The sequence below is a fragment of the Citrobacter sp. Ca225 genome, assembly GCF_030337175.1.
Taxonomy (GTDB): Bacteria; Pseudomonadota; Gammaproteobacteria; order Enterobacterales; family Enterobacteriaceae; genus Citrobacter_A; species Citrobacter_A amalonaticus.
Genome location: NZ_JAOWCD010000068.1, coordinates 115062 through 171169 on the forward strand (window position 1 = coordinate 115062; position 56108 = coordinate 171169).

General features: G+C 54.0%; 54 protein-coding genes (1 of these 54 only partly in view). 21 read left to right on the forward strand and 33 right to left on the reverse strand.

The window, feature by feature from the left end; translation table 11 throughout:
• The 5 genes from amtB to decR form a co-directional block, all read right to left on the reverse strand.
• Positions 1-406: the 5' portion of an ammonium transporter AmtB gene (amtB, locus tag OGW13_RS10495; RefSeq protein ID WP_156594811.1), read on the reverse strand. It extends 881 nt beyond the left edge of the window; the window shows 406 of its 1287 coding nt (coding positions 1-406); the start codon lies at positions 404-406; its stop codon lies beyond the left edge, outside the window.
• Positions 407-437: 31 nt separating this feature from the next.
• Positions 438-776 (reverse strand): P-II family nitrogen regulator, encoded by a 339-nt coding sequence (gene glnK, locus OGW13_RS10500; protein WP_002891893.1) that lies wholly within the window; start codon positions 774-776, stop codon positions 438-440.
• A gap of 223 nt (positions 777-999) precedes the next feature.
• The gene (locus OGW13_RS10505; protein ID WP_044258949.1) at positions 1000-2778 is read right to left on the reverse strand and encodes a SmdB family multidrug efflux ABC transporter permease/ATP-binding protein; all 1779 of its coding nucleotides are present in this window, start codon (positions 2776-2778) and stop codon (positions 1000-1002) included.
• On the reverse strand, positions 2771-4543 hold the full coding sequence (locus OGW13_RS10510) for a SmdA family multidrug ABC transporter permease/ATP-binding protein (RefSeq protein ID WP_044258950.1): 1773 nt from the start codon (positions 4541-4543) through the stop codon (positions 2771-2773). The genes OGW13_RS10505 and OGW13_RS10510 overlap by 8 nt, the downstream gene beginning before the upstream one ends.
• 45 nt (positions 4544-4588) lie before the next feature.
• Positions 4589-5047, reverse strand: a complete 459-nt coding sequence (gene decR / locus OGW13_RS10515; protein WP_043001571.1) for a DNA-binding transcriptional regulator DecR — start codon at positions 5045-5047, stop codon at positions 4589-4591.
• A gap of 112 nt (positions 5048-5159) precedes the next feature.
• Here decR and OGW13_RS10520 point away from each other — a divergent pair, with 112 nt between their 5' ends.
• Positions 5160-6215, forward strand: coding sequence for a PLP-dependent cysteine synthase family protein (locus OGW13_RS10520; protein WP_287116059.1), 1056 nt, complete (start codon positions 5160-5162; stop codon positions 6213-6215).
• 43 nt (positions 6216-6258) lie between these two features.
• On the opposite strand, the gene cof is transcribed toward OGW13_RS10520, so the two are convergent.
• On the reverse strand, positions 6259-7077 hold the full coding sequence (gene cof / locus OGW13_RS10525; RefSeq protein ID WP_043001573.1) for an HMP-PP phosphatase: 819 nt from the start codon (positions 7075-7077) through the stop codon (positions 6259-6261).
• A gap of 99 nt (positions 7078-7176) precedes the next feature.
• On the opposite strand from cof, the gene OGW13_RS10530 reads away from it, so the two are divergent.
• Positions 7177-8877 (forward strand): SgrR family transcriptional regulator, encoded by a 1701-nt coding sequence (locus tag OGW13_RS10530; protein WP_044327292.1) that lies wholly within the window; start codon positions 7177-7179, stop codon positions 8875-8877.
• Positions 8878-9067: 190 nt separating this feature from the next.
• Positions 9068-9763 carry a 7-cyano-7-deazaguanine synthase QueC gene (queC, locus tag OGW13_RS10535; RefSeq protein ID WP_043001575.1) on the forward strand — a complete coding sequence of 232 codons (696 nt, stop codon included), beginning with the start codon at positions 9068-9070 and terminating at the stop codon, positions 9761-9763.
• Between the two features lie 64 nt (positions 9764-9827).
• Here queC and fadM read toward each other — a convergent pair whose 3' ends face one another.
• The 9 genes from fadM to bolA form a co-directional block, all read right to left on the reverse strand.
• Positions 9828-10226: a long-chain acyl-CoA thioesterase FadM gene (gene fadM, locus OGW13_RS10540; protein WP_043001576.1), complete on the reverse strand. Its 399-nt coding sequence runs from the start codon at positions 10224-10226 to the stop codon at positions 9828-9830.
• Between the two features lie 103 nt (positions 10227-10329).
• Positions 10330-10710: a helix-hairpin-helix domain-containing protein gene (locus OGW13_RS10545; RefSeq protein ID WP_043001577.1), complete on the reverse strand. Its 381-nt coding sequence runs from the start codon at positions 10708-10710 to the stop codon at positions 10330-10332.
• Positions 10711-10860: 150 nt separating this feature from the next.
• Complete coding sequence (ppiD, locus tag OGW13_RS10550) at positions 10861-12735, reverse strand: peptidylprolyl isomerase (protein WP_287116060.1); 1875 nt, start codon at positions 12733-12735, stop codon at positions 10861-10863.
• Between the two features lie 267 nt (positions 12736-13002).
• The gene (gene hupB, locus OGW13_RS10555) at positions 13003-13290 is read right to left on the reverse strand and encodes a nucleoid-associated protein HU-beta (protein WP_152754439.1); all 288 of its coding nucleotides are present in this window, start codon (positions 13288-13290) and stop codon (positions 13003-13005) included.
• Between the two features lie 193 nt (positions 13291-13483).
• Positions 13484-15838 carry an endopeptidase La gene (gene lon / locus OGW13_RS10560; protein WP_042285905.1) on the reverse strand — a complete coding sequence of 785 codons (2355 nt, stop codon included), beginning with the start codon at positions 15836-15838 and terminating at the stop codon, positions 13484-13486.
• Between the two features lie 184 nt (positions 15839-16022).
• Complete coding sequence (gene clpX / locus OGW13_RS10565; protein WP_287116061.1) at positions 16023-17297, reverse strand: ATP-dependent protease ATP-binding subunit ClpX; 1275 nt, start codon at positions 17295-17297, stop codon at positions 16023-16025.
• 127 nt (positions 17298-17424) lie between these two features.
• The gene (clpP, locus tag OGW13_RS10570) at positions 17425-18048 is read right to left on the reverse strand and encodes an ATP-dependent Clp endopeptidase proteolytic subunit ClpP (RefSeq protein ID WP_287116062.1); all 624 of its coding nucleotides are present in this window, start codon (positions 18046-18048) and stop codon (positions 17425-17427) included.
• Positions 18049-18293: 245 nt separating this feature from the next.
• Complete coding sequence (tig, locus tag OGW13_RS10575; RefSeq protein WP_287116063.1) at positions 18294-19592, reverse strand: trigger factor; 1299 nt, start codon at positions 19590-19592, stop codon at positions 18294-18296.
• Positions 19593-19933: 341 nt separating this feature from the next.
• Positions 19934-20251, reverse strand: coding sequence for a transcriptional regulator BolA (bolA, locus tag OGW13_RS10580; protein ID WP_042324511.1), 318 nt, complete (start codon positions 20249-20251; stop codon positions 19934-19936).
• Between the two features lie 307 nt (positions 20252-20558).
• Between bolA and OGW13_RS10585 the strand changes: the two genes are divergently transcribed.
• The 8 genes from OGW13_RS10585 to OGW13_RS10620 all read left to right on the forward strand — a co-directional run bounded on the left by OGW13_RS10585 (position 20559) and on the right by OGW13_RS10620 (position 29425).
• Positions 20559-21137, forward strand: coding sequence for a lipoprotein (locus OGW13_RS10585; RefSeq protein WP_043001580.1), 579 nt, complete (start codon positions 20559-20561; stop codon positions 21135-21137).
• 47 nt (positions 21138-21184) lie between these two features.
• Positions 21185-22660, forward strand: a complete 1476-nt coding sequence (gene ampG / locus OGW13_RS10590) for a muropeptide MFS transporter AmpG (RefSeq protein ID WP_043002002.1) — start codon at positions 21185-21187, stop codon at positions 22658-22660.
• Positions 22661-23117: 457 nt separating this feature from the next.
• Positions 23118-24074, forward strand: coding sequence for a cytochrome o ubiquinol oxidase subunit II (gene cyoA, locus OGW13_RS10595; protein WP_043001581.1), 957 nt, complete (start codon positions 23118-23120; stop codon positions 24072-24074).
• 11 nt (positions 24075-24085) lie between these two features.
• Positions 24086-26077 (forward strand): cytochrome o ubiquinol oxidase subunit I, encoded by a 1992-nt coding sequence (cyoB, locus tag OGW13_RS10600; protein ID WP_043001582.1) that lies wholly within the window; start codon positions 24086-24088, stop codon positions 26075-26077.
• On the forward strand, positions 26067-26681 hold the full coding sequence (locus tag OGW13_RS10605) for a cytochrome o ubiquinol oxidase subunit III (protein WP_043001583.1): 615 nt from the start codon (positions 26067-26069) through the stop codon (positions 26679-26681). Before cyoB ends, OGW13_RS10605 begins: the two co-directional genes overlap by 11 nt.
• Positions 26681-27010 (forward strand): cytochrome o ubiquinol oxidase subunit IV, encoded by a 330-nt coding sequence (locus OGW13_RS10610; protein ID WP_043001584.1) that lies wholly within the window; start codon positions 26681-26683, stop codon positions 27008-27010. Before OGW13_RS10605 ends, OGW13_RS10610 begins: the two co-directional genes overlap by 1 nt.
• Before the next feature lie 11 nt (positions 27011-27021).
• Positions 27022-27912 (forward strand): heme o synthase, encoded by an 891-nt coding sequence (gene cyoE, locus OGW13_RS10615; RefSeq protein ID WP_080343218.1) that lies wholly within the window; start codon positions 27022-27024, stop codon positions 27910-27912.
• Between the two features lie 148 nt (positions 27913-28060).
• Entirely contained in the window at positions 28061-29425 is a 1365-nt protein-coding gene (locus OGW13_RS10620; protein ID WP_287116064.1) for an MFS transporter, read from the forward strand.
• Positions 29426-29461: 36 nt separating this feature from the next.
• Here the strand turns inward: OGW13_RS10620 and OGW13_RS10625 are convergent, their stop codons facing one another.
• Positions 29462-29953 carry a YajQ family cyclic di-GMP-binding protein gene (locus tag OGW13_RS10625; RefSeq protein ID WP_043001587.1) on the reverse strand — a complete coding sequence of 164 codons (492 nt, stop codon included), beginning with the start codon at positions 29951-29953 and terminating at the stop codon, positions 29462-29464.
• A gap of 113 nt (positions 29954-30066) precedes the next feature.
• Between OGW13_RS10625 and panE the strand changes: the two genes are divergently transcribed.
• Positions 30067-30978: a 2-dehydropantoate 2-reductase gene (panE, locus tag OGW13_RS10630; protein ID WP_044258965.1), complete on the forward strand. Its 912-nt coding sequence runs from the start codon at positions 30067-30069 to the stop codon at positions 30976-30978.
• Positions 30941-31531, forward strand: coding sequence for a protein deglycase YajL (gene yajL / locus OGW13_RS10635; protein WP_043001589.1), 591 nt, complete (start codon positions 30941-30943; stop codon positions 31529-31531). Before panE ends, yajL begins: the two co-directional genes overlap by 38 nt.
• Positions 31532-31606: 75 nt before the next feature.
• Here yajL and OGW13_RS10640 read toward each other — a convergent pair whose 3' ends face one another.
• From OGW13_RS10640 to OGW13_RS10650, 3 genes are read right to left on the reverse strand one after another with little or no spacing between them, the layout of a single operon-like run.
• Positions 31607-32395 carry a dimethyl sulfoxide reductase anchor subunit family protein gene (locus OGW13_RS10640; protein ID WP_287116065.1) on the reverse strand — a complete coding sequence of 263 codons (789 nt, stop codon included), beginning with the start codon at positions 32393-32395 and terminating at the stop codon, positions 31607-31609.
• Positions 32396-32405: 10 nt separating this feature from the next.
• Entirely contained in the window at positions 32406-32951 is a 546-nt protein-coding gene (locus OGW13_RS10645; protein WP_287116066.1) for a 4Fe-4S dicluster domain-containing protein, read from the reverse strand.
• Between the two features lie 4 nt (positions 32952-32955).
• Positions 32956-35289, reverse strand: a complete 2334-nt coding sequence (locus tag OGW13_RS10650; RefSeq protein WP_287116067.1) for a molybdopterin-containing oxidoreductase family protein — start codon at positions 35287-35289, stop codon at positions 32956-32958.
• A gap of 170 nt (positions 35290-35459) precedes the next feature.
• Here OGW13_RS10650 and OGW13_RS10655 point away from each other — a divergent pair, with 170 nt between their 5' ends.
• On the forward strand, positions 35460-36155 hold the full coding sequence (locus OGW13_RS10655) for an IclR family transcriptional regulator (RefSeq protein WP_125339500.1): 696 nt from the start codon (positions 35460-35462) through the stop codon (positions 36153-36155).
• A 36-nt stretch (positions 36156-36191) separates the two neighbouring features.
• On the opposite strand, the gene thiI is transcribed toward OGW13_RS10655, so the two are convergent.
• Entirely contained in the window at positions 36192-37640 is a 1449-nt protein-coding gene (gene thiI / locus OGW13_RS10660) for a tRNA uracil 4-sulfurtransferase ThiI (protein WP_287116068.1), read from the reverse strand.
• A gap of 320 nt (positions 37641-37960) precedes the next feature.
• Here thiI and xseB point away from each other — a divergent pair, with 320 nt between their 5' ends.
• The 4 genes from xseB to OGW13_RS10680 are packed head-to-tail and all read left to right on the forward strand — an operon-like array spanning position 37961 to position 42024.
• Complete coding sequence (gene xseB / locus OGW13_RS10665; RefSeq protein WP_042324547.1) at positions 37961-38203, forward strand: exodeoxyribonuclease VII small subunit; 243 nt, start codon at positions 37961-37963, stop codon at positions 38201-38203.
• Positions 38204-39103, forward strand: a complete 900-nt coding sequence (gene ispA, locus OGW13_RS10670) for a (2E,6E)-farnesyl diphosphate synthase (RefSeq protein WP_043001594.1) — start codon at positions 38204-38206, stop codon at positions 39101-39103. It abuts the gene before it with no gap.
• A gap of 27 nt (positions 39104-39130) precedes the next feature.
• On the forward strand, positions 39131-40993 hold the full coding sequence (gene dxs, locus OGW13_RS10675) for a 1-deoxy-D-xylulose-5-phosphate synthase (protein ID WP_043001595.1): 1863 nt from the start codon (positions 39131-39133) through the stop codon (positions 40991-40993).
• 56 nt (positions 40994-41049) lie between these two features.
• A complete protein-coding gene (locus OGW13_RS10680) occupies positions 41050-42024 on the forward strand; it encodes an aldo/keto reductase (RefSeq protein WP_054176075.1) in 975 nt (324 codons plus the stop codon).
• 98 nt (positions 42025-42122) lie between these two features.
• Here OGW13_RS10680 and pgpA read toward each other — a convergent pair whose 3' ends face one another.
• From pgpA to nrdR, 6 genes are all read right to left on the reverse strand, one after another.
• On the reverse strand, positions 42123-42638 hold the full coding sequence (pgpA, locus tag OGW13_RS10685) for a phosphatidylglycerophosphatase A (protein ID WP_043001597.1): 516 nt from the start codon (positions 42636-42638) through the stop codon (positions 42123-42125).
• The gene (gene thiL / locus OGW13_RS10690; protein ID WP_109739943.1) at positions 42616-43593 is read right to left on the reverse strand and encodes a thiamine-phosphate kinase; all 978 of its coding nucleotides are present in this window, start codon (positions 43591-43593) and stop codon (positions 42616-42618) included. The genes pgpA and thiL overlap by 23 nt, the downstream gene beginning before the upstream one ends.
• 77 nt (positions 43594-43670) lie before the next feature.
• Positions 43671-44090: a transcription antitermination factor NusB gene (gene nusB, locus OGW13_RS10695; RefSeq protein WP_042285962.1), complete on the reverse strand. Its 420-nt coding sequence runs from the start codon at positions 44088-44090 to the stop codon at positions 43671-43673.
• Between the two features lie 19 nt (positions 44091-44109).
• Positions 44110-44580: a 6,7-dimethyl-8-ribityllumazine synthase gene (gene ribH, locus OGW13_RS10700; protein WP_001021161.1), complete on the reverse strand. Its 471-nt coding sequence runs from the start codon at positions 44578-44580 to the stop codon at positions 44110-44112.
• Between the two features lie 95 nt (positions 44581-44675).
• Complete coding sequence (ribD, locus tag OGW13_RS10705; RefSeq protein WP_287116069.1) at positions 44676-45779, reverse strand: bifunctional diaminohydroxyphosphoribosylaminopyrimidine deaminase/5-amino-6-(5-phosphoribosylamino)uracil reductase RibD; 1104 nt, start codon at positions 45777-45779, stop codon at positions 44676-44678.
• Between the two features lie 3 nt (positions 45780-45782).
• Positions 45783-46232 (reverse strand): transcriptional regulator NrdR, encoded by a 450-nt coding sequence (nrdR, locus tag OGW13_RS10710; RefSeq protein ID WP_042324561.1) that lies wholly within the window; start codon positions 46230-46232, stop codon positions 45783-45785.
• Positions 46233-46384: 152 nt separating this feature from the next.
• Between nrdR and OGW13_RS10715 the strand changes: the two genes are divergently transcribed.
• Positions 46385-46924 carry a SadB/YajI family lipoprotein gene (locus OGW13_RS10715; RefSeq protein ID WP_043001600.1) on the forward strand — a complete coding sequence of 180 codons (540 nt, stop codon included), beginning with the start codon at positions 46385-46387 and terminating at the stop codon, positions 46922-46924.
• A 298-nt stretch (positions 46925-47222) separates the two neighbouring features.
• Complete coding sequence (locus OGW13_RS10720) at positions 47223-48107, forward strand: nucleoside-specific channel-forming protein Tsx (protein ID WP_044258980.1); 885 nt, start codon at positions 47223-47225, stop codon at positions 48105-48107.
• A gap of 43 nt (positions 48108-48150) precedes the next feature.
• Here OGW13_RS10720 and OGW13_RS10725 read toward each other — a convergent pair whose 3' ends face one another.
• The 7 genes from OGW13_RS10725 to queA all read right to left on the reverse strand — a co-directional run bounded on the left by OGW13_RS10725 (position 48151) and on the right by queA (position 54842).
• The gene (locus tag OGW13_RS10725) at positions 48151-48843 is read right to left on the reverse strand and encodes a helix-turn-helix transcriptional regulator (RefSeq protein ID WP_043001602.1); all 693 of its coding nucleotides are present in this window, start codon (positions 48841-48843) and stop codon (positions 48151-48153) included.
• A 15-nt stretch (positions 48844-48858) separates the two neighbouring features.
• On the reverse strand, positions 48859-49224 hold the full coding sequence (locus OGW13_RS10730) for a VOC family protein (protein ID WP_287116070.1): 366 nt from the start codon (positions 49222-49224) through the stop codon (positions 48859-48861).
• Between the two features lie 153 nt (positions 49225-49377).
• Complete coding sequence (secF, locus tag OGW13_RS10735; protein ID WP_043001604.1) at positions 49378-50349, reverse strand: protein translocase subunit SecF; 972 nt, start codon at positions 50347-50349, stop codon at positions 49378-49380.
• A gap of 10 nt (positions 50350-50359) precedes the next feature.
• Positions 50360-52207 (reverse strand): protein translocase subunit SecD, encoded by a 1848-nt coding sequence (secD, locus tag OGW13_RS10740; protein ID WP_071888433.1) that lies wholly within the window; start codon positions 52205-52207, stop codon positions 50360-50362.
• A 27-nt stretch (positions 52208-52234) separates the two neighbouring features.
• Positions 52235-52567: a preprotein translocase subunit YajC gene (gene yajC / locus OGW13_RS10745; RefSeq protein ID WP_042324569.1), complete on the reverse strand. Its 333-nt coding sequence runs from the start codon at positions 52565-52567 to the stop codon at positions 52235-52237.
• 22 nt (positions 52568-52589) lie between these two features.
• Positions 52590-53717, reverse strand: a complete 1128-nt coding sequence (gene tgt / locus OGW13_RS10750; protein ID WP_012133574.1) for a tRNA guanosine(34) transglycosylase Tgt — start codon at positions 53715-53717, stop codon at positions 52590-52592.
• A 54-nt stretch (positions 53718-53771) separates the two neighbouring features.
• A complete protein-coding gene (gene queA, locus OGW13_RS10755) occupies positions 53772-54842 on the reverse strand; it encodes a tRNA preQ1(34) S-adenosylmethionine ribosyltransferase-isomerase QueA (RefSeq protein WP_044258985.1) in 1071 nt (356 codons plus the stop codon).
• Between the two features lie 137 nt (positions 54843-54979).
• Between queA and OGW13_RS10760 the strand changes: the two genes are divergently transcribed.
• Positions 54980-55960 (forward strand): IS5-like element ISEc68 family transposase, encoded by a 981-nt coding sequence (locus tag OGW13_RS10760; protein WP_000082736.1) that lies wholly within the window; start codon positions 54980-54982, stop codon positions 55958-55960.
• The last annotated feature ends 148 nt before the right edge of the window (positions 55961-56108 follow it).

Here is a 56108-nt window from a genome sequence, read left to right on the forward strand (position 1 = left end):
GGCCGACAGTAATACAGGCAAACGATCCCTGGAAAGCAACGTGAATATACTGGTAGATACTGCCCATTACGGCGGTCAGTTCAATGTTTTTCAGCATCACCCAGTTGAAGTTACCGAAGAAGCTGTTCCCTTCGCCGAATGCCAGTGAATAACCAAACACCACCCATATGATGCACACCAGCGCAAAGGTGACGGTGACCTGCGTCAGCATCGACAGGACGTTCTTCCCGCGGATCAAACCGCCGTAAAACAGGGCGATACCCGGTATGGTCATAAACAGCACCAGAGCGGTACAAATCATCATAAAGGCGTTATCGGCTTTATCCGCCACTGCCGGAGCAGCCATCACGAGACCTGGCAGCAGCGCCAGCGAAGCAAGGCCCGTTTTCATCGTTGCTATCTTCATTTTGTCGTTTCCCGTTACTGTGTGCCAGGCTTTACAGCGCCGCTTCGTCAGCTTCGCCGGTGCGAATACGAATGACGCGTTGCAGCTCCGCGACGAAAATTTTGCCGTCGCCAATTTTTCCGGTGTAGGCCGCCTTGCTGATGACATCGATCACTTCATCCAGTTGGTCGTCGGCAATGGCCACATCAATCTTCACTTTAGGCAGGAAGTTGACGCTGTACTCTGCACCCCGATATAACTCGGCATGACCCTTCTGACGTCCGAACCCTTTCACTTCGGTGACGGTCAGCCCTTGAATACCAATAGAAGAGAGCGCTTCGCGAACGTCTTCCAGTTTGAACGGTTTGATTACCACGGTAACCAGCTTCATAGATCCCCTCCAGTCAGAATTCGGCATATGGTGCGACTACACGACTGAGGTATTGCAAGGTGTATGCCAGAATTGAAAAAGCGGGGCCGATGTCTGTTCTACAGGCCGTCTGACGGGCGATTCAGAATGGAAAACGGAACGGGAAAAGAAAAACGCACCATGGCAGTGCATGATGCGTTACATTTTTGCACCACCGCCGAAGCGACCCGGCAGTGGCGGTGCATCAGGCGGGAAGCGACTCCTCGCGAACGCTGGCGGCAAGCTCTTCGCCAGCGAGCTGGAGCTGATACATCTGCCAGTAGCGCCCTTGCGCCGCAAGCAGTTGCTGATGAGTACCACGCTCTACCGCCTGTCCACGATGAAGCACCAGAATGGTGTCCGCCTCAACAATGGTCGACAGTCGGTGCGCAATCACCACCAGCGTGGTGTGTTCGCGCACGGCGGCCAGCGCATGTTGAATGGCCTGCTCGGTACCGGAATCGATACTGGCGGTCGCTTCGTCGAGGATCAAAATTTGCGGCGTTGCCACCAGTACCCGCGCCAGCGCCAGCAGCTGTTTCTGCCCGACGGAGAGATTGTTCCCCTGCTCACCAAGTTGGGTATGAATGCCTTCGCTCATCCCGCGAGCCAGTTCCGCCAGTTGCACCGTCTCCAGGGCTTGCCACACTTGTTCTTCAGAGATATCCCGCCCCAGCGTCACGTTTGCCAGGAATGAATCCGCCATGACCACCGGATCCTGTTGCACCATCGCGACGCCCTGACGCAACGCGCTGTGACTCAGTGAACGTAATGGACGCCCGTCAAGGCGAATCTCCCCCTGACTCAGTGGGTAATAGCCCATCAGCAGACTGGCAAGCGTACTTTTACCGCTGCCGGTATGCCCAACCAGTGCAACAAAACTGCGGGACGGTACGGAAAGGCTGACATTTTGCAGCACCAGATTATCATCGCGGTAGGCGAACGACACATCCTCAACGTCAATCTGCCCGGACGCCAGCGGTCGCGGGTCCTGCCCGTAACGCTGGCGCGGCCCGTCCATCAGTTCAAACACGCGCTCCCCGGCCACCACGGCCTGTTGCAGCATCGACTGTTGAGTGGTCAGTTCGATCAGCGGTTCATTCAGGCGTCCCAGATAACTGATAAAGGCGTAGAGCACCCCGACTTCTATTGTCCCTGCCGACGTAAAACTGAACAACATCAACAGACCGCAGAGAATGAGCGCGGAAAACAGGCTCAGCAGAGGCCGTAATAAGAAGCCATCTAAACGCAACGTCTGCATACGCGCCAGATAATGCGAGCGGCTGGCTTCGCCCATCCTCTCACCAAAGCGCGCCTGCTGGCGAAACTGCTGGATCACGCTCATGCCGTTAATCACTTCGTTGAAGCCATCATTGATATCGGCGAGATAAGCCCGCACACGACGGACTATCGGCGTGCTGTAACGCTGATAGATAATCATCACCACCAGCACCGCCGGGAAAATCAGGATCGCCACCAGCGCCATGCGCCAGTCGAGACTGAACATTGCCACCAGCATCGCGCCAATCAGGGCCGCGCTGCGCAGAACTGTCGCGACTACCGTGACATACAGATCGCGGATCACTTCGGTATCGTTGGTGACGCGCGAAATGAGCTGTCCGACGGGCTGCGTGTCAAATTCACTCAACGGCTGGCGCAGCGCGGCATCCATCACGTCGGTACGCAATTGCTGCACCACGCCGACCGCAGCGCGGTTAAACAACAGCGACTGAGCATAGTGCAGACTGGCGGCGAGAATCTGCAGCCCAAGATAGGCGGCAATGAGTCCGGTCACCCTCCCCAGCGGCAGATTATTTTTAGCCACCATGTTGTCGATGAAGTAGCTTATCAGCAGCGGCCCGCTGACTTCTGCGGCCGCCGCGACCCACAGCATAATCACTGCAACGCCTAACGGTTTTCGCCACGGCGATCCATAGGCCAGCAGGCGTTTGAGGGTCGGCCATAACTGCCCAAAACTACGCATTTGCCGCCTCCTCGTTATTTTCCGGTGCATCATCAAGCGCCGCTTCCAGTTGCTGATAACGGTACATATCGCGATACCAGCCCGCCTGCTGCACCAGCGCCTCGTGATCGCCGCGCTGCGCGATATGCCCATGCTGCATCACGATGATTTCGCTCGCTTCAGTCAGCGCCGAGAGGCGGTGCGCGCTGATAATCACCGTTCGCCCTTCTCCCCACTGGCGCAGATTGTGCAAGATCTGATGCTCCGTTCGCCCGTCCACCGCCGACAGGGCGTCGTCCAGGACCAGGATTTCGGCATTCAGCAACAGCGCCCGCGCAATGGAGATACGCTGTTTCTGTCCGCCGGAAAGCATCACGCCGCGCTCGCCGACCTCGGTATCGTAACCCTGCGGCAGACGAAGAATATCCTCATGTACGCTGGCTAAACGCGCCACATGTTCAATATCCTGTTGCGTGGCGCTGGGGCAGCCCAGCGCAATGTTATTCGCCACGGTATCCGAAAACAGGAATGGCGTCTGACTGACCACCGCCAGCCGACTGCGCCAGCTATCCAGTTGCAGGCGTGGCAGAGGAATGTCATGAAAGCGGATATCCCCCTCGGTGATATCGAAATGGCGCTGAATCAGCGACAACACAGTACTTTTACCCGCGCCGGTCGGCCCGCAGATGCCGAGCATCTGCCCAGGCTTAAGCTGAAAATTGACGTTTTCCAGCGTCGGGTGCGTGGTTTGCGGATAGCAGAACGCACGGATCGCCACCGCCAGTTCGCCCCGCCCTTCCGGCACCGGTTCGCTGCCATCATTCACCACCGGCGCTTCGGCCAGCATCGCGCGAATACGACCGTAAGCGGCGCTACCGCGTTCCACGATGTTAAACATCCACGCCAGCGCCAGCATCGGCCAAATCATCAGCCCGAGGTACATCATGAAGCTGGTCAGTTGTCCCAGCGTCAGCGAACCTTGTACGACCATCCAACTGCCGCCACCGATAGCCAGCAGGTTCGCCGTGCCGATGGCGATATAAATCGTCGGATCAAAACGGGCATCAATACGCGCCACGCGCATGTTTTTCTTCCCGGTATCTTCCGCATCAGCCGCAAACAGTGCGGACTGCCGATCCTCCAGACCAAAGGCTTTGATCATACGAATACTGGTCAGGCTCTCCTGGGTACGGTCATTGAGACTGGAGAACGCCGCCTGTGCCAGTCTGAAACGATCATGCAGACGATCGCCGTAGCGTTTGATCATCAGCGCCATTACCGGCATCGGCAGTAGAGCAAACAGCGTAAGCTGCCAGCTGATCTGCGTGGACATCACAATCAGCACCGCACAGCCCATCACCAGCGAATCCACCAGCGTCAGAACCCCTTCCCCGGCGGCAAAGACCACGCGGTCGACATCATTGGTGGCGCGCGCCATGAGATCACCAGTGCGGTGGCGCAGATAAAATTCAGGATGCTGGCGGCTGAGTTGGCGGTAATAATCTTCGCGTAGCTCCACCGCCAGTTGGTAAGACGCACCAAACAGCAGCACGCGCCAGACGTAGCGCAGCAGATAGACCACCACGGCAATCAGGGCGATGGTGCCAATCCACAGCATGATCTGTTGCGGCGTAAAGCGTTGTGTAGATACGCCATCCACCACAATACCGACCACTTTTGGTGGAATGAGTTGCAGAATAGCGATGAGGATAAGCAAGGCAACCGCCCCGAGGTAGCGACGCCACTCCCGGCGAAAATACCAGCTTAATTGAGCAAATAATCGCACGTATTATGTCCTGACCTGATTTTCCGGCAAATCGTGCCGGGAGAGTTATTCGATTGGCAGCGCAGTGGTGTATTTAATCTGTTCCATGGCAAAGCTCGACGTGACGTCCGACAGACCGGGAACGCTATTGACCAGACGTTTATAGAAGTCATCATAGCGCTTCATGTCAGCCACCTGAACCCGCATCAGGTAATCGTACTCCCCGGCCATGCGCCAGAAGCCCAACACCTCCGGCATCTCACTGACCACCGTCACGAAGCGGCAATACCAGTCACTGCTGTGATGCTGGGTTTTAATGAGCACAAAGGCAGTTAATCCCAGCCCCAGTTTTTCCGGATCCAGCAGTGCGACTTTACCGACCAGAATTCCCTCATCTTCCAGTCGTTTGAGGCGTTTCCAGCAGGGTGTGGTGGTCAGATTAACGGCATCCGCCAGCGCCTGCAAAGAGAGGGTGCAGTCCTGTTGCAACAATGCAAGCAGCTTACGGTCAATTTTATCTAACATACCGGCACCTCAGAGAAGAATTTTCTCCTTACATTCTATTTTAAAGGCTAAATGGCAACAATTTTTTCCGTGCTTTTCGCTACTCTTGGCACAAAATGACAAATGGATATTAATGATGAACAGCACCTGGGTTAAAAATGCCATCAATGAGATTAACGCAGATTATCAGCGCTCGGCGGATACTCATCTTATCCGCCTGCCATTACCGGTATTTCCGGATATCCAGCTCTATCTGAAAGATGAAAGCACCCACCCGACCGGTAGCCTGAAGCACCGGCTGGCGCGTTCGCTGTTCCTCTATGGGTTGTGCAATGGCTGGATTAAGGAAGGCACGACGATTATCGAATCCTCTTCCGGTTCAACGGCAGTCTCCGAAGCCTATTTCGCGCGCCTGCTGGGGCTGCCGTTTATCGCCGTCATGCCCGCCTGCACGGCCAAACGGAAAATCGAACAGATTGAATTTTACGGTGGTCGCTGTCATTTCGTGGACAGCGCCTGCGAGATTTATGCGGCGTCAGAACAACTGGCGCATGAGTTGAACGGCCATTATATGGATCAGTTCACCTATGCCGAACGCGCCACCGACTGGCGCGGTAACAACAATATCGCCGACAGCATCTTCCGCCAGATGCAGTGTGAACCGCATCCCGTACCGAAACACATTGTGATGAGCGCCGGAACCGGCGGGACCTCCGCGACCATTGGCCGCTACATCCGCTGCCAGGGTTACGATACAAAATTGATGGTGGTGGACCCGGAAAACTCCGTCTTCCTGCCTTTCTGGCAGTCGCGTGATGCTACGCTGCGCAGCCCTGTCGGCAGCAAAATTGAAGGAATTGGACGCCCGCGCGTCGAACCGTCATTCATTGCCGACGTGGTCGATGAGATGCTGCGCGTACCGGATGCCCCCAGCGTGGCGACCGCGCACTGGCTGGAAACGCAACTGGGCCGCAAAGTCGGCGCCTCTACGGGCACCAATATGTGGGGAATGTTGCAACTGGCCGCCCGCATGCGCGAAGCCGGAGAAACCGGTTCGCTGGTGACGCTACTGTGCGACAGCGGCGAACGCTATCTGGACACCTACTACCATGCTGAATGGGTGAGCGCCCATATTGGCGATCTTAGCGCGGCGAAAGCAGAGCTGGCGCGGTTGCTGAATACGCATTAAATCAAAAAAAACCGGGCTGAACGCCCGGTGCTGGTAGGGTCTCTCATTCGGGGGAATAAGGAAGATTTGGATAGTCCAGCCAATGTGTCAAAAAGTGTGATACCGCCTGGTTGCGACAATGACCAATCACCGGTAAATGGGGAAGTTCGGCAATAAGCTGCGGCATGGCATTGCCCATGATCAGGCCACGGCCGACGCTGCCAAGCATTTCGCGATCGTTCATCGCGTCACCAAACGCCATACATTCCGCCAGCGACAGCCCCAGATGTCCGCTCAGGACCTCCAGTGCAGAACCTTTGTTACAGCCTACCGGCAGTACTTCCAGGCAATCGATCGCCGAGTAACAAAGATGGGCTCGTGCGCCCAGTACCTCTTCAAGCTGAATTTTCAGCCTCGTCAAATCGTCATGATCGCCACAGAAGCAAACTTTAGTCACCCGATCTGCCGGAATACGCGCGACATCCACAATCTGATAGCGAAAACCGCTATAGACGTGGGCGTGCAGCATCTCTGGGATCTCTTGTCCGGTAAACCAGCCGTTATCGTTGAAGACATGCATACTCGCCTGTGTGTCCCAGTGCTGATGCAGGACGATCTCAGCAACAGCCGGATCCAGATCCTGACGGTGCAGCACCTCGCCTTCCAGCGAGTGAATGCGTGTCCCGTTACCGGTGATCAGAAAAGCATCGAGAGAAAAAGTGCCGAGAATATGGCGCATTTCCAGTACATGGCGTCCGGTGGCAAACGTCAGGGTAATGTCACGTTCGCGCAGACGCGCCAGAGTCGAGAGCGTTTCATCACCCAAAAGGTGATTTGGCATCAACAGGGTGCCATCCATATCAAATGCAGCCAGGCGTGCCATCTCTTTCTCCACTCGGTGACGGATTAACTTGTGATTCAGTATTACCTGAGATATACGGAAGTAATAGTGAATAGATAAAAGAAATTGTTCCGGGTTTATATGCGACTTCTCAATCGGCTTAATCAGTACCAGCGACTCTGGCAGCCTTCTAACGGCGAACCGCAGCACGTGACCGTCGGGGAACTGGCTGAACGCTGCTTCTGTAGTGAGCGGCACGTCCGCACGTTGTTGCGCCAGGCGCAGGAATCGGGTTGGCTGGTCTGGGAGGCGCAGTCCGGACGCGGTAAGCGCGGGCAACTGCGTTTTCTGGTGGCCCCGGAATCATTGCGCACGGCGATGATGGAACAGGCGCTGGAGAAGGGCCAACAGCTTAGCGTACTGGAGCTGGCGCAACTGGCACCCGGTGAACTGCGGGCCATGCTGCAGCCCTTTATGGGGGGTCAATGGCAAAACGACACGCCCACGCTGCGTATTCCCTATTACCGTCAGCTTGAACCGCTGCATTCTGGTTTTCTTCCCGGTCGCGCCGAGCAACATCTCGCAGGGCAGATTTTCTCCGGACTGACCCGTTTTGACAGCCAGACGCAGCGGCCCTGCGGGGATTTAGCCCACCACTGGGATATTTCCGCCGACGGGTTGCGCTGGGACTTCTATATCCGCTCGACGCTGTTCTGGCACAACGGTGACGCGGTAGAAACCACACAGCTTCATCAGCGACTGCTGATGTTGCGCAAACTCCCGGCACTGAACCGGCTGTTTATCAGCGTAAAGCACATTGAGGTGACGCATCCGCAGTGCCTGACGTTTATCCTGCACCGCCCGGATTTCTGGCTGGCGCACCGGCTGGCAAGCTACGGCAGCCTGCTGGCACATCCGGAACACCCCGTCATCGGAACGGGACCTTTTCGTCTGACGCTGTTTACGCCCGAACTGGTACGTCTGGAAAGCCATGACCATTACCATCTCGTACATCCACTGCTCAAAGCCATTGAATACTGGATCACCCCTCAGCTTTTTGAGCAAGATCTCGGCACCAGTTGTCGCCATCCGGTGCAGATAACCATTGGCAAACCTGAAGAGCTCGCCACGGTGAGCCCGGTAAGTACCGGCATCAGTCTCGGCTTTTGCTATCTCGCGCTGAAAAAAAGCGCCCACCTGACGCCACTGCAGGCTCGTCGGCTGGTCAGCCTTATTCATCGTTCTTCACTGCTGCAAACGCTGGATGTGAGAGAAAACCTGATTACGCCCTGCAACGAATTGTTGCCTGGCTGGGCCATTCCGCAGTGGGAGGGGCTGGAATCGGTTGAACTACCGAAAAAAATGACGCTGGTTTATCACCTGCCGGTGGAACTGCATACTATGGCAGAACACCTGCGCCACACGCTGGCCGCCCTCGGCTGCGAACTGACGCTGATTTTTCATAACGCGAAAACCTGGGACGGCTGCCAACGGCTTGCCGAAGCGGATCTGCTGATGGGAGACCGCCTGATTGGCGAAGCGCCCGAATATACACTCGAACAGTGGCTACGCTGTGATTCACTTTGGCCGCACGTGCTTGATGCACCAACATTCTCACATCTTCAGGCCACGCTGGATGCGCTGCAAATCAGACCGGAAGAGGATCATCGCTATGCCGCGCTGCGGCAAGTTTTCGCCAGCCTGATGGATGACGCGACGCTGACGCCGCTGTTTAACTATCACTATCGCATCAGCGCACCACCTGGTGTGAACGGGGTGCGGTTGAATCCGCGCGGCTGGTTTGAGTTCACCGAAGCCTGGCTACCACCACCCGCGTCGTGAAGAAGCTGGTCGCCAGGCAACTCTGGCGCTACCATAGCGGCTTTATACACGTCATTCTTCAAACTGCCTCTTTGTCGGCTACGTCTGTTCACCCCTGTCATTTACTTATGTAAACTCCAGGAGATTCTCAGACTTTTCGTCTCGATGCAATTTGAATGGCTTTGTGTACAGTAACTTATCAGGATTAACCATGAAACGTGCCGTCGTAGTATTCAGTGGAGGCCAGGACTCCACCACCTGTCTGGTGCAGGCACTGCATCAGTATGATGAAGTGCATTGCGTGACCTTTGATTATGGTCAGCGCCATCGCGCGGAGATTGATGTTGCACGTGATCTGGCCCTGAAACTGGGTGCACGTGCACACAAAGTACTGGACGTGACGCTGCTGAGTGAACTGGCAGTCAGCAGCCTGACCCGTGACAACATCCCGGTTCCGGATTATGAACCGGATGCTGATGGGATCCCGAATACCTTTGTCCCTGGACGTAATATTCTGTTTCTGACCCTGGCGGCGATTTATGCTTATCAGGTAAAAGCAGAAGCGGTGATTACCGGCGTCTGCGAGACCGATTTCTCTGGTTACCCTGACTGCCGCAATGATTTTGTCGAGGCGCTGAATCACGCCATTAAACTGGGGATGGCGAAAGATATCCGCTTTGAAACGCCACTGATGTGGATTGATAAAGCCGAAACCTGGGCGCTGGCAGATTATTGGGGCAAGCTGGATCTGGTACGTGAAGAAACGCTGACCTGCTATAACGGCATCAAGGGAGACGGTTGCGGCCACTGCGCGGCCTGTAATCTACGCGCAAATGGCCTGAATCATTACCTGGCAGATAAACCGGTCATAATGGCGGCAATGAAGCAGAAGACCGGCTTGAAATAATTGCGGGTTTCGCCGGATGGCGGTGCCTGGCACCTTATCCGGCCAACAGTTGGATCATCCACCCCTACTTCACCATCTGCTCCAGCTTTTCGCGTAACTCCCCTTCCAGCGGCAGCGCTTTTTGCGATTTCAGATCAATACAGACGAACGTAATAAGCGCATCAGCCACCACCTGTCCTTCCGGTTCCAGCGTAATCACCTGGCTTAGAATACCGCTTTTCCCGTTTAGCTGTTGCACCTGACTGGTGACGGTTAGCAGATCACTCAGAACCGCCGGACGGCGATAGTTAATATTGATGTTGACCACCACGAAAGCGATATTGTGGGCAGTCATCCATTGAAAGCTATCGCTGCTCTCCAGGCCATCCCAGCGGGCTTCCTCCAGAAACTCAAGATAGCGGGCATTATTCACGTGCTGGTAGACATCAAGATGATAACCACGAACCTTAATCTGTGTTTGCATAGCGCAGAGACCTTACGTTTTTGTTATAGAGAGACAGGAGTAGAGAGGCCATAACTGGTATGACCTCTCTCAGTCTGGCAAATATTTGCCAGTGCGCAAGTGATTAAAGTGTTAAAGCAGACAGATTGCGCTCCACTAACGCGTTGCCCATCCCCGGTACTTGTTTGAGATCTTCCACCGTTTTAAACGGACCGTACTCATCACGATAGCTGACGATCGCCTGTGCTTTCTTCAGGCCAACACCGTTCATCGCGCGCGCCAGCTCTTCTGCCGATGCGGTATTGATGCTGACCCTGGTACCCTCTTCGGTGCTGGCTTTCGCCGGAACCGCGGATTTGTTTTGCCCTGCAACCGGTGCTTGTGCGCTGGTCTCCACCGCTGGGCTTTTCGCTGCCGCTGTCGATGACGCCGCCAGCGCGCTTTGCGTCATACCCGCGCAGGCGAAGGAAAGGGTGATAAGTAACGCTTTGATTCCATGTTTCATACTGTTTTCTCCTTGTTAGTGAACAGTGGAATCACGATAACGAGGTTAAAACCAACGAACAAATGGCAAATGTCAGAAATGGAAAAGGCCGCGAAAGCGGCCTTCAGGTGTTACAACAGTTGTGCAATGATTTGCGAGACGTCTCGACGATTACGGCTGTTGATCCATCGCATTGCCGATTTTGATTTTCGCCGATTTACGCAGGTTACTCATCAATGCCTCAAAGACAATCTGCGCATTGTTCTGGGTGATCCCCTGAACCATCGCTTTCTTCTGATCTTCCGGCATGGAGCCCGCTTTCACGTCGTCCAGAGCCAGCAAAACCACATTGCCCTGCATATCGTTGGCAATGCCATAGCTCGGCTTATCTTTCGCCGGCAGGCTCAGACCAAACGCCGCCTGGCTAACCGGATCCTGGCCCGTACGGCTCAGCGTTTTAGACTCTCCAAAGCTCAGACCAGCGGCTTTCATCGCTTCTGCGCCTTTACCCGCCTTCAGCTCAACCAGCAGTTTTTCCGCATCCAGTTTAGCCTGCTGCTCTGCCTTGTTGTGCTTAACCAGCGCCGTAACCTGATCTTTCACCTCAGACAGCGGCTTCACGGCCTCTGCCTTGTGATCGCTGATACGCAGAACAAACGCGCGATCGCCATCGACGGTGATGATATCGGAGTTTCTGCCCGGCGCGCCGTTTTCACCCACCAGAGCACCATCAAAAATGGCGTCTGATACCGGTTTGAAATTCAGCTCTTCCGGCAGGTTCTCGTGACTGAACCAGCCCGTCTGTACCGCTTTCGCGCCAGCTGCCTGTTCGGCACCCGCCAGAGATTCTGTATCATTGTTCGCCGCATCGCTCACTTTCTGCTGTAAAGCAAAGTAAGCATCCAGCGCTTTTTCCTGTTTCACTTTCGCTGCGATGTCATCACGGACTTCGTTCAGCGGCTTCACAACCGCCGGCTGAATGTCGTCCAGACGCACAACCAGAAAGCCAACAGAGGATTTAATCACGCCAGAAAGCTGGCCCTTCTCTTTCAGCCCGGCATTTTTCAGCTCTTCCGGCGTGGTGGCGTCTTCCAGCCAACCCATATCGCCGCCGTTGCGGGCAGAGATGATGTCGGCCGATTTCTCTTTCGCCAGCGCAGCAAAGTCACCACCTTTGTTCAGCGCGTCGAGTACCGCTTTCGCTTCATCTTCCGTTTTAGTCTGGATGATGCTGTAACGGCTACGCTGTGCCTGGGTGAACTGATCCTGATGCTGATCGTAATAAGACTGGATATCTTCATCGCTAACCGGCTTTTGCATCGAGGCGGCGTCCAGCTTGATGTAGCTGACGCGGAACTGTTCCGGAGTCATGAAGCTGTTTTTGTGCTGCTCGTAGTAGCTGGCCACTTCCTGATCCGTCACCGACTGCTTCGCTGCAAGAGCATTGACGTCAATCGTGGCTTCACGGACGACACGCTGCTGTGCAACCAGCGCCGCCAGCTCATCAGTCTCACCCTTGAGCATAAAATCGGTGCCCGCGACGCCGCTGATAAGCTGCTGTGTAGTCAGTTGGTTACGCAAGGCTTGCGCATACTGGTCAGCGGTCATCCCCATCTGATTAACAATCGCGTTATAACGGTTGTTATCAAATTTGCCATCGACCTGGAATGCCGGCGTGGAGAAAATCGCCTGCTTCACCTGCTCGTCGCTGATGCCCAGTTTGAGTTCGCGGGCATACTGATCAAGCAGCGCTTCATCAATCAGACGATTAAGCGTCTGCTGGCGCAGGGTTTTCATGTAACCTTCGTTTGCCGCAAGCTCAGAGTACTGATCGCCCAACTGTTGCTGCATGCGATTACGTTCGCTGTTGAACGCATTCTCAAACTGCCCACGGCTGATTTCCTGGTCATTCACTTTAGCGGCGTAGTTGTTGCCTCCGCCAATCAGGTAACCACTCACGCCGGTCAGAATGAACGACACGATAATGATTCCGAAAATAATCTTGAGCACGAGACTGTTAGCAGCCGTGCGTAAGCTGTCCATCATGGTGTAACCACACTCCGCTGTAGGTGACTATACACGGCATCTTTCACGCGGCCTCGTCGTTAACTGCCCCGATGAAACGTGAATGCCTTGTGTATATACGCGTTACGCAGCATAGCGTTTCCTGAACGCTGCGCATAAAGGCCTATTGTGACAAGAAACAGGGGCGATTGTCAGCCCACAACATGTAGAAAATCGCTGCAAAAACAAAAAAGGCACATCAATTGATGCGCCCTTGTACTGAGTCCTGTCCCCGGAAGGGGATCACGCTTAGTTTACTGCGTCTTTCAGTGCTTTACCTGCACGGAAACCAGGTACTTTGGCGGCAGCAATGGCGATCTCTTTACCTGTTTGCGGGTTGCGGCCAGTACGGGCAGCACGCTCTTTAACAGCAAAAGTACCAAAACCTACCAGCGCAACGTCATCCCCTTCTTTCAGAGATTCGGTAACAGAAGCAATAATTGCGTCTAACGCACGCCCTGCCGCAGCTTTGGAGATATCAGCCCCTGCAGCAATTTTGTCGATCAGTTGAGATTTATTCACTCTTCTCTTCCTCATTATAATTTATATCGCACCAGAATCCTTCAAAGTGCGACCGCGCAGCAGTTATATCAGGCCTGCCATGCCCTTACAACACCCGATAATGATGGCAAGCCCAATCCGTCATCTAAATTAGCTATACAAAAAAAGGCTGGCAAGTACGAAATGGCCTGCCAGCCCTGTTTTTATTAGTGCTCTTTGCGCGAGGTCACTATTTTGCCGTCACAACCTGCATTCCAGAGGGTTCATTTTGCAATGCGAGCGTCAGAACCTCTTCAATGCGTTTCACCGGATGGATGTCCAAATCGGCAATAACATTGTCCGGAATCTCTTCCAGGTCGCGTTTGTTTTCATCCGGAATTAAGACCGTTTTAATACCACCACGGTGCGCAGCCAGAAGTTTTTCTTTTAACCCACCGATCGGCAGCACCTGACCACGCAGGGTGATCTCACCGGTCATCGCCACATCGGCACGCACCGGGTTACCGGTCAGGCAGGAAACCAGTGCGGTACACATCGCAATACCGGCGCTCGGACCGTCTTTCGGCGTCGCCCCTTCCGGAACGTGAACGTGAATGTCGCGTTTTTCGTAAAAGTCCGGATTAATACCCAGTTTTTCCGCACGCGCACGCACCACGGTCAATGCAGCCTGAATGGACTCCTGCATCACTTCACCCAGCGAGCCGGTGTAGGTCAGCTTACCTTTGCCCGGCACGCAGGCGGTTTCGATGGTCAGCAGATCGCCGCCCACTTCCGTCCACGCCAGACCTGTCACCTGGCCTACGCGGTTTTCATTGTCCGCGCGACCATAGTCAAAGCGCTGTACACCCAGGTAGTCGTGCAGGTTATCGCCATTGATCACAATGTGTTTCAGTGACTTATCCAGCAGCAACTGCTTAACCGCTTTCCGGCACAGTTTGGAAATTTCACGTTCCAGACTACGCACGCCAGCCTCACGAGTGTAGTAACGAATAATGCCGATAATGGCGCTGTCGTCGACCGTCAGCTCGCCTTTCTTCAGCGCGTTACGCTCAATCTGCTTCGGCAACAGGTGCTGTTTGGCAATGTTCAGCTTCTCGTCTTCGGTATACCCGGACAGACGGATCACTTCCATACGATCCAGCAGCGGCGCTGGAATGTTCATGGAGTTGGAGGTCGCGACAAACATCACGTCGCTGAGATCGTAGTCCACTTCCAGGTAGTGATCGCTGAAGGCCACGTTCTGCTCGGGATCCAGCACCTCAAGCAGTGCAGATGCCGGATCGCCACGCATGTCGGAAGACATTTTGTCGATCTCATCGAGCAGGAACAGCGGGTTTTTCACGCCCACTTTCGCCATTTTCTGGATCAGTTTACCCGGCATTGAACCGATGTATGTCCGACGGTGGCCACGAATTTCCGCTTCATCACGCACGCCGCCCAGCGCCATACGGATGTATTTACGCCCGGTCGCTTTGGCGATGGACTGACCCAGAGAGGTTTTACCTACCCCCGGCGGCCCTACCAGGCACAGGATCGGCCCCTTGATTTTGTTCACACGGCTCTGTACCGCGAGATACTCAAGGATGCGGTCTTTCACACGCTCCAGACCATAATGGTCGGTATCAAGGATTTCCTGCGCCTGACGCAGGTCTTTTTTAACCTTGCTACGCGCATTCCACGGCACCTGAACCATCCAGTCGATGTAACCACGCACGACGGTCGCTTCCGCTGACATCGGCGACATCATTTTCAGCTTCTGCAGTTCAGCTTCGGCTTTCTCTTTCGCCTCTTTCGGCATTTTTGCCGCGTCGATCTTCCGCTTCAGCGCTTCGTTTTCGTCCGGCGCATCGTCCATTTCGCCGAGTTCTTTCTGAATCGCCTTCATCTGCTCATTCAGATAGTACTCACGCTGAGATTTCTCCATCTGCTTTTTCACGCGGTTGCGAATGCGCTTCTCAACCTGCAGCAGATCGATTTCAGACTCCATCATCGCCATCAGATACTCCAGACGCTCGTTCACGTCTGACATCTCCAGTACGGACTGCTTATCCGCCAGCTTCAGCGGCATATGGGCAGCGATGGTGTCCGCCAGACGCGCCGGATCGTCAATGCTATTGAGCGACGTCAGTACTTCTGGTGGGATTTTCTTGTTCAGCTTGATGTAGCCTTCGAACTGGCTGATCGCCGTGCGTACCAGCACTTCCTGTTCGCGCTCGTCAATAGCAGGCGAATCAAGGTATTCCGCTTTCGCAGAGAAGTGCTCGCCGTTATCAGACAGCGCAGAAATACGCGCACGCTGTAACCCTTCGACCAGCACTTTGACGGTGCCGTCAGGCAGTTTCAGCATCTGCAAAATAGAGGCCACGGTCCCGACGGTGAAAAGATCGTTTACACCCGGCTCATCCGTTGATGCTTCCTTCTGGGCGACCAGCATGATTTTTTTATCATGGTCCATAGCCGCTTCCAGACAACGGATAGATTTTTCCCGCCCTACAAACAAGGGTATGACCATGTGCGGATAAACCACCACATCGCGCAACGGCAATACGGGGATTTCAATGCGTTCAGAACGCTCAGGATTCATAGAGCTCTCTCTTAGTTTAGTGTCCGCCAGGTAATCAGATGGCATAGCTGTGCTTCATGCCACCTTTAACATGTATGTCAGTATATGGGGATGTTTCCCACACATTCAACGCCATGATTACGGAAAAAGTAAAGGGGAGATAAAATCCCCCCTTTTTGATTAACTGATTGTATGGATTGGCTAATTATTCACCAGATGCCTGCTGGGCTTCCGGCTTGCCGTAAATCAGTAATGGCTTGCTCTGACCGCCGATCACCGACTCATCAATCACCACTTTTTCGACGTCTTTCATCGAAGGCAGATCATACATGGTATCCAGCAGCGCGGCTTCTACGATGGAACGCAGACCACGGGCACCGGTTTTACGCGCCATGGCTTTGCGGGCAATCGCATCCAGCGCTTCGTCGCGGAACTCCAGGTCAACGCCTTCCAGATTGAACAGCGCCTGATACTGCTTGGTCAGCGCGTTTTTCGGCTCTTTCAGGATCTGGATCAGCGCTTCTTCGCTCAGTTCGCTCAGCGTTGCCACAACCGGCAGACGACCAATAAACTCAGGAATCAGACCAAACTTGATCAAATCTTCCGGCTCAACCTGCGAGAGCAGTTCGCCTTCGCTGGCCTTGTCGGATTTCGCTTTCACCGTTGCACCAAAACCAATGCCGGAGCCGGTTTCAACGCGGTTGGCGATCACTTTATCCAGGCCGGCAAACGCACCGCCACAGATGAACAGGATCTTAGAGGTATCCACCTGCAAGAATTCCTGCTGCGGATGTTTACGTCCACCCTGCGGCGGAACGGCAGCAACCGTCCCTTCGATCAGTTTCAGCAGCGCCTGCTGTACGCCTTCACCGGAAACGTCACGGGTGATCGACGGGTTGTCAGACTTACGGGAAATCTTGTCAATTTCATCGATATAGACAATACCACGCTGCGCTTTCTGCACATCGTAGTCGCACTTCTGCAACAGTTTCTGGATGATGTTCTCAACGTCCTCACCCACGTAACCCGCTTCGGTCAGCGTGGTGGCATCCGCCATCGTGAACGGAACATCCAGCAGGCGCGCCAGCGTTTCCGCCAACAGCGTTTTACCGGAGCCGGTCGGACCGATCAGCAGAATATTACTTTTGCCCAACTCGACGCCATTACTGGTGTCGCCGTTGCGCAGACGTTTGTAGTGGTTGTATACCGCGACCGCCAGCACTTTCTTGGCCTGTTCCTGACCGATGACGTAATCGTCAAGATGGTTACGAATTTCGTGTGGCGTCGGCAGCGCACTGCGTTCACGATGCGGTGCTACTTCCTTAATCTCTTCGCGAATGATGTCGTTACACAGATCGACACATTCATCGCAGATATACACGGATGGACCGGCGATGAGCTTACGCACTTCATGCTGGCTTTTGCCGCAAAAAGAGCAGTACAACAATTTGCCCGAGCCATCTTTGCGTTTATCTGTCATGAGTCAAAACCTCTTCTTTGTTCTTTGTGCCGCACACGACGACGCAAAATGCCATTCTCAGGCGCAACTCGCTTTGTCGCGTTGTGCCGCCCCTGGTAAGTATAGCGGCACAGTTGCGCCTCGGGCATCAATTACGATGGGTCAAAATCGAGTCGACTAAGCCATACTTAACTGCCTCAGCGGCAGAGAGGAAGCGATCGCGCTCAGTATCACGCTCAATCTGCTCAAGAGATTGACCCGTATGGTGTGCCATTAGTTCGTTCATGCGCCCTTTAACTTTCAGGATTTCACGGGCGTGAATTTCAATATCCGTTGCCTGGCCCTGGTAACCGCCCAACGGCTGATGAATCATTACGCGGGAGTTCGGCAGGCAGAAACGTTTACCTTTCGCCCCGGCCGTCAGCAAGAACGCGCCCATTGAGGCCGCCTGGCCCATACAAATGGTGCTGACGTCTGGCTTAATAAACTGCATGGTGTCATAAATCGACATGCCTGCGGTAATTACGCCGCCCGGAGAGTTAATGTACAGGTAGATATCTTTTTCCGGGTTTTCGGCTTCCAGGAACAGCATCTGCGCCACAATCAGGTTAGCCATATGATCTTCGACCTGGCCGGTCAGAAAAATGACACGTTCCTTAAGTAGACGAGAGTAGATATCAAAAGAGCGCTCACCACGTGAGGTCTGTTCAATGACCATCGGCACCAGCGCCATATGGGGTGCAAAATTATCTCGTTCGCCGCTGTATGACATTTCCGTCTCCTGGATAAAAAATGAAAAAACCTGCTGTACCGATTGTAACCTTATGGACGGATTATCAGCTAGTCCCTCTGTTATGGGTACGGCATCGCCATAATTCAAGCATAACAATCTTTTGCCTGAACGCTAACACCGAAAAGGGCTTTTTCGCACGCTTCCATGCAAAAGTCATGACAAAAAAAAGACCCGCCACCTGACGGTGACGGGCCTTTGAGCGAAATTCGCGCGTTTAAGCGGAATTACGCCTGCTGGTTCATCAGCTCATTGAAGGTCGTGGCTTTTTCAGTCACTTTGGCTTTCGCCAGAACCGCTTCAACCGCCTGCTCTTCCAGAGCGACGTTACGCATGTTGTCCATCAGCTCTTTATTTTTGCTGTAGAACTCGATCACTTCTTTCGGATCTTCGTAAGCAGAAGCCATCTCTTCGATCAGGCCCTTCACGCGATCTTCATCCGCTTTCAGTTCATTGGTACGAATCACTTCGCCCAGCAGCAGACCCACAACTACGCGACGCTTAGCCTGTTCTTCGAACAGTTCACGCGGCAGTTCCAGCGCTTGTTTCTCGTTACCACCGAAACGCTGAGCAGCCTGACGACGCAGAACGTCGATTTCGCTGTCAATCAGTGCAGCAGGAACGTCGATGTCGTTCGCTTTCACCAGACCGTCGATTGCCTGAGATTTAACACGGTTACGCACCGCGCCTTTCAGCTCGCGTTCCATGTTTTTACGGACTTCAGTACGCAGACCGGCAACGGAACCATCTTCAACGCCAAAACGCTTGATGAATTCTTCAGTCAGTTCCGGCAGCTCACGCTCTTCCACTTTCTTCAGGTTGATGTCGAATTTCGCCGCTTTACCTTTCAGGTTTTCAGCGTGGTAGTCTTCCGGGAAAGTCACGTCGATGGTGAACTCTTCGCCCGCTTTGTGACCTTTGATACCGTCTTCAAAGCCCGGGATCATACGACCCTGGCCCATCGCCAGTACGAAATCAGACGCTTTACCGCCTTCGAACTCTTCGCCGTCTACAGAACCGGTGAAGTCGAGGGTAACGCGGTCTTCTGCATCCGCGGCGCCGTCTTTATCTTTCCAGGTCGCCTGCTGTTTGCGCAGGGTATCCAGCATCACGTCAACATCCGCATCGGTGACTTCAACAACCGGTTTTTCAACTTCGATTGTGTCCAGGCCGGTCAGTTCAACTTCCGGATAGACTTCGAATTCTACCGCGTAGGTGAAATCTTCACCCAGTTTGTATTCGCCCGGAACGTAGTTCGGTGCGCCAGCCGGATTGATTTTTTCTTTGATGATGGCATCAACGAAGTTGCGGCTCATCAGGTCACCCAGAACGTCCTGGCGAACGGACGCGCCATAACGCTGAGCAACAACATTCATCGGTACTTTGCCTTTACGGAAGCCGTCAATACGCACTTTCTTCGCTACGTTGACCAGCTCGCTTTTAACAGCGGTCTCGATGCTGTCAGCAGCGATAGTAATCGTTACACGGCGGCCAAGGCCTTGAGTGGTTTCAACTGAAACTTGCATCTTGTTACCTCAAAAAATCACAGTGCTCGGTCAACTCTACTCCGCAAGCACAGATTATTAGCTTCGCGGAACCGGGATGTTCTCTTAATCAATCACATTCCCTGTCGTCAGAATCATCCCGAAGACATTCAAATAAGACGCGGCATTATAGCGGCATCACTTTTATGAGTCGAGAACGGTTATTACGCGTTGCTGCGGCATTTTTCACAATTCCCGGCTATTCTTGCCCTGAAAAGGGTTTGACTCGTGCAAAATTCAGACAAAACAAAACGGCCCGCAGGCCGTTTTCACATAATCTTTAGCAACATACTGGAAAAACGCCAGCAGTTGCAAATGCGTTTTTACGCGATGCTTCCCGCACCACGACAGGGAGGTGACGCAAAGATCGTATCCTGCAACCCTTCCCACTCTTTAATGGTATAAGTATGCAGAGCCAGCGCGTGGACCGTCGTAGACAGTTCTGCGGTTAATGTACCGTAGATCATCCGATGACGATTCAAAAAACGCTCGCCGGTAAAGCGATCGCTAACCAGAACGACCTTAAAGTGGCTTTCTGAGCCAGCCGGGACATTATGACGATAGCTTTCATCCACGACCTCGAGGAACACGGGTTGGAACGCTGCCCTTAATTTTTCTTCTATTTGCTCACGTATCATCATGATATATCTCCTCAAACGGCGCTGAGATGTCACCCATCCCTTTAAATATTAGCCGCTTTTACCGGTTCCATTGCGCCATTACAACAAAAATTTAGCCTTCGTCTGATTTTCGCCATCAACGCGATGAAGTTTACTGATTCAACCCGTTGGGGGATGGCATAAATGCCCAATTTGGTCTCTATAACTTCATTATTCCGACAACATGATGAATTTACATGCGTTACCCACTTCCCCTCGCCGTTGGCGATGTTATGATGGCGGGAATTTTTCTCTATCCATATGATTAAGAGTTACTGAGAGCACGAACATGTTAAAAAAAATCCTCTTCCCGTTAATCGCGCTTTTCATGCTGGCGGGCTGTGCGACACCACCAACCACGATTGACGTTTCGCCTAAAATCACGCTCCCACAACAGGATCCTAGCCTGATGGGCGTGACCGTTAGCATCAACGGCGCCGATCAGCGTCCGGACCAGGCGCTGGCGAAAGTGACCCGCGACAATCAGCTGGTGACACTGACGGCCTCCCGCGATCTGCGCTTCCTGTTACAAGAAGTACTGGAAAAACAGATGACCTCGCGCGGTTATATGGTTGGCCCGAACGGTGCGGTGAACCTGCAGATCATTGTTAACCAGCTATACGCGGATGTGTCTCAGGGCAACGTGCGTTATAACATCGCCACCAAGGCCGATATCGCGATCATCGCGACGGCGGCCAACGGCAACAAGATGACCAAAAACTACCGTGCCAGCTACTCCGTTGAAGGCGCGTTCCAGGCGACCAACAAGAATATCGCCAACGCGGTTAACAGCGTGCTGACCGATACGATTACTGATATGTCTCAGGACACTAGCGTCCACGACTTCATCAAACAGAACGCTCGTTAATTTCTGCCCCCTGACCCGGCTCCGCGCCGGGTCAGCTTTATATGCCCATGCCTAGTCACTACTTACGCATTTTTCAACAACCGAAATCAGCCATTTTGCTGATGTTAGGTTTTGCCTCCGGCCTGCCGCTCGCGTTGACCTCCGGTACGCTTCAGGCATGGATGACCGTCGAGAATATCGACCTGAAAACCATCGGTTTCTTTTCGCTGGTCGGTCAGGCTTACGTCTTTAAATTTCTCTGGTCTCCGGTCATGGACCGCTACACACCGCCCTTTTTAGGTCGTCGTCGTGGCTGGTTGCTGACGACGCAATGTTTGTTGCTGGTCTCCATCGCTGCGATGGGTTTTCTGGAGCCCGGTAGCCAGTTGCGATGGATGGCGGCGCTGGCGGTAGTGATCGCCTTTTGTTCAGCGTCGCAAGATATTGTGTTTGACGCCTGGAAAACGGACGTCTTAGCCGCAGAAGAGCGCGGAACCGGTGCGGCAATCAGCGTGCTCGGCTATCGCCTCGGCATGCTGGTGTCCGGTGGACTGGCGCTGTGGATGGCCGACCGCTGGCTCGGCTGGCAAGGCATGTACTGGCTGATGGCAGCATTACTGATCCCTTGTATTATTTCCACTCTGCTCGCCCCCGAACCGACCGACAGCATTCCGGTGCCAAAAACGCTGGAGCAGGCAGTCGCAGCCCCGCTACGCGATTTCTTCGGACGTAACAACGCCTGGCTGATTTTGCTGCTCATCATCCTTTATAAGCTGGGTGATGCCTTCGCCATGAGCCTGACCACCACCTTTTTGATTCGTGGTGTGGGCTTTGACGCCGGAGAAGTGGGCGTCGTCAATAAAACGCTGGGGCTTATCGCCACGATTATTGGCGCGCTGTACGGCGGGGTGTTGATGCAACGGCTGACGCTGTTTCGCGCTTTACTGATTTTCGGCATTCTGCAGGGCGTCTCTAACGCCGGATACTGGCTCCTGTCGGTGACCGACAAGCACATGTTCAGCATGGCTGCGGCGGTGTTTTTCGAGAACCTGTGCGGGGGAATGGGGACGTCAGCGTTCGTCGCGCTACTGATGACGCTGTGTAATAAGTCATTTTCCGCCACCCAGTTTGCCCTGCTGTCAGCGCTTTCTGCCGTGGGGCGCGTCTATGTTGGCCCGGTTGCCGGTTGGTTTGTCGAGGCGCATGGCTGGTCGACGTTTTATCTTTTCTCCGTCGTGGCCGCCGTTCCGGGCCTGATATTGCTGCTGGTGTGTCGGCAAACGCTGGAGTACACGCGACAGAGCGAAAGTTTCCTGCCGCGAACAGAATTCCGTTCGGCCTACCGTCTGGCGTTATGGATTTTGATGGCGGGATGCGTGTTGCTTGCCGTCTGGCTGCTGTTGCTGTCGCTGAACGCGCTGGCGTTCACTAACTTCTCCTTCCTCGCCGGACTGCTGGAAGTCGCAGTGACTATCGCCATTTTCGGCATCGTGTTTGGCGGCTTGCTCGACTATCTGGCGCTACGCAAAACGCGGCTGGTGTAAGCGCCCCTTTATTTAGCCGTTGTAATCACCTTGCGTAATTATATCGGCTAAATAAACAACAACTGAAAAAATTAATATTTGTTGTTTTGTGCGCAATAGAATCTGGAAATTATTGACGCCTTTTATAGGTTTTATTTTCCTTACTCGATTCAGCCGAAACACATTTATTTTTTGTATTTTATTTGTCTCTTTATTGATAATCACTTGTTAACCAATTGTTTTATTTTTGCATTGGTTATACCAATTGCCCTCGCGTCGCCTTCCTGAAGTCCCCTTTCGTTATAACGTGATGTTGCAACAGGTTCTTAATGCTGAAACGACATATCTTGCAACATATGTGACACGGGCGGCAGAACCCGGTAACACAGATCCAATGATGTTTACAGTAATGTAACCTTCCCGTAAAATGCCCACACACTTTAAACGCCACCCGGTCCCGTGGAATTGAGGTCGTTAAATGAGACTCAGGAAATACAATAAAAGTTTGGGATGGTTGTCATTAATTGCAGGCACTGCATTACTCAGTGGCTGTAATTCTGCGCTGTTAGATCCCAAAGGACAGATTGGACTGGAGCAACGTTCGCTGATACTGACGGCATTTGGCCTGATGTTGATCGTCGTTATTCCTGCAATCTTGATGGCTGTAGGTTTTGCCTGGAAGTACCGTGCAAGCAATAAAGATGCGAAGTATAGCCCGAACTGGTCACACTCCAATAAAGTGGAAGCGGTGGTCTGGACGGTTCCTATCTTAATCATCATTTTCCTTGCCGTGCTGACCTGGAAAACCACTCACGCTCTTGAGCCAAGCAAGCCGCTGGCGCATGACGAGAAGCCCATTACCATCGAAGTGGTTTCCATGGACTGGAAATGGTTCTTCATCTACCCGGAACAGGGCATTGCTACCGTGAATGAAATCGCCTTCCCGGCGAACACTCCGGTGTACTTCAAAGTGACCTCTAACTCCGTGATGAACTCCTTCTTCATCCCACGTCTGGGCAGCCAGATTTATGCCATGGCCGGTATGCAGACTCGCCTGCATCTGATCGCCAATGAAGCCGGTACCTATGACGGTATCTCCGCAAGCTATAGCGGACCTGGCTTCTCCGGTATGAAGTTCAAGGCTATCGCAACAGAGGACCGCGCCGCATTCGACCAATGGGTTGCTAAAGCGAAACAGTCACCGAACACCATGAGCGACATGGCTGCGTTCGAGAAAGTGGCTGTGCCAAGCGAATACAACCAGGTGGAATACTTCTCCAACGTGAAACCCGATTTGTTTAAAGACGTGATTAACAAATTTATGGCTCACGGTCAGAGCATGGACATGACCCAACCGGAAGGTGAGCACAGCTCGCACGAAGGAATGGAAGGCATGGACATGAGCCACGCGGAAGCCGCCAACTCAAGGGGCTGAGGAAGAATACGATGTTCGGAAAATTGACACTGGATGCAGTTCCGTTCCATGAACCCATCGTCATGGTTACGATCGCTGCAATTATCATCGGTGGTGCGGCTTTACTTGGCCTGATTACTTACTTTGGTAAGTGGACCTACCTGTGGAAAGAGTGGCTAACTTCGGTTGACCACAAACGCCTTGGCATCATGTATGTCATCGTCGCTATCGTCATGTTGGTTCGTGGCTTTGCTGACGCCATCATGATGCGTAGTCAGCAAGCGCTGGCGTCTGCAGGTGAAGCGGGCTTCCTGCCGCCTCACCACTACGATCAGATATTCACGGCTCACGGCGTGATCATGATCTTCTTCGTGGCAATGCCATTTGTTATCGGTCTGATGAACCTGGTGGTTCCACTGCAGATTGGTGCGCGTGACGTTGCGTTCCCGTTCCTGAACAACCTGAGCTTCTGGTTCACCGTTGTCGGCGTTATCCTGGTTAACCTGTCCCTGGGTGTGGGTGAATTCGCGCAGACCGGTTGGCTGGCGTACCCGCCGCTCTCGGGAATTGAGTACAGTCCAAGCGTCGGGGTCGACTATTGGATATGGGCAGTCCAGTTGTCCGGTATTGGTACAACCCTGACCGGTATCAACTTCTTTGTGACTATCATTAAGATGCGCGCGCCAGGCATGACCATGTTCAAGATGCCGGTCTTTACCTGGGCATCGCTATGCGCAAACATCCTGATTATCGCCTCCTTCCCGATTCTGACGGTTACCGTCGCGTTGCTTACCCTGGATCGTTATCTGGGCACCCATTTCTTTACCAACGATATGGGCGGCAACATGATGATGTACATCAACCTGATTTGGGCCTGGGGCCATCCGGAAGTGTACATTCTGATTCTGCCGGTATTCGGGGTGTTCTCGGAAATCGCCGCGACCTTCTCACGTAAACGTCTGTTTGGTTACACCTCGCTGGTGTGGGCAACCGTGTGTATTACCGTATTGTCGTTCATCGTCTGGCTGCACCACTTCTTTACAATGGGTGCCGGTGCGAACGTTAACGCCTTCTTCGGTATTACCACCATGATTATCGCCATCCCGACCGGGGTGAAGATCTTCAACTGGCTGTTCACCATGTATCAGGGCCGTATCGTATTCCACTCAGCAATGCTGTGGACGATCGGCTTTATCGTGACCTTCTCAGTCGGCGGGATGACCGGCGTACTGCTGGCGGTCCCGGGCGCGGACTTTGTACTGCACAACAGTCTGTTCCTGATTGCGCACTTCCATAACGTTATTATCGGCGGCGTCGTATTTGGTTGCTTCGCGGGTATGACCTACTGGTGGCCAAAAGCGTTTGGCTTCACGCTGAACGAAACCTGGGGTAAACGCGCATTCTGGTTCTGGATCATCGGCTTCTTCGTTGCTTTCATGCCGCTGTATGTGCTGGGCTTTATGGGGATGACTCGTCGTCTCAGCCAGCAGATTGACCCTCAGTTCCATCCGATGCTGGTTGTTGCTGCCTGTGGCGCCGCGCTGATTGCGGTCGGTATCCTGTGCCAGTTCATTCAGATGTATGTTTCTATTCGCGACCGCGAACAGAACCGTGATCTGACCGGTGACCCATGGGGTGGCCGTACGCTGGAATGGGCAACGTCTTCTCCGCCTCCGTTCTATAACTTTGCCGTTGTGCCACACGTTCATGAGCGTGATGCCTTCTGGGAAATGAAAGAAAAAGGTGAAGCGTACAAGCAACCTGCGCACTATGAAGAGATTCATATGCCGAAGAATAGCGGTGCCGGTATCGTCATTACCGCCTTCGCTACGCTGTTTGGTTTCGCCATGATCTGGCATATCTGGTGGCTGGCTATTGCAAGCTTCGCAGGCATGATCATCAGCTGGATTGTGAAAAGCTTTGATGAAGATGTGGACTACTACGTGCCGGTCCCGGAAATCGAAAAACTGGAAAACCAGCATTTCGATGAGATTACTAAGGCAGGGCTGAAAAATGGCAACTGATACTTTAGCGCACGCGACTGCCCACGCGCACGAACACGGGCACCACGATGCAGGCCAGAACAAAATCTTCGGATTTTGGATCTACCTGATGAGCGACTGCATTCTGTTCTCTATTCTGTTTGCTACCTATGCCGTTCTGGTGAACGGCACCGCAGGTGGCCCGACAGGTAAGGACATTTTCGAACTGCCGTTCGTTCTGGTTGAAACTTTCTTGCTGTTGTTCAGCTCCATTACCTATGGCATGGCGGCGATCGCCATGCACAAGAACAACAAGAGCCAGGTGGTTTCCTGGCTGGCGTTGACCTTCTTGTTTGGTGCCGGTTTCATCGGGATGGAAATCTATGAATTCCATCATCTGATTGTTAACGGTATGGGCCCGGATCGCAGCGGCTTCCTCTCTGCGTTCTTCGCGCTGGTCGGCACCCACGGTCTGCACGTGACGTCCGGTCTTATCTGGATGGCCGTGCTGATGGTACAGATCGCCCGTCGCGGCCTGACCAGCACCAACCGCACCCGCATCATGTGCCTGAGCCTGTTCTGGCACTTCCTGGACGTGGTGTGGATCTGTGTGTTCACTGTTGTTTATCTGATGGGGGCGATGTAATGAGTCATTCTAACGTGAACAGCGGCGCGTCCCATGGCAGCGTAAAAACCTACATGACAGGGTTTATCCTGTCGGTCATCCTGACGGTCATTCCGTTCTGGATGGTAATGACAGGTGCTGCCTCTCCGGCCGTAATTCTGGGGACTATCCTGGCAATGGCAGTGGTGCAGATTCTGGTGCATCTGGTGTGCTTCCTGCACATGAACACCAAATCTGATGAAGGCTGGAACATGACGGCTTTTGTCTTTACCGTGCTGATCATCGCCATCCTGGTTGTCGGTTCCATCTGGATCATGTGGAACCTCAACTACAATATGATGATGCACTAAGAGCGGCGGTTATGATGTTTAAGCAATACCTGCAAGTAACGAAACCAGGCATCATCTTTGGCAACCTGATCTCGGTGATCGGGGGGTTCCTGCTGGCCTCCAAGGGCAGCATCGACTATCCCCTGTTCATCTACACGTTGGTCGGAGTGTCACTGGTTGTGGCGTCGGGTTGTGTATTTAACAACTACATCGACAGGGATATCGACAGAAAGATGGAAAGGACCAAGAATCGGGTGCTGGTAAGAGGCCTGATCTCTCCTAAAGTCTCGCTGGTGTACGCCACCCTGCTGGGTATTGCTGGCTTCATGCTGCTGTGGTTTGGCGCGAACCCTCTGGCCTGCTGGCTGGGGGTGATGGGCTTTGTGGTTTATGTGGGCGTTTACAGCCTGTATATGAAACGCCACTCGGTCTACGGGACGCTGATCGGCTCTCTCTCCGGCGCGGCGCCGCCGGTGATCGGCTACTGCGCAGTCACCGGAGAGTTCGACAGCGGCGCGCTGATTCTGCTGGCGATTTTCAGCCTGTGGCAGATGCCGCACTCCTATGCCATCGCGATTTTCCGCTTTAAGGATTATCAGGCGGCTAACATCCCGGTTCTGCCGGTGGTGAAAGGCATTTCCGTCGCCAAGAACCACATTACGCTGTACATCATCGCATTTGCCATCGCGACGCTGATGCTCTCTCTGGGCGGCTATGCCGGATATAAATATCTGGTGGTGGCGGCAGCGGTGAGCGTCTGGTGGTTAGGCATGGCGCTGCGCGGTTACAAAGTGGAAGATGACAGAGTCTGGGCGCGCAAGCTGTTCGGTTTCTCCATCATCGCCATTACCGCGCTCTCCGTGATGATGTCCGTCGACTTTATGGTGCCGGATTCACACAATCTGCTGACCTACGTCTGGTAAGCCAAATAACGGTATTAAAAGGGTGCTTCGGCACCCTTTTCTATTTCTGTCACAAATCTCTCTTCCGGTAATATTTACTCAATAACCTCATGTTTACCCCGCCTGCTTAGCGCTTTACACTAGGCGCGAAATTGAGACAGAGGTGGGAATGAACGATTATAAAATGACGCCGGGTGAGTTGCGCGCCACCTGGGGTTTAGGGACCGTATTTTCGCTGCGCATGCTTGGCATGTTTATGGTCCTGCCGGTTCTGACCACATACGGTATGGCGCTACAGGGCGCCAGTGAAGCCTTGATTGGACTCGCCATCGGCATCTATGGTCTGGCGCAGGCTATTTTTCAGATCCCCTTCGGACTGCTTTCCGACCGTATCGGTCGTAAGCCGCTGATTGTCGACGGGTTAGCGGTGTTTATTCTCGGCAGTATTATCGCCGCGCTGTCAGACTCCATCTGGGGCATTATTCTTGGCCGCGCGTTACAAGGTTCGGGCGCGATTGCCGCCGCGGTGATGGCGCTGCTGTCAGATTTAACCCGCGAGCAAAACCGCACGAAAGCGATGGCGTTTATTGGCGTAAGCTTTGGCATCACCTTCGCGATCGCCATGGTGCTTGGGCCAATCATCACCCACGCCCTGGGTCTCAACGCCCTCTTCTGGATGATCGCCGTCCTGGCGACGCTTGGGATCGTCCTGACGCTGTGGGTGGTGCCAGACAGTGACAACCACGTGCTTAATCGCGAATCAGGAATGGTGAAAGGCAGCTTCAGCAAAGTGCTGGCGGAACCGAAACTGCTGAAACTCAACTTTGGCATCATGTGTCTGCACATTCTGCTGATGTCCACCTTCGTTGCCCTACCCGGCCAGTTGGCTGATGCCGGGCTACCCGCAGCGGAACACTGGAAAGTGTATCTGGTGACGATGCTGATTTCGTTTGGCTCGGTCGTCCCGTTTATTATCTACGCCGAAGTGAAGCGGCGGATGAAACGGGTGTTCCTGTTTTGCGTCGCGCTGATTGTGATTGCCGAGATTGTTCTCTGGGGCGCGGGCAGCCATTTCTGGGAACTGATTATCGGTGTGCAATTGTTCTTCCTCGCCTTCAATCTGATGGAAGCCCTCCTCCCTTCGCTCATCAGCAAAGAGTCTCCGGCGGGCTATAAAGGCACGGCGATGGGCGTGTATTCCACCAGCCAGTTCCTCGGCGTCGCGCTGGGCGGGTCACTGGGCGGTTGGGTCGATGGGATGTTTGACGGTCAGACGGTTTTCCTTGCCGGAGCGTTTTTAGCCGTTGTCTGGCTTGCCGTCGCCAGCACCATGAAAGAGCCGCCGTATGTCAGCAGCCTGCGGGTGGTCATTCCACCGGAGATTGCAGCCGATGACGTGCTGAAGCAGCGTTTACTGGCAACAGAAGGCGTCAGTGAAGTGTTGATTGCACAGCAGGAACATTCCGCCTATGTGAAGATCGACAGCAAAGTGACCAACCGCTTTGAGGTTGAACAGGCCATCAGCCAGGCGTAAAAAAGAAAACGGTCCGGAAAGCCGGACCGTTAAAGATTAATCGCGGAAGTTTTTAAACTGGAACGGCTGTCCCAAATCGCCGCCGCGCACCAGCGCCATCACGGACTGGAGGTCATCGCGGGATTTCCCGGTCACGCGAATCTCTTCGCCCTGAATCTGCGCCTGCACCTTCAGCTTGCTGTCTTTAATCAGCTTAACGATCTTCTTCTGCACGGCGCTCTCGATGCCCTGCTTCAGCTTCGCTTCGACAAACCAGGTTTTCCCGCTGTGTACGAACTCTTCCGGTACATCAAGCGATGCCCCTTCAATGCCGCGCTTAAGCAACTTGGCACGCAGAATATCCAGCAACTGGTTGACCTGGAAATCGGATTCGCTCAGCACCTTGATGGTTTTATTGGCATCATTGAGCTCAATGGTCGCTTCAACGCCGCGAAAATCAAAACGTGACTCAACTTCCCGAATGGCGTTATCTACGCCGTTACGAGCTTCCTGAAGATCAACTTCAGACACAATATCGAAAGATGGCATCTTTTCCTCTCCCTTCATTTTTGATGCGAAGCATAATACCTGCAAAGTGACTCAACAGACAGCGCTATACTATGTTAGCAAACACCTGGTGCTGTTGCGGGTGAGGAGGAAGAATGAAAATTACCGTACTGGGATGCGGAGCCTTAGGACAGTTATGGCTTTCGGCGCTGTGCAAACAGGGACATGAAGTACAAGGTTGGCTGCGCGTTCCGCAGCCCTATTGCAGCGTGAATGTGATTGAGACGGACGGGTCGATATTTAACGAATCCCTGACGGCAAACGATCCGGAGTTTTTAGCCACCAGCGATTTGCTATTGGTGACGCTCAAAGCGTGGCAGGTCTCCGACGCGGTCAAAGCGCTGGCGTCAACGCTGTCGGAAATGACGCCCATTCTGTTGATCCATAACGGCATGGGAACGATTGAAGAATTGCACGCTATCCACCAACCCTTGCTGATGGGAACGACCACCCACGCTGCACGTCGCGATGGCAACGTCATTATCCACGTCGCGAACGGCACCACGCGTATCGGTCCGGCGCGCGAGCAGGATGGCGATTTCAGCTATCTCGCCGATTTGCTGCAATGCGTGCTGCCTGACGTCGCCTGGCATAATAATATTCGCGCCGAGATGTGGCGCAAGCTGGCGGTGAACTGTGTGATCAATCCCCTGACCGCGCTGTGGAACTGCCCGAATGGCGAACTGCGCAACCATCCTGAAGAGGTCAATCTGATCTGCCAGGAAGTCGCGGCGGTCATTGAGCGCGAAGGTCACCATACCTCGGTGGACGATTTACGCTATTATGTCGAGCAAGTTATTGACAGCACAGCAGAAAACATCTCGTCTATGCTGCAGGATATCCGGGCCATGCGTCATACCGAGATAGACTACATTACCGGCTATCTGTTGAAACGCGCCCGTGCCCACGGGATTGCGGTGCCGGAAAACAGCCGCCTGTTTGAGTTAGTAAAACGTAAGGAGAGTGAGTATGAGCGCATCGGCACTGGTATGCCTCGCCCCTGGTAGTGAAGAAACCGAAGCGGTTACCACTATCGACCTGCTGGTTCGTGGTGGAATCAACGTCACCACCGCGAGCGTCGCCAGCGACGGCAGTCTGACCATTGTCTGTTCACGCGGCGTAAAACTGCTGGCGGATGCGCCGCTGGTTGCCGTGGCCGATGGCGACTACGACATCATCGTCCTGCCGGGCGGCATTAAGGGCGCCGAGTGTTTTCGCGACAGCACGCTGCTGGTTGAAACCGTTAAACAGTTTCACCGTTCCGGACGGATTGTCGCCGCCATTTGCGCGGCAGCCGCTACCGTACTCGTTCCGCATGACATTTTTCCCATCGGCAATATGACCGGTTTCCCGGCGCTGAAAGATAAAATACCCGCAGAACAATGGCAGGATAAACGCGTGGTGTGGGACCCGCGGGTCAAATTACTTACCAGCCAGGCCCCGGGAACCTCAATCGATTTTGGCTTAAAGATTATCGACCTGTTGGTTGGGCGTGAAAAAGCCCATGAAGTCGCATCACAACTGGTGATGGCGGCAGGTATTTATAATTACTACGAGTAAGATGACGCCACGCGCGTCAGTCTCCAGGCCGGATAAGACGCTTTAGCATCGCCATCCGGCCTGGAGACCAATCATTCAAAACCAGGGCGCGGAACTCATGACATTGCTGTAAAACAGCATTCTACCGGCCAGTTCTCCCGTGATGATGAGTGCCACCCATAGCCAACTGCGCATCCCGCTGTTCAGACGTGATATTCCCCACACCGCGACGCACACGCTGGCGAACAGCTGCCACCAGAGCAGAGGGCTGGATGCATCGGCGCCCGGAACCTGATAACGAAGGACCAGTGCGCCTGCACTCAGTACAATGCCAGTCACAATCCCCGCATTACAGACCGTAGAAGGTGAAAGGTGCCAGTACGCTCTGGCAATGGCGACACTCATAAACCCCGTCAGCAACGCCGTTCCCAGGAAAGCGGCAGGCGTCGCAGCGTTGCGCCAGAGCGGGTGTAACGGCATCTGGTAATAGACCTGCGACGTCACCAGAATAGTACCCAATCCCACCAGTGCCGTCACACCGCCCAGCAGCGTCACTCCGCGCGGCGCAGGCCTAAACCAGCACAGCAGTAGCCAGCAAAACATCACGCCATTGAGCACAATAAACGCGGCCACTTCCCGGCTGAGCCAGGAGCTCCCCAGTCCAGTCAGAGATCGGTAAGCACCTTCAGGCGCGCCCAGATGCGCCAGCGACGCACAGGACCCCAGCACGGTAATGATCCAGAACCGAAGCGCCAGCGTACGACACTGCATTGCGCTGAATTTCTGTGCGCTGAAAGCCTGGCATAGCGTCAGCGCCAGTACCCCGCCAGTCCCCCACTGAGCAAAGACGGTGAAGAAGACCAACGGCAATTCATACTGTTCCATGTTGTTCTCCTTAATCCCGCGGCGGAATAATGACAATGTTAGGCTGGCTAATCGTGTGATCGGGCAGGTTGTAGCGTTTTTCCAGCACCGTCCATGGCGTCGTATGCTCCTTACGCAGCTCAGCGATCTCGCCAAAACGTAATACGCCTGCCGGACAGGATTCTACGCAGCGCGGCTGCAATCCTTCATCGAGACGTTCAGCACACAGATTGCACTTACTGGTTTTCCCTTCTGCGGGATCGTACACCGGTGCACTCCACGGACAGGCCATGATGCACATCCGGCAGCCAATGCAGCGATCGTGAGCCTGCACGACAATGCCGTCGGCGCGTTTGCTGTACGTCCCCGCCGGGCAGACTTTCATGCATTGCGGGTCATCGCAGTGGTTGCACGACATACTGATGAAGGCTTGCGTATTGGGTTCATCCGTATGGCGTTCACGAACCCGACGCCAGAGAACGCCCATCGGCGTCATGTTTTCTGATTTGCAGGCCATGCTACAGGTTTTACAACCGTAGCAATTTTGCATATCAATAAGAAATCCATACTGTTTCATGCAATTAAGCCTCCCTTCTCACATCGACGAGCGTACTGTTGCAACAGTGTCCATTGCCCAACACTTCCACCTGATCGTTAGTCACATGGCTACTGCTTCCGCCCTGCTGCTCCCACCAGCCGTTATCCAGACTCACCACTCCGCGTTTGATATGGGTGGTCACGTCAGCAATCGCCCGATGCTGACCGCGGTGATTGAACACCACGACCCACTCTCCGGGCTGAATCTTTCGCTGACGGGCATCTTCCGGATGGATCATCACATTCGGGCGGTTACACTGAACCTCCAGGATCCACTCATTCATCCCGTGGCTGGAGTGCACGCTGCGCGCCAGTTTGCGCTGCACCGCCATTAGCGGGTAGGTTTGAGCCAGTTCAGGCGATCCTTTAACCGATTCTTTCACCTGCTTCCAGGTCACCACCGGCAGGAAATCTTTCTTCGCCCACTCCTCAATGTACAGATGCGCTTTGCCGGTCGAGGTGAGGAACTGGCCGTCTTTAAACGGGATCCAGTCATCTTCGACGGGACATACCGGCCCCTTTTTCAGCATGTCGCGGGTAATGCCCGAGCCTTTCAGGCAGGTGTCGATATAGTGCTCAATAGGCTGGTTAAAAACCTCGCCAAAACCAAAGCGTTCGGCCAGCCGGGCAAAAATCCAGTAATCGGGTTTGGCTTCTCCCGGCGGCTCCACGGCCTTCTCCATCAGTTGCACATAGTGACTGCGCACGCCCGCCATAAGGCTGACATCCTCAAAAATGGTCGTGACGGGGAGCACCAGATCGGCGTACAGCGCAGACGAACTCATCAGATTGTCGGCTACTACCACAAACGGTACCTTTTTAAAGGCCTCTCTGACCTGGTTGGTGTTGGGTAACTGGGTCATCGCACCCAGCGTCATATTCCACCAGAACTTAATCGCATGCGGTTTTTCATTAACGACCCAGTCACCAATTTTAGGAATAGGAATGGCGGGAATTTTGGCCGCATTTGGCGCCGGAGGAACGATGGGCGAGAATTTTGCCATCTGTCTGACGCCACCCGCATCGCAGACCCCCGCCCCGGCTTTGCCGATATTGCCGGTGATCAACGCCAGATAGAACTGGCTGGCAGCGACGTAAGTCCCAAACTCGGTTCTCTGTGCCCCCGACATGTTCTGAACAATCATCGCCGGTTGCGTTGCAGCGTAATCTCGTGCCAGACGGAGCACCGTCTGCGCGGGCACGTCAGTCTCCTCCTCCACTCTCTGCGCTGTCCAGGGTTTTGCCTGCGCCCAGACGTTATCCAGCACGGTGGTGAATTCACTGTTGGCAGGTAATTCCTCGCTGAGCAATGCGGGTATTACGCCGGGCGCATCATGGCGTTTCAGGGTCTGACTCTGGGTATCAAACACCAGATAGCTGTCCGCGTCATTTGGGTCGGCACGCATCAGTTGCTGCTGCGGATCCACCAGATAAACCGCACCGGTATGCGCGCGCAGGAAGTCCGCGTCATAGCGTTTCTCCTGCATGATGATGTTAATCATCCCTAATGCCAGGGCGATATCCGTACCCGGCACGATCGGCACCCATTCGTCGGCTTTGGCCGCCGTTTCGTTAAATCGCGGATCGATCACCACCAACCGTGCGCCGTTTCTCTGCGCCTGTGAGTAGTTTTTAAAATAGGCATGCATGGTGACCGCCGGGTTATTCCCCCAACACAAAATGTAGCGGCTGTCTGCAATGGTATCGCGGGTATCGGCATAGCGCAGGCCAACCATCGGCATCATCGCCGCAGTGACCGCCGCGCAACAGAGCGACCCCGCGGTTTTGGTACTGCCACCAAGATAATCGAAAAAGGCTTTGGCCATATCGTTCTTGATGGAGTCCATGTTCCCGGAAGCGGCAGTGAGCAGTAACCCTTTATTGCCCTCAGTGGCAATGGTCTCCCGGATGTTCTTTTCAATGAGATCCAGCGCGGCGTCCCAGGTGATCGGTTTAAATTTCCCCTCGCCTTTTTCTCCCGTCCGCAACAATGGCTGCGTCAGCCGTAATGGGTGATAGACCCATTTGGTACGGCTAATTCCCCGTAAACAGCACTTCACATTGAAGCCTTTCGTCGCTTCAATTTTCATTAACCGGTCTTTCCAGACGTACGCCGTCAGGTTGCAGTGCAAACATTCCATCGCACAGGTCGAGCGGAACGTCTGGTAGTCCGATTGCTTAAGACGAAATCGGGGTAAAGGCGCACCGTTAGCCTGACGTAGCGTCAGAAACGTCGGTGCTAATGAAGATAACCCCACCACACCGAACCCTTTTAACAGGGTTCTTCTTTTTAAGCGGATATTGCTCAATGCGTCCATGTTCTTGCCTCTAAAATAGTTCATTATTAGTTAACCCAGGTTCACCAGTGATTAACCTGACCCAGGTCAACATCTAACCATTTAGGCGTAGTGCGCTTTTTAAATTGCGAAGGCAGTACTGATTTCAGCCGCGATGGTATACTCGCGAAGAATCAAAAAAGAGAACGCATATGGCTGAAACATCGCAAGGGGTCAATTCGGTTGATATCGCCGTCAATATTCTGGCGTTTGTTGCCAGTCAAAACGGCCAGACACGGGCCATCGATATCGCCACGGGATGCAATCTGTCGAAAAGTCGTTTACACAAGTACCTGGTCTCACTCTGTCGAACCGGTATGCTGGGGCAAAACGAAAAAGGACTTTACTGCCTGGGGTCAACCCTTCTTCAGATGGCGGGGAAACCAACAGCAGCACGCGATCCGGTGAGTGAACTCAATACGGCGCTGATCGCGTTTCGCGATACCTTTAACCACTCTACCGGCGTGGTGGTTGAGACGGACGGCGGATTAGTGCTGAAGCACTACAATCGCAGCTTCCGTAATGTAGATATCGATTTTCTACCCAACACGCCCGTTCCGCTTCACGCCAGTTCAGCGGGTCAGGTATTCATGAGTTATTCCACTTATCAGCCGCAAAACCAGGCGCAGGCACAACTGATCGAGCAGATACGCTCTCGGGGCTACGCGGTGCGTCACCATCCGACACAGGGGATCCCTGGCGCACAGTCGATTGCCTGTCCGCTACGGAATGAAAAGGGAGAGCTGGTGGCGATTGCCGTGACGATGGGGTTCTTCAGTGCAGACGACATGCCGCAGATTGCCGGGCAGTTAGTGAGAAGCGTCGAAGCGCTTCATCTGCAGGAGTAAGATTCCCCCGGCGCGGATGGCCGGGGAAAATCGCGATTACGGGCGATACACCTTCACATTCTCAAAGCCCTGTTCGCGCAGATACAGCGCCTGCAGACGACTCATCACGCCGCGCTCGCACCACAACAGCCAGGTTTTATTCTGGTCGAGATCGCCGAATTGAGTGCTCAGCTTGTAGAACGGCAGTGAAACCACATCGACACCTTCTACCTTCAGCGGCTTATCGTCCTGCTCGTCGATGGAGCGGATATCCAGAATCACGTCGTTCGGGCCAAAACCGCTGACGGTTTCAACTTCCACCACGTCCTGCTGGGTCTGCTGCGCGATGTCGCGAATATCGATATTACTGGCTTCTTCGACCACTTTGTCGAGGATGCTGAATTCAAAGTTCTGTTCTTCCGCTTCAATCTTCGCCTTGATGGCTTTCACCGTTGGGCTTTTTGAAATCACGCCGCAGTATTCCGGCATGGTGCGGGCAAAATCTTCAGTCCCAATCTGGCGCGCCAGATTGATGATGTGCTCTTTATCGTAAGAGATCAGCGGACGCAGAATCAGCGTATCGGAGACGTTATCGATCAGACGCAGGTTGGTCAGCGTCTGGCTGGAGACCTGTCCCAGCGCTTCGCCGGTGACCAGCGCCTGCACGCCATAGCGCTCCGCCACTTTCGACGCCGCACGAACCATCATACGTTTCAGTACCACGCCCATCTGGCCGTCATCCACTTTCTCGAGGATCTCACCGACCACCGGTTCAAAGTTGATGGCGACAAAACGCACGCGATGCGAACTGCCGAAGCGGTTCCACAGATAGTGCGCCACCTGACGAACGCCGATTTCATGGGCCGCGCCGCCGAGGTTAAAGAAACAGTAGTGAACGCGGCAGCCACGACGCATCAGCATATAGCTGGAAACGCCGGAGTCGAAGCCGCCGGAGATCAGCGACAGCACGTCTTCCTGGGTCCCGATCGGGAAACCGCCGATCCCTTCGTAACGGCCTTTGATCAGCAACAGACGATCATCTTCCACTTCCAGATGCACAGTAACGTCTGGATTGGTCAGCTTCACGCGCGCCGATTCAATATGCTGATTTAAACCGCCGCCTACGTAACGTTCCACGTCAATAGAGCTAAACTCGTGTTTACCGCGACGTTTAACGCGCACGCAGAAGGTTTTGCCTTCCAGTTGATCGCGGTACTGCACCAGCGCCTTCTCGAAAATATCGTGCATATCGGTAAACGGCACGTCTTCAACTTCGAGAATGTGGTGAATCCCCGGGATACGGGTCAGCGCGTCGCGGATCGCCAGACGCTGGTTTTCATCTTTCGCGCGAACTTCGATGTTATCCCAGTGACGGACCACGGCGAGGGTCTCATCATAGTGCTTTAAAACGTTACGAATGTTCCCGGTCAGCATTTTTATAAAGCGCAAACGCACAGATTGGCTTTTGATGGTGATTTCCGGGAACAATTTAATGATAAACTTCATGGCGGCAATGGTTCTTTAGCAAGCCAGTTACGGCTTGTCGTGGAGAAATAGTACAGCAACCCCGTTAAGCGGCTGCATCCAGGCGCGGAAGTATACCACTATCACGCGATTCCTGTGCACATTGCGCGTTATACCCTCAATAATTCAAGTTGCAGGCGGGCGGCAAAGGGGAATATCCCCTGGCGCTAAACACGTAAGCGGCTGGAGTGAGCGAATGCGGCCAACGTACATGCAGCCTGAAGTTGGGTGGGTAAATTTGATAATTGCTCTGAGTCCGTTACCATATCAGGGCTGAAAATACTGAGAGTCCGACATTTATTATGGCGAAGAAAAATGAGGCGCCGGTCAGCTTTGAAACGTCGCTGAACGAGCTGGAGCAAATTGTAACGCGTCTGGAAAGTGGCGATCTGCCGCTGGAAGAGGCGCTGAACGAATTCGAACGTGGCGTGCAGCTGGCACGTCAGGGTCAGGTGAAATTGCAACAGGCTGAACAGCGTGTGCAAATTCTGCTGTCTGACAATGAAGACGCATCCCCTACGCCTTTTACAGCGGATAACGAGTAAATGGATTTTTCGCAGCAGCTTCAGGCCTGCGTCGAGCAGGCCAACCAGGCGCTGAGCCGTTTTATTGCCCCACTGCCCTTTCAGAACACTCCCGTGGTCGAAACCATGCAGTATGGCGCATTATTAGGCGGTAAACGTCTGCGTCCGTTTCTGGTGTATGCCACCGGTCAGATGTTTGGTATCAGCCTGAACACGCTGGATGCCCCGGCAGCCGCCGTTGAGTGCATTCATGCTTACTCGCTGATCCATGACGATCTGCCCGCAATGGACGATGACGATCTGCGTCGCGGCCTGCCGACCTGTCACGTCAAGTTTGGCGAGGCCAATGCGATTCTGGCGGGTGATGCCCTGCAAACGCTGGCATTCTCGATTATCAGCGACGCTCCGATGCCGGAAGTTGCTGACCGCGATCGAATCGCAATGATTTCCGAGCTGGCGAGCGCCAGTGGCATCGCCGGAATGTGCGGTGGTCAGGCGCTGGATCTCGACGCCGAAGGTAAACAGGTGCCGCTGGAGGCGCTGGAGAAAATCCATCGTCATAAGACGGGCGCGTTGATTCGCGCCGCGGTTCGCCTGGGGGCGTTAAGTGCCGGAGAAAAAGGCAGAAATGCACTGCCAATACTCGACAAATACGCAGAAAGTATCGGTCTGGCATTCCAGGTTCAGGATGACATTCTGGATGTGGTGGGCGATACTGCAACGTTGGGTAAACGTCAGGGCGCCGATCAGCAGCTTGGCAAAAGTACCTATCCTGCACTTCTGGGCCTTGAGCAAGCCCGGAATAAAGCCCGGGATTTAATCGCAGAGGCTCGCCAGTCGCTAAACCAACTGGCCGCACAGTCACTCGATACCTCGGCACTGGAAGCGCTAGCGGACTACATAATCCAGCGTAATAAATAAACACTCTGTCTTACTTAAAGGCCTCTGATGAGTTTTGATATCGCCAAATACCCTACCCTGGCACTGGTCGACTCCACCCAGGAGTTACGACTGCTACCAAAAGAGAGTCTGCCGAAACTCTGCGACGAACTGCGCCGCTATTTACTCGACAGCGTCAGTCGTTCCAGCGGACACTTCGCCTCCGGGCTGGGCACGGTCGAGCTGACTGTGGCGCTACACTATGTCTATAACACCCCGTTTGACCAGCTCATCTGGGACGTGGGTCATCAGGCTTATCCGCACAAGATTTTGACCGGTCGTCGCGATAAAATTGGCACTATCCGCCAGAAAGGCGGCCTGCACCCGTTCCCGTGGCGCGGTGAAAGTGAATACGACGTCCTGAGCGTGGGTCACTCCTCCACCTCGATCAGCGCAGGCATCGGCGTGGCGGTTGCTGCGGAAAAAGAGGGTAAAGATCGCCGTACCGTCTGCGTGATTGGCGACGGGGCGATTACCGCCGGGATGGCATTCGAGGCGATGAACCATGCTGGCGATATCAAACCCGACATGCTGGTCATCCTCAACGATAACGAAATGTCGATATCTGAGAACGTCGGCGCGCTGAACAATCACCTCGCGCAGTTGCTCTCCGGTAAACTTTACTCTTCCCTGCGCGAGGGCGGAAAAAAAGTATTCTCTGGCGTACCGCCGATTAAAGAACTGCTCAAACGCACCGAAGAACATATCAAAGGCATGGTCGTGCCCGGCACGCTGTTTGAAGAACTGGGCTTTAACTACATCGGCCCGGTCGACGGTCACGATGTCCTGGGACTTATCACCACGCTGAAAAACATGCGCGACCTGAAAGGTCCGCAGTTCCTGCATATCATGACCAAGAAAGGTCGGGGTTATGAGCCGGCGGAAAAAGACCCCATTACTTTCCACGCCGTACCGAAATTCGATCCGTCCAGCGGTTGTCTGCCGAAAAGCAGCGGCGGTCTGCCGAGCTATTCGAAAATCTTCGGCGACTGGTTGTGCGAAACGGCGGCCAAAGACAGTAAGCTGATGGCGATCACCCCAGCCATGCGCGAAGGATCCGGCATGGTCGAATTCTCGCGTAAATTCCCGGACCGCTACTTTGACGTGGCGATTGCCGAGCAGCACGCGGTGACCTTCGCTGCCGGACTGGCGATTGGCGGTTACAAGCCGGTTGTCGCTATCTACTCAACGTTCCTGCAACGCGCATACGATCAGGTGATTCATGATGTGGCGATCCAAAAGCTACCGGTCATGTTTGCGATTGATCGTGCGGGGATTGTCGGGGCTGACGGACAAACGCACCAGGGGGCGTTCGATCTCTCCTATCTGCGCTGCATCCCGGACATGGTCATCATGACCCCGAGCGATGAAAACGAATGCCGCCAGATGCTGTTTACCGGTTATCACTACAGCGATGGCCCAACGGCGGTGCGCTATCCACGCGGAAATGCCGTCGGCGTTGAGCTGACACCGCTGGAAAAACTACCGATCGGAAAAGGCGTGGTGAAGCGTCGCGGCGAAAAGCTGGCGATCCTCAACTTCGGCACGCTGATGCCAGATGCGGCGAAAGTCGCGGAATCCCTCAACGCCACACTGGTCGACATGCGCTTTGTGAAACCGCTGGATGAAGCCCTGATCCTTGAAATGGCAGCGTGTCATGAGGTGCTGGTGACGCTGGAAGAAAACGCCATTATGGGCGGGGCCGGTAGCGGCGTGAACGAAGTGCTGATGGCGCACCGCAAACCGGTTCCTGTCCTGAATATTGGCCTGCCGGACTTTTTCATTCCACAAGGAACTCAGGATGAAGCCCGTGCCGGGTTGGGTCTGGATGCCGCAGGCATTGAGGCCAAAATCAAGGCCTGGTTGGCATAATCGCCACTTCGCTCCTGCTATGCTTACTGAATAACGAGCATAACAGGAGCGAAATAATGCAATACAACATCTTAGGAAAAACGGACCTCCGGGTTTCCCGCCTTTGTCTGGGCTGCATGACGTTCGGCGAGCCGAATCGTGGAAACCACGCCTGGACGCTTCCCGAAGAGAGCAGTCGCCCTATCATCCAGCGCGCCCTTGAGGGCGGCATCAACTTTTTCGATACCTCGAACAACTATTCAGCCGGCAGCAGTGAAGAGATTGTCGGTCGCGCACTGCGCGATTTCGCCCGTCGTGATGAGGTGGTGGTCGCCACCAAAGTGTTTAATCGGGTGGATGACCTGCCGGAAGGATTATCCCGCGCGCAAATCCTGCGTTCTATTGATGACAGTCTGAGACGGCTGGGGATGGACTACGTCGATATCCTGCAAATTCACCGCTGGGATTACAACACGCCGATTGAAGAGACGCTGGAAGCGTTAAACGATGTGGTCAAGGCCGGCAAAGCGCGTTATATCGGCGCGTCATCAATGCATGCGTCGCAGTTTGCCCAGGCGCTGGCGCTGCAAAGACAGCATGGCTGGGCGCAGTTTGTCAGTATGCAGGACCACTACAACCTCATCTACCGCGAGGAAGAACGCGAAATGCTGCCGCTGTGCTATCAGGAAGGTGTGGCGGTGATCCCGTGGAGCCCGCTGGCCCGCGGGCGTCTGACGCGTCCGTGGGGAGAAACCACGGCGCGCCTGGTTTCTGACGAAGTGGGGAAAAAGCTGTATAGCGAAAGCGACGAAAATGATGCGCAAATTGCCGCCCGGCTGGCCGGCGTGAGCGAAGAGCTTGGCGCAACGCGTGCCCAGGTGGCGCTGGCGTGGCTGTTAAGCAAACCAGGGATTGCCGCGCCGATTATCGGCTCATCGCGGGAAGAACAGCTTGATGAGTTGTTGAACGCCGTGGATCTCACGCTGAAACCCGAGCACATCGCCGAGCTGGAAACACCGTATAAACCGCATCCGATCGCCGGATTTAAATAGCCTCACATTGCCCGATGGCGATTCGCTTATCGGGCTCAGGCACACGATCCCTGGCCGGATAAGGCGTTAACGCCGTCATCCGGCACCGACATCACCCGTCAAATAATCCCGATCGGCCAGTGATGTCCGATGAAATAGAGGATCCCCGCGGAAATCACTCCGGCGACAATATCGTCCACCATGATCCCCATCCCGCCATGTACATTGCGATCGAACCAACGGATCGGCCACGGCTTCCACATATCCAGAATACGGAAAATCACAAACCCGGCGGCGACCCACCGCCAGTCGAGGGTCGGCAGCGCCATCAGCGTGATCCACATTCCGATGAATTCATCCCAGACGATACTGCCGTGATCGTGCACGCCCATGTCTTTTGCCGTCTGATGGCAAAGATAGACGCCGATACAGATGCCCAGCATCACCACCAGCGAATAGAGCTGCCACGGCAGAAAGGTCATCAGATACCAGAAGGGAATCGCCGCCAGCGATCCCATCGTACCTGGAACAATCGGACTGAGGCCGCTACCAAACCCGGTCGCCAGTAAATGCCACGGGTTAAGCAGATTCAGGCGGCTTTTGGCGACATCTTTATGGCGTGGCAAAATGGTCATATCCTTTCCAGTCAAAAGTCACAGACATTCCGTCACGCATGAAATGAATCCCTTCCACATCCGCGCTCATCTGCCCAATGCAGGTAAAGGCAACGCCAAGCTGTCCCATAGCCACCTCCAGCGCGCCGCGGTTCAGTTCCGGTACCGTAAAGCATAACTCATAGTCTTCACCACCGGACAACGCCCAGCGCAGCGCCTGTTCGGGCTCGACGTGACGCGTCATCGCGCCTGACCACGGCAGCGCATCGAGATCGACGCGCGCGCCACAGGCGCTGGCTTTAACAATATGCCCAAGATCGGAAATCAGTCCGTCAGAGAGATCAATCGCTGAACTGGCCAGATCGCGCAGCGCCTGGCCCTGCAAAATACGCGGCGTCGGACGCAGGTGACGTTTGAGCAGATATTCGCGGTCACCCTCATCGGCAACCTGCAAACGGTTCTGCAAAATCGCCAGACCTGCGGCGCTATCACCCGGCGTGCCGGTCACGTAAATCCAGTCACCCGGTTTCGCCCCAGAGCGTTTCAGTGCGCGCCCGGCAGGAACAAAGCCGTGGATACCCAATGTCATCGACAGCGGCCCCCGCGTGGTGTCGCCGCCAATCAGTTGCATATCGTAGTAATTCAGGAGATCAAACAGACTGTCGCTGAAGGTTTCCAGCCAGCGTTCGTCCACCTCAGGCAGGGTGATTGCCAGCGTCAGCCACGCCGGATCGGCCCCCATTGCCGCCAGATCGCTTAAGTTCACCGCCAGCGCTTTGTACGCCAGATCGGCTGGATCAATGTCGGTCAGGAAGTGGTTGCCCGCCACCAGCGTATCGGTGCTGATTGCCAGCGTCTGTTTATCAGGGATGTTCAGAAGTGCACAGTCGTCGCCAATACCGGTTTCGACGTCAAGACGAGAGCTTCTGACACGGTCAAAATAACGGGCAATCAGGGAAAATTCGCCGCATGCCATACGTTATGCCTCAGCAGAAAAAAAGAAAAAGCCGCCAGGGGAGAGGAATCGCTTCCACTTCACTGACGGCCTGGAGATTACTTTTTGTTGGGGCGAATCGCAGGCGCTGCTTTATCCAGAACGCCATTGACGAACTTGTGGCTGTCTTCCGCGCCGAACGTTTTTGCCAGTTCAATCGCTTCGTTGATGGCCACTTTATATGGCACATCACTGCGTTTAGACAGCTCGAACAGCGCAATACGCAGTACGGCTTTTTCCACCTGACCCAGCTCTTCCAGCAGACGAGACAGGTAAGGCTTCATCAGGCCATCCAGGTACGCGCTGTTAGTCGCCACCCCGGACAGCAGTTCACGGAAGTACATGACGTCAACATCTTTCACGTCCTGTTCTGCCAGGAACTGGTATTCAACATCAGCGATGTCGTTCTGGGACAACTGCCAGGAGTAGAGCGCCTGAACGGCACACTCACGAGCGCGGCGACGAGCAGCAGGTTTCACGGATTTCCCCTTACAAAAATCAGGCCTTGATGGCTTTCAATACATTAATCATTTCAAGCGCGGTCAGTGCAGCTTCCGCGCCCTTGTTGCCAGCTTTGGTGCCAGCACGTTCGATAGCTTGTTCAATGCTTTCGGTGGTCAGGACGCCAAAGGCGACCGGAATTTCGCTGTCCTGAGCGACATGCGCCAGGCCGTTGCTTGCACCGCCAGCGACATATTCGAAGTGAGCTGTGCCGCCACGAATAACCGTACCCAGTGCAATCACCGCGTCATATTTACCGGTTTTCGCCAGCGCGCCTGCTGCCAGCGGCAGTTCGTAGGCACCTGGAACCCAAACGACGGTAATGTTTTCATCTTTGACCTGACCAATACGTTTCAGGGCGTCAATCGCACCTTCCAGCAGGCTGTCATTGATAAAGTTGTTGAAACGCGCAATGGTGATGGCGACGCGAGCGTCCGGAGTAGCAACGTTAGCTTCAATAATGTTCATATTCTTCCTTCGGGTTCGATATGGCCCCGTAAGGGGGGCGGATTTTATCATAATATTCTGTGCGCTGCTTCCAATAATTCGATAATTCGAAAGCCTCACGCAGGGGTTAAATGCAGGCAAACGTCCGGGCCCACCTGGCGTATCTCATTGAATTTGAAATGGGGGGCGTCAGCCAGTTTCTCAAGCCCTGGCAACACACATAATCCCCTGGCGTCACTGCCTAACAGTTTAGGCGCAAGATAGACGATAAGCTCGTCAACCACTCCGGCCTGCAAGAGCGCACCGGCGAGCGTCGGCCCGGCCTCCACCCACAGACTGTTAATTTGCTGTTTGCCGAGCAACATCATCAGCACCACCAGATCCAGATGCCCGTTATGCTCCGGCACAAAAATCGTGCGAACCGAATCGGGCCAGACACGTGCGTCTTCTTTGGTGCGCGCAATCCAGGTTTCTCCTGGCTGCTGTACCAGGCGGTGCTCCGGCGCTACGCGGTTCTGACTGTCTATCACAATTCGCACCGGCTGACGCACGGCATCCTGCGGATAAAGAGCTTGTGTCGCCTCGCCGAGTTCTGACCAGCGCACGGTGAGCTGCGGATCGTCCGCCAGCACCGTCGCGCTGCTGGTTAAAATGGCATGGCTTTGCGCGCGTAGACGCTGAACATCACGTCGCGCCTCGGGAGAGGTAATCCACTGACTTTCGCCGCTGGCCATCGCTGTACGGCCGTCCAGCGAAGCGCCGAGTTTCAGTTGCACATACGGAAACCCGGTGCGCATCCGTTTGAGAAAACCTTTATTTAACGCTTCGACTTCACTCATCATCAGCCCGTGGCTGACGTCAATGCCCGCCTGCTGCAAACGGTATAATCCGCGTCCCGCCACTTGTGGATTCGGGTCCTGCATCGCCGCCACCACGCGAGAAACGCCCGCGGCGATCAGCGCGTCGCAGCACGGCGGCGTGCGGCCATGATGACTACAGGGCTCAAGCGTGACGTACGCAGTGGCCCCTTTGGCCTTTTCGCCCGCCATGCGCAAGGCATGCACTTCCGCATGCGGTTCGCCCGCACGATGGTGATAACCTTCACCGACAATCTCGCCGTTATTGACGATCACGCAGCCGACGTTAGGGTTGGGATGGGCGGTAAACCGCCCGCGCTGCGCCAGCTTCAGCGCTCGCGCCATGTATAACTCATCCTGCATGGCTTAATCCTGTAGGCGAGCGATCTCTTCGCCAAATTCTTTAATATCTTCGAAGCTGCGGTAAACCGAGGCAAAGCGGATATAGGCGACTTTATCGAGTTTTTTCAATTGTTCCATCACCAGATTGCCAATCATCTTACTGGGGACTTCACGTTCGCCGGTGGCGCGCAGTTGCGACTTAATATGATTCAACGCCATTTCGACGTCATCGGAACTCACCGGACGCTTTTCCAGCGCGCGTTGCATTCCACTGCGCAGCTTTTCTTCATTAAACGGTTCGCGCACGTCGTTGCTTTTCACAACGCGTGGCATTACCAGTTCTGCCACTTCAAAGGTAGTGAAACGTTCATTACAAACCAGACACTGCCGACGGCGGCGTACAGAAGAGCCCTCGCCCACAAGACGAGAGTCAATTACCTTAGTGTCTACGGCGAAACAGAATGGGCAATGCATACGGCGTCCTGACCAGGTGGTTAACAGAAATCTATTTTAACCTGAACTGACGTGACAACAAAGGCGCAACGCTTTTGAGACAATGGATCGATGTCTTTGATCATATTACGAACTACCATTATGGTATCGCGACTATTCAGGAAATAAGAGAGATGACAAGACGTTACCTAAGAATTCTCCTGGTGGGAAGTCTCTTTAGTCTGAGCGCCTGCGCGCAACAAAGCGAAGTGCGCCAGATGCATCAAAGCGTTTCAACGCTGAATAAAGAGATGAATCAGCTTAATCAGGAAACCGTGAAGATTACTCAGCAAAACAGTCTGAACGTTAAATCCACCCGTGGTGTTTACCTGCTCCCAGGCTCCAATACGCCCGCACGGCTGAACAGTCAGATAGGCACACTGCGCATGTCGCTTATCAACATTGCGCCGAATGCCGCTGGCACCCGGGTGACGCTGCGCATTCAGGGGGAATCCAACGATCCGCTGCCGGCCTTTAGCGGCACCGTTGAATATGGGCAAATTCAGGGAACTACTGACAATTATCAGGAAGTGAATGTGCAGAATCAGTTGATCAATGCCCCGGCCAGCGTGCTGGCACCGAGCGATGTGGACATCCCGCTGCAACTGAATAACCTCACCCCAGACCAGTTAGGATTTGTGCGTATCCACGACATCCAGCCTGTTACGCAATAAACCTCCTTGCGGAACGTTTTGTGCGTTCCGCAACATCCCTCCGCCTCTTTTTGTGACTCCACTGACATCCACGTCAGTTTTTGTCAACGTTGGCAATCAGCATGAAAGTCAGTACAATCGCCGCGCTAAAATACGCAAACGTGAACGCAATCGATTACGTGAATGATAGAACTGTGAAACAAGACATATTTTTGTGAGCAATGATTTCTATAATAGGCTCCCAGAAACATGAATTATTCAGAAACGCTATTTGCGCCTTTTTCACTCCCGTCAGGGATTTCAAACAGTGGCATACAATATGAAAAAAACATTACTTGCAGCCGGTGCCGTGCTCGCGCTCTCCTCGACATTCACCGCAAATGCTGCGGAAAATGACAAACCGCAGTATCTTTCAGACTGGTGGCACCAGAGCGTCAACGTCGTCGGTAGCTATCACACCCGTTTCGGACCGCAGCTCCGTAACGATACCTACCTGGAATATGAAGCTTTCGCGAAAAAAGACTGGTTTGACTTCTATGGCTACATGGATGCGCCGGTTTTCTTCGGTGGTAACACCGACGCGAAAGGGATCTGGAACCACGGTTCTCCGCTGTTTATGGAAATCGAACCGCGTTTCTCCATCGACAAACTGACCGGCACTGACCTGAGCTTCGGTCCGTTTAAAGAGTGGTACTTCGCCAATAACTACATCTACGACATGGGTCGTAACAAAGATGGCCGTCAGAGCACCTGGTACATGGGTCTGGGTACCGATATTGATACTGGCCTGCCGATGAGTTTGTCTCTGAACGTATATGCGAAATATCAGTGGCAGAACTATGGCGCCGCTAACGAAAACGAGTGGGACGGCTACCGTTTCAAAGTGAAATACTTTGTTCCGATTACCGAACTGTGGGGCGGTAACCTGAGCTATATCGGTTTCACCAACTTTGACTGGGGTTCCGATCTGGGCGACAACGACTTCTCCGATCTGAACGGCAACAAAGCGCGTACCAACGACTCCATCGCCTCCAGCCATATTCTGGCGCTGAACTACGACCACTGGCACTATTCGGTCGTAGCGCGTTACTGGCACAACGGGGGTCAGTGGAACGACGACGCAGAGCTGAACTTCGGCAAAGGTAACTTCAACGTGAAATCTACCGGCTGGGGTGGCTATCTGGTTGTCGGCTACAACTTCTGATAACATTCCTTTCCTGCAAAAGCCAGCCAGAGCGCTGGCTTTTTTATGCGTGCGTTTCGTCGCGGATCTTACGTAAAAAATCACTCAGCGATCGATCGGCACACTCGCTAAATCGCCTGTCGAGCGGCGTGATGCTTAAACAGCGATCGACACGAAAACAGCGATAGTCCTCGCGCCGTTCGCACCAGGCTACCAGCAGCCAGAACTCTCCCTGGAAAAAAATGCCTAACGGCTGCACATCCCGCCAGGTGAGCTGCCCCGCCTCATCACGATAATGTAACGCCAGTACCTGTTGCGTGCTCACCGCCCGGTGGATCATATCGAACGCGCTGCGTGAATGCTGTTGCCTGCCAAAATCCGGCGCGAAGATACGTGCCTGCTCGGCTTTACGTCGGCTTTCTTCCGGTAATATCGCCAGCACCTTTTCCTGCGCCGACTCCAGTTCTCTGGAGAGCAGATCACCGCCCCAGGTGTGCAGCAGACGAATGGCGGCAATCAGCGCTTCCGATTCCCGGTGCGTTAGCATCAGCGGCGGGAGATCAAATCCCGCCATCAGCCGATAGCCGCTTCCCGCCTCCCCTTCGACCGGCACACCGGAGAGCGAAAGGTCACGGATATCACGATAGATCGTCCGCTCTGACACCTCAAGCCGCTCCGCCAGCAGCGCTGCCGTTGTCAGCCGCCTGCCACGCAGGATCTGGACTATCTGAAATAAACGGTCAGCGCGACGGGTCATAGTTGCTCTCTGTGATTAAGCCGGTTGATGTAACCCCACACGATTGCCTTCGCTGTCAGTAAACAGCGCGATGGTACCAATCTCTTTACCGAGATCGAGCGGACCAAAAACGCAGTTGCCACCGGTACTGGCGACGCGATCCAGCGTGGCGCTGAGATCGTCCGTATGCAGATAAATAATGGCGCCCTGTAATGAAGGCGCGATGCCATCAAACTTCGCCAGCGCCCCACCGGTGGCCGGATCGTCATACGGGAAAACCGCCAGATCGGCAAAATCCATTTTTTCACGACGCAGCGACAGCCCCATGACCGGCTCATAAAACGCAATCGCGCGTTCCATATCCGTTACGGGAATTTCAAACCAGTTAATAATGCTTTTCATCGTTCCTCCTGCCTGTGTGGGTAAGTTCAGGAAGAGGATAAAACAGGGCTCCTGACAGCATAGTGTCAGGAGTGATTACAGGACAAGAGAAAGGAAGAAAAGAAAAATCCCGATCGAATGACCGGGATTTCTGAGCGTGAACTGAAAATCGGGTTACGGCAGAATTGACGGCTGATCCGCCCCTTCTTTCTCGACTTTCTGTTGCAGCATATGCTCGCGCTTCATACCAAGTTTCAACGCCAGCGCCGATGCCACGTAAATGGACGATGCCGTACCGATGGACACCCCGATAAGCATAGTCAGCGAGAAGCCTTCCAGCACCGGACCACCAAACAGGAACAGCATCAGGATAACCATTAACGTCGTACCGGAGGTAATCAACGTACGGTGCAGCGTCTGGGTCAGTGACACGTTAAAGATTTCGTAAGGCGTCCCGCGACGAATTTTGCGGAAGTTTTCACGAATACGGTCAGACACCACGATGCTGTCGTTAAGCGAGTAACCGATAACGGACATCAGCGATGCCACGATAGTCAGGTCGATCTCGATATGGAATAACGACAGGATCCCCAGCGTAATGATGACGTCGTGCGCCAGCGCGATAACCACGCCCGCCGCCAGTCGCCATTCGAAACGGATACCAACGTAAACCAGGATGGAGATCAGCGCTGCCAGCAGCGCCATCGCACCGGTTTGCGCCAGATCGGCACCCACGCTCGGTCCGACGAATTCAATACGCTTCACCGCTGCGTTCTGGTTGGTGGATTCATTAATCACACTCAACACTTTGCTGCCCAGCACCTGGCCGCCGTTGGCCCCTTCGGTCGGCGGCATACGGACCATGATGTCGTGACTGCTGCCGAAGTTCTGTAAAAGCGGATCAACAAAGCCCGCTTTTTCCAACGCGTCGCGCATCACGTCCATCTCAGCCGGTTTTTCCAGCGTGATTTCAATCACCGTACCACCAGTGAAATCGAGACCCCAGTTAAAGCCGCGCACGCCCATCACGATGATGGCCAATACCAGCAACAGGCCTGAGATGCCGAAAGCCCAGTAGTCCCAGCGCATAAAGTCCCAGACTTTACGGCCGTGGTTCAATTGTTCAACAGTATATTCCTGTGCCACTTCGCACTCCTCAGATTGACAGCTTTTTGACGCGCTTGCCGCCATACAACAGGTTTACGATGGCACGAGTACCGACGATCGCGGTAAACATCGACGTCGCCACACCGATACCGGTAGTAATCGCGAACCCTTTAATTGCCCCGGTGCCGACGGCGTACAGGATAATGACCTTAATCAGCGTCGTAATGTTCGCATCAAAGATGGAACTGAAGGCGCCCGCATACCCTTCGTTGATCGCCTGCTGCACCGAACGTCCGTTACTCAACTCTTCTTTGATACGTTCGTTGATCAGGACGTTCGCATCGACGGCGACGGCAAGGGTTAAGACGATCCCCGCAATCCCCGGCATACTCAGCGTTGCCCCCGGCAGCAGCGACATAATGCCAACAATCAGTACCAGGTTAGCAATCAACGCGCTGGTCGCAATCAGACCAAACTTCTTGTAGAACAGAATCATGAACAGGATGGACACCGCCAGACCGGCCAGACACGCTTCCAGGCCCTGCTTGATGTTCTGCATCCCCAGCGTTGGACCGATGGTCCGCTCTTCAACAATCTGAATCGGCGCAATCAGCGCACCGGCACGTAGCAGCAGAGAAAGCTGACGCGCTTCGTTCGGGTTGTTGATCCCGGTAATACGGAAGCTATTACCCAGACGAGACTGGATGTTGGCGATGTTAATCACCTCTTCCTGTTTCACCAGCACCGCGCGTCCGTTAGCGTCTTTTTTACCGCTGTCTTTGTACTCCACAAACAGGGTCGCCATCGGTTTACCGATATTGTCCTTGGTGAAGTTAGACATGATGTTGCCACCTGCGCTATCCAGCGAGATGTTTACCTGCGGTTGGTTGTATTCGTCCTGGCTTGAAGTGGAGTCAGTGATATGGTCACCGGTCAGGATAACGCGTTTGTACAGCACAACCGGCTGACCTTCACGCGTCTGTTTCACTTCGGAATCACCTGGAACACGCCCGGATGCCGCCGCAGACTGATCAACGTTGGTGTTGACCAGACGGAATTCCAGCGTCGCTGTCGCGCCAAGAATCTCTTTCGCACGCGCCGTGTCCTGAATACCCGGCAGCTCGACCACGATACGATCCGCGCCCTGGCGCTGTACCACCGGTTCGGCGACGCCCAACTGGTTCACACGGTTACGCAGGATATTGATGTTCTGTTGTACCGCGTATTCACGCGCTTCGCTCAGACGTGCATCGGTCATCACCGCGCGCAGCGCATTGCTGCCCTGACTTGAGATAACCAAATCCGGGTGACGCTTGCTGAGATAAGCAATCGCTTTATCACGTGCGTCAGCATCACGGAAGTTGATGCTCAGGCCGTAATTGTCTTCTTTACGAACGGTAGTATACGGGATGCCTTCTGTACGCAGATCGCTGCGCAGGCTATCGATATTTTGTTCCTGCAGTTTACCCAGCGCGGTATCCATATCCACTTCCATCAGGAAGTGAACGCCGCCACGCAGGTCAAGACCGAGTTTCATCGGTTCTGCTTTGATGGCCGCCAACCAGCGCGGAGTTGCCGGAGCAAGGTTAAGCGCCACGACGTATTTATCACCCAGCACGTCCACCAGCGCTTCACGTGCACGCAGTTGGGTGTCGGTGGTGTCGAAGCGCGCAAGAATCGCGCCCTCTTCCAGTGCCACAGACTTAGCGGTAATTTTTTCTTTTTGTAACGTATTCTGGACCTGGATCAGCGTTTGCTCACTGGCGGCGACACCGCGCGCGCCAGTGATTTGAACGGCCGGATCCTCACCATACAGGTTGGGAAGCGCATACAGCAGGCCGACGACAATGACGACGATCAGCATGATGTACTTCCACAAAGGATAACGGTTTAACACGGCAGTTCCCTTAGGGAAAAGTTACTATTACAGCGCCTTCATGGTGCCTTTCGGCAGAACGGCAGCTACGAAATCACGTTTGATAACCACTTCAGTGGTATCGTTCAGTGCGATAGCGATGTAACCAGATTCTGCAACTTTGGTCACTCGGCCTACCAGGCCACCGTTAGTCAGGACTTCATCACCTTTCGCGATGGAGGCCATCAGGTTTTTATGCTCTTTAGTGCGCTTCTGCTGTGGACGCAGGATCATGAAATAGAAAATCAGACCAAACACCACCAGCATCAGAATCAGAGACATCGGGCTGCCCTGCGCCGGAGCACCTGTTGCCGCTACCGCATCAGAAATAAAAAAGCTCATTCAAATTCCCTCATTATTAAAATTAATCAACGTTCAAAGGTGGAACCGGTCGACCCTGACGTTGGTAAAAATCGGTCACGAAGCTCTCTAATTTACCCTCTTCAATAGCCTTGCGTAAACCCGCCATCAAACGCTGGTAGTAACGCAGGTTATGAATCGTATTGAGTCGCGCGCCCAATATTTCGTTGCAACGATCAAGATGATGCAAGTAGGCACGTGAATAATTGCGACAGGTGTAGCAATCACACTCAGCATCGAGTGGGCTGGTATCGCTCTTATGCTTCGCATTGCGAATTTTCACCACGCCATCGGTCACGAACAGGTGACCATTACGCGCATTGCGGGTTGGCATCACGCAGTCAAACATATCGATACCGCGACGCACGCCTTCAACCAGATCTTCAGGTTTACCGACGCCCATCAGGTACCGCGGTTTATCTGCCGGAATTTGCGGGCAAACATGCTCAAGGATGCGATGCATATCTTCCTTCGGCTCACCCACAGCCAGACCGCCGACAGCGTAGCCATCAAAGCCAATCTCTACCAGACCTTTCACAGAGATATCACGTAAATCTTCGTAAACACTGCCCTGAATGATGCCAAAAAGCGCATTTTTGTTGCCCAGACCATCAAAACGGTCGCGGCTACGCTTCGCCCAACGCAGTGACATCTCCATCGATCGTTTAGCATAGTCCCAGTCCGCCGGGTACGGCGTGCATTCGTCAAAAATCATGACAATATCGGAACCGAGATCGTACTGAATCTCCATCGACTTTTCTGGATCAAGGAAAATCGGATCGCCGTTGATCGGATTGCGGAAGTGTACGCCCTGTTCGGTGATCTTACGGATATCACCCAGGCTGAAAACCTGGAAACCGCCGGAGTCCGTCAGAATCGGGCCTTTCCACTGCATGAAATCATGCAGGTCGCCATGCAGCTTCATGATCTCCTGGCCTGGACGCAGCCAGAGATGGAAGGTATTACCAAGGATAATCTGCGCGCCAGTGGCTTCAACTTCTTCCGGCGTCATGCCTTTAACAGTGCCGTAGGTCCCCACCGGCATAAAAGCAGGCGTTTCCACAACGCCACGATCAAACACCAGGCGGCCACGGCGGGCGCGTCCGTCGGTGGTATCCAGTTCGAATTTCATTTTTTCTCCAGTACGTCAGAAAAACAGTCCAACGTGTCAACCTGCGCCGCGGATTTACTCCCCGACGCGCTCAGAAATAGCCTGCGGATTGTACGTGATAAACATCGCGTCCCCGTAGCTAAAAAAGCGATAATGTTGTTCTACCGCAGCCTTGTATGCATTCATCGTGTGCTGATAACCGGCAAATGCCGAGACCAGCATAATCAATGTCGATTCAGGCAGATGGAAGTTAGTCACCAGCGCATCAATCACTTTGTATTGATAACCTGGATAGATGAAAATTTGTGTGTCGCCAAAGAACGGTTCAATAAGCGCGTTCTTCGCCGCCTGCGCCGCGCTCTCCAGAGAACGCACTGAGGTCGTGCCAACCGCAATCACCCGGTTGCCGCGCGTTTTCGCCGCCAGCACCGCGTCCACCACCTCTTGCGGCACTTCCGCATATTCGGAGTGCATGATGTGATCTTCAATGGTGTCCACACGCACCGGCTGGAATGTCCCCGCGCCGACGTGCAGCGTTACAAACGCCATCTCGACACCTTTCTCGCGCAGTTTTTCCAGCAGCGGTTCGTCAAAGTGCAGCCCCGCGGTCGGCGCGGCAACGGCACCGGGCTTTTCGCTGTATACCGTCTGGTAAAGCTCGCGATCGGCTTCTTCATCCGGGCGCTCAATGTACGGCGGCAGCGGCATATGGCCGATGGCGTTCAGGATATCGAGCACCGTGCGCGCGTCATCAAACTCCACCTCGAACAGCGCGTCGTGGCGCGCGGTCATGGTCGCTTTGATGCTCTCATCATCGCCCAGCAGCAGCTCCGCACCCGGTTTCGGCGCCTTAGAAGCGCGAATATGTGCCAGAATACGTTTATCATCGAGCATACGTTCGACCAGCACTTCAATCTTACCGCCGCTGGCTTTACGGCCAAACAGACGCGCCGGGATCACGCGGGTATTATTAAACACCAGCAGATCGCCTGGGTTGAGCTTGTCGAGCAAATCGGTGAACGTGCCGTGCGTCAGCTCGCCCGTTGGCCCATCCAGTGACAGTAAGCGACAGCTGCTGCGCTCAGGCATGGGATAGTGAGCAATCAGGGATTCAGGTAGTTCAAAGGAGAAATCGGCGACGCGCATGACGTATACTCGTGACTTAAAAACAGGCGGCATAGTCTAGTGCTCACACCCTCTTGCTGCAACAACTAGGGAAGGTGCGAATAAGTCCGAGATGTGAGATCATCGTGTTGTAACCTGAACCCAGAATGAGTAACCGGATGAGCCAGCAACTGACTTTTGCCGACAGTGAGTTTTCCAGTAAACGCCGCCAGACCCGCAAAGAAGTTTTCCTTGGCAGAATGGATGACTTGCTTCCCTGGGACAAATTACTTGGCGTTATCGAGCCTGTGTATCCCAAGGCCGGTAATGGTCGCAGGCCCTATCCGCTGGAAACCATGCTGCGTATTCACTGCATGCAGCAATGGTACAACCTGAGCGATGAGGCCATGGAAGATGCCCTCTATGAAATCGCCTCCATGCGCCAATTTGCTCGCCTGTCACTGGATAAAGCCATTCCAGACCGCACTACCATCATGAATTTCCGGCATTTGCTGGAGCAGCATGAACTGGCCCGCAAAATCTTCAGTACCGTTAATCACTGGCTAGCAGAGTGTGGCGTTCTAATGACCCAGGGCACCTTGGTGGATGCCACCATCATTCAAGCCCCCAGCTCTACCAAAAACAAACACAACAGCCGTGATGAAGACATGCACCAGACCAAGAAAGGTAACCAGTGGTACTTCGGCATGAAAGCGCACATTGGCGTGGACGCCAAAAGTGGCCTGACCCACAGTCTGGTGACCACGGCGGCTAACGAGCACGACCTCAATCAGGTTGGCAAGTTACTGCATGGCGATGAAGAATTTATCTCAGCCGATGCTGGTTATCAGGGGGCCGAAAAGCGCGATGAGCTCAGCGATGTCAGCGCAGACTGGCTTATCGCCAAGCGTCCCGGCAAAGTGAATGCATTGAAGCAACACCCGCGCAAGAACAAGCTGGCCATCCGTTACGAATACCTGAAAGCGAGTATCCGAGCGAAGGTTGAGCATCCATTTCGGATAGTAAAATGTCAGTTTGGTTTCGTCAAAGCCAGGTACAAGGGGCTGGCTAAAAATGACAGTCAACTGGCGATGTTATTCACCCTGGCGAACCTGGTTCGAGTTGACCAATTGATACGGGCACAGGCGAGATCTACCTGAAATGAGGAAATTAGCCTGAAACAGGGCCAAAATCAGCCACGAAGAGACGATTTTGGGCTGAAAATTGGAAAATTGAGCCACAGGACGTCGATAAAGGACGGTTTGGGGCGTCATATCGGGAGCTGCGGACCACTTAATCGCAACTTCC

Excerpts from the sequence above, each read along its gene's own strand:
- glnK (WP_002891893.1), bottom strand. The coding sequence starts at position 776 with ATGAAGCTGGTTACCGTGGTAATCAAACCGTTCAAACTGGAAGACGTT.
- OGW13_RS10505 (WP_044258949.1), bottom strand. The coding sequence starts at position 2,778 with ATGCGTAGTTTTGGGCAGTTATGGCCGACCCTCAAACGCCTGCTGGCC.
- decR (WP_043001571.1), bottom strand. The coding sequence starts at position 5,047 with ATGTTAGATAAAATTGACCGTAAGCTGCTTGCATTGTTGCAACAGGAC.
- OGW13_RS10520 (WP_287116059.1), top strand. The coding sequence starts at position 5,160 with ATGATGAACAGCACCTGGGTTAAAAATGCCATCAATGAGATTAACGCA.
- cof (WP_043001573.1), bottom strand. The coding sequence starts at position 7,077 with ATGGCACGCCTGGCTGCATTTGATATGGATGGCACCCTGTTGATGCCA.
- OGW13_RS10530 (WP_044327292.1), top strand. The coding sequence starts at position 7,177 with ATGCGACTTCTCAATCGGCTTAATCAGTACCAGCGACTCTGGCAGCCT.
- queC (WP_043001575.1), top strand. The coding sequence starts at position 9,068 with ATGAAACGTGCCGTCGTAGTATTCAGTGGAGGCCAGGACTCCACCACC.
- fadM (WP_043001576.1), bottom strand. The coding sequence starts at position 10,226 with ATGCAAACACAGATTAAGGTTCGTGGTTATCATCTTGATGTCTACCAG.
- OGW13_RS10545 (WP_043001577.1), bottom strand. The coding sequence starts at position 10,710 with ATGAAACATGGAATCAAAGCGTTACTTATCACCCTTTCCTTCGCCTGC.
- ppiD (WP_287116060.1), bottom strand. The coding sequence starts at position 12,735 with ATGATGGACAGCTTACGCACGGCTGCTAACAGTCTCGTGCTCAAGATT.
- hupB (WP_152754439.1), bottom strand. The coding sequence starts at position 13,290 with ATGAGGAAGAGAAGAGTGAATAAATCTCAACTGATCGACAAAATTGCT.
- lon (WP_042285905.1), bottom strand. The coding sequence starts at position 15,838 with ATGAATCCTGAGCGTTCTGAACGCATTGAAATCCCCGTATTGCCGTTG.
- clpX (WP_287116061.1), bottom strand. The coding sequence starts at position 17,297 with ATGACAGATAAACGCAAAGATGGCTCGGGCAAATTGTTGTACTGCTCT.
- clpP (WP_287116062.1), bottom strand. The coding sequence starts at position 18,048 with ATGTCATACAGCGGCGAACGAGATAATTTTGCACCCCATATGGCGCTG.
- tig (WP_287116063.1), bottom strand. The coding sequence starts at position 19,592 with ATGCAAGTTTCAGTTGAAACCACTCAAGGCCTTGGCCGCCGTGTAACG.
- bolA (WP_042324511.1), bottom strand. The coding sequence starts at position 20,251 with ATGATGATACGTGAGCAAATAGAAGAAAAATTAAGGGCAGCGTTCCAA.
- OGW13_RS10585 (WP_043001580.1), top strand. The coding sequence starts at position 20,559 with ATGTTAAAAAAAATCCTCTTCCCGTTAATCGCGCTTTTCATGCTGGCG.
- ampG (WP_043002002.1), top strand. The coding sequence starts at position 21,185 with ATGCCTAGTCACTACTTACGCATTTTTCAACAACCGAAATCAGCCATT.
- cyoA (WP_043001581.1), top strand. The coding sequence starts at position 23,118 with ATGAGACTCAGGAAATACAATAAAAGTTTGGGATGGTTGTCATTAATT.
- cyoB (WP_043001582.1), top strand. The coding sequence starts at position 24,086 with ATGTTCGGAAAATTGACACTGGATGCAGTTCCGTTCCATGAACCCATC.
- OGW13_RS10605 (WP_043001583.1), top strand. The coding sequence starts at position 26,067 with ATGGCAACTGATACTTTAGCGCACGCGACTGCCCACGCGCACGAACAC.
- OGW13_RS10610 (WP_043001584.1), top strand. The coding sequence starts at position 26,681 with ATGAGTCATTCTAACGTGAACAGCGGCGCGTCCCATGGCAGCGTAAAA.
- cyoE (WP_080343218.1), top strand. The coding sequence starts at position 27,022 with ATGATGTTTAAGCAATACCTGCAAGTAACGAAACCAGGCATCATCTTT.
- OGW13_RS10620 (WP_287116064.1), top strand. The coding sequence starts at position 28,061 with ATGAACGATTATAAAATGACGCCGGGTGAGTTGCGCGCCACCTGGGGT.
- OGW13_RS10625 (WP_043001587.1), bottom strand. The coding sequence starts at position 29,953 with ATGCCATCTTTCGATATTGTGTCTGAAGTTGATCTTCAGGAAGCTCGT.
- panE (WP_044258965.1), top strand. The coding sequence starts at position 30,067 with ATGAAAATTACCGTACTGGGATGCGGAGCCTTAGGACAGTTATGGCTT.
- yajL (WP_043001589.1), top strand. The coding sequence starts at position 30,941 with ATGAGCGCATCGGCACTGGTATGCCTCGCCCCTGGTAGTGAAGAAACC.
- OGW13_RS10640 (WP_287116065.1), bottom strand. The coding sequence starts at position 32,395 with ATGGAACAGTATGAATTGCCGTTGGTCTTCTTCACCGTCTTTGCTCAG.
- OGW13_RS10645 (WP_287116066.1), bottom strand. The coding sequence starts at position 32,951 with ATGAAACAGTATGGATTTCTTATTGATATGCAAAATTGCTACGGTTGT.
- OGW13_RS10650 (WP_287116067.1), bottom strand. The coding sequence starts at position 35,289 with ATGGACGCATTGAGCAATATCCGCTTAAAAAGAAGAACCCTGTTAAAA.
- OGW13_RS10655 (WP_125339500.1), top strand. The coding sequence starts at position 35,460 with ATGGCTGAAACATCGCAAGGGGTCAATTCGGTTGATATCGCCGTCAAT.
- thiI (WP_287116068.1), bottom strand. The coding sequence starts at position 37,640 with ATGAAGTTTATCATTAAATTGTTCCCGGAAATCACCATCAAAAGCCAA.
- xseB (WP_042324547.1), top strand. The coding sequence starts at position 37,961 with ATGGCGAAGAAAAATGAGGCGCCGGTCAGCTTTGAAACGTCGCTGAAC.
- ispA (WP_043001594.1), top strand. The coding sequence starts at position 38,204 with ATGGATTTTTCGCAGCAGCTTCAGGCCTGCGTCGAGCAGGCCAACCAG.
- dxs (WP_043001595.1), top strand. The coding sequence starts at position 39,131 with ATGAGTTTTGATATCGCCAAATACCCTACCCTGGCACTGGTCGACTCC.
- OGW13_RS10680 (WP_054176075.1), top strand. The coding sequence starts at position 41,050 with ATGCAATACAACATCTTAGGAAAAACGGACCTCCGGGTTTCCCGCCTT.
- pgpA (WP_043001597.1), bottom strand. The coding sequence starts at position 42,638 with ATGACCATTTTGCCACGCCATAAAGATGTCGCCAAAAGCCGCCTGAAT.
- thiL (WP_109739943.1), bottom strand. The coding sequence starts at position 43,593 with ATGGCATGCGGCGAATTTTCCCTGATTGCCCGTTATTTTGACCGTGTC.
- ribH (WP_001021161.1), bottom strand. The coding sequence starts at position 44,580 with ATGAACATTATTGAAGCTAACGTTGCTACTCCGGACGCTCGCGTCGCC.
- ribD (WP_287116069.1), bottom strand. The coding sequence starts at position 45,779 with ATGCAGGATGAGTTATACATGGCGCGAGCGCTGAAGCTGGCGCAGCGC.
- nrdR (WP_042324561.1), bottom strand. The coding sequence starts at position 46,232 with ATGCATTGCCCATTCTGTTTCGCCGTAGACACTAAGGTAATTGACTCT.
- OGW13_RS10715 (WP_043001600.1), top strand. The coding sequence starts at position 46,385 with ATGACAAGACGTTACCTAAGAATTCTCCTGGTGGGAAGTCTCTTTAGT.
- OGW13_RS10720 (WP_044258980.1), top strand. The coding sequence starts at position 47,223 with ATGAAAAAAACATTACTTGCAGCCGGTGCCGTGCTCGCGCTCTCCTCG.
- OGW13_RS10725 (WP_043001602.1), bottom strand. The coding sequence starts at position 48,843 with ATGACCCGTCGCGCTGACCGTTTATTTCAGATAGTCCAGATCCTGCGT.
- OGW13_RS10730 (WP_287116070.1), bottom strand. The coding sequence starts at position 49,224 with ATGAAAAGCATTATTAACTGGTTTGAAATTCCCGTAACGGATATGGAA.
- yajC (WP_042324569.1), bottom strand. The coding sequence starts at position 52,567 with ATGAGCTTTTTTATTTCTGATGCGGTAGCGGCAACAGGTGCTCCGGCG.
- tgt (WP_012133574.1), bottom strand. The coding sequence starts at position 53,717 with ATGAAATTCGAACTGGATACCACCGACGGACGCGCCCGCCGTGGCCGC.
- queA (WP_044258985.1), bottom strand. The coding sequence starts at position 54,842 with ATGCGCGTCGCCGATTTCTCCTTTGAACTACCTGAATCCCTGATTGCT.
- OGW13_RS10760 (WP_000082736.1), top strand. The coding sequence starts at position 54,980 with ATGAGCCAGCAACTGACTTTTGCCGACAGTGAGTTTTCCAGTAAACGC.